This is a genomic window from Alkalihalobacterium chitinilyticum (assembly GCF_029028005.1).
Classification (GTDB): domain Bacteria; phylum Bacillota; class Bacilli; order Bacillales; family Bacillaceae_F; genus Alkalihalobacterium; species Alkalihalobacterium chitinilyticum.
Window position 1 is genome coordinate 1 of the sequence record NZ_JAOTPO010000008.1, and the last position, 57671, is coordinate 57671.

A 57671-nucleotide genomic window follows, 5' to 3' on the forward strand; every position below is an offset into this window, starting at 1 on the left:
AGATGAGATTTCCCATTACGTTAAGTAAGTAAGACCCCTTAGAGATGATGAGGTTGATAGGTCTCGGGTGGAAGCGTGGCGACACGTGGAGCTGAGAGATACTAATCGGTCGAGGACTTATCCAAATGAATAAAGCGTTGAATTCATCTAGCCATTATCCAGTTTTGAGAGAACCACTCTCAATGTGAACTAAGATAACCAAAGGGTCATCTGATGTTCAATATAGTCTAGTGGCGATAGCGAAGAGGTCACACCCGTTCCCATGCCGAACACGGAAGTTAAGCTCTTCAGCGCCGATGGTAGTTGGGGGCTTCCCCCTGTGAGAGTAGGACGTCGCTAGGCACAAAGCACAATCCAATTGGGTTGTGCTTTTTTAGTATGAAAAAAGGATGATTAAGCTTCAGGCGGTGAAGAGCTTTGGCTCGAAGAGGCAAACCCCTTCGAAGGACCAGCCGATGCAAGCATCGTGTGAAGGGGACGAAGCGAGTCAACGTGTACCCCTGTGAGAGGAAACTTTTCTTTTCGTAGAACAACATGAGGAGCATCGAAGGTGAGACTTCATGGATCACGTCCCCGTAGGAAAGAAAGGTTTAGAGGGACGTCGCTAGGCATAAAGCACAATCCAAATGGGTTGTGCTTTTTTTGCTTAGGCTGTCAGACAAGGCTTACTAGATGTAAGAGTAGAATTGATGAATTTTGTAGATTTATGTCGAGAATTCGATAAATTGAAAAAGTTGAATATAATTTCGGCAAAGTTAAAAATAAATTGGCTAAAGTTAAAAATATATTGAGCTAAGTTGATAATAAATGCATTAAACTGCTAACGGGAGTGAGGATCTTTACGTTGATCGATCAAGAAATGTTTATACCGTACCATAAGAGTTTAATAGAATTATTATTTAAAATGAGAAAATACATAGGTAGTCATAAAAGATGTGTAACATAATCAACCGCGGATTCTGTCACCCGGATTTTTAAAGCGTTAGTGAAATGGGGAACAGGCGTTGTTTCAAAGTAAAGTTAAAATAGAATAATCGTTGGTGTGGAACATATCGTGAAACAAGATTTTTCGGGGAGTCACAGTGAAAGAACCCAAAAACTTTATTAAAAAAATCTGTAAAACTATGAAAAATAAAATGTTTGATATTGAAACTTTAGTTGACTAATGATATTTTAAGTATATTATTCCGATTAATAAACTATGAATTTAAAAGGAGAAGAGAAGAAGATGAAAAAAATATTGTCGTTATTATTAATTACATTTTTAATGTTAGCTTTAGCTGCTTGTGGAGAATCTGAAGGTGATGGCTCTTCAGAAGAAAATGGCGCTGTTGCTGATCAAACAGAAGAAACAGATACAACTGAAACTGGTGAAGAAGATACTTCTTGGGCTAATGTTGAAGCATCTGGAAAAATCGTTGTTGGAACATCAGGTACGTACTCGCCTGTTACATACTATAACGATGATAACGAACTAACAGGCTTTGATGTGGAGCTAGTAAGGGAAATGGCAAATTACTTAGGTGTAGATGTAGAGTTTAAAACAATGGATTTTGATGGTATCCTACCAGCCCTCCGTAATGGACAAATTGACTTTGCTACAAATGACTTTGCTATCACTGAAGAGCGTTTAGAGACGTTCGACTTCACTGTGCCATATAAATATTCTTATGGTTCAATTATTGTAAGGGCAGAAGATGTGGACAAGTTTGAATCAGCCCACGATCTCGAAGGAGTGGACGTAGCTTTAGGTTCTTTAACAAGTAACTATGCAAGATTTGCAGATTACATTGGAGCTAACGGAACAGCTTATGACGGTGGAGTGGAAGCAATCCTTCGCGACGTGATAAACGGAAATACAGATGCATATTTAAATGACCGATTAGTATTAACACGTACCCTTGAAAGCTTTGGTGATGACCGCCTAGCAGTTGCTACTCAGGTGAAATATCATTCAACGTCTAGTGCAATGCCAGTACTAAAAGGGAACGAAGCCTTAGTGGAACGTTTGAGCGAAGCAATTGAAGCACTCATTGCTGATGGAACTGTCGCGCGTTTATCTGAAGAATTCCTTGGAGAAGATGCATCTCAACCTTTAGATTCATCTGAAGTAGTTGAATTCGACTTTTAATCAAATAATATAGAAAATAAGGGGATGGCTCAATAGGTATGTTCTTACCTTTTGGATCATTCCCTGTAGCATTTAAAGGAAAATCTGTGTAAGTTGTGTTGCTTTTGAAGCTATTGCTGTATAAGGATGGTGAAAAAATGATTGATTGGTTTAACCAAATTCAATGGGAACATTTATATGACCCAGAACTAGCGTGGAATTCATTGCCCTTTTTATTAGAAGGCTTAAAAATAACGATAATCATCGCTTTATTCAGTATGTTTTTTGCACTTATTCTTGGTATTTTAATTGGGATCGCTAGAATGTCTAAGTTTTGGTTTTTACGTGTGCCAGCAAGGATATATATTTCGTTTATGCGAGGAACTCCTCTCCTTGTATTTATTTTTATTCTCTATTATGGTTTACCTGTATTGGGGATACAGTTTAATAGTGCTATTGTAGCTGGTATTGTTGGGATTAGCTTAAATTTTGCTGCATACAATGCAGAAGTTGTTCGTTCAGCGATTATGTCTGTTCCTCGAGGGCAGTGGGAAGCTGCCGCATCTTTGCAAATGGGATATGTACAAACACTTCGTAAAATCATCATTCCACAAGCAACACGGATTGCTTTACCTCCTACCTTCAATATATTTATGGATGTAGTCAAGGGCACTTCTTTAGCATCCGTTATAACCGTACATGAGCTTTTGTATACATCGAGACTTGTAGCAGGTCGGACTTTCGATAGTATGACAATGTATATAACTGCAGCACTCATCTATTGGGTAGTGTGTATTGTGATTGGTCATTTCCAAGAACGGTTGGAGAAAAGATATAACCGCTATTTAAGTAAACGATAGGGGGAGAGGTCACATGATTGATGTAACTAATTTGAAGAAGAAATTTGATGAACTAACTGTTCTTGAATCGATAGATTTTTCTGTAAAAAAAGGGGAAGTAGTATGCCTTATCGGCCCTTCTGGATCAGGGAAAACAACACTACTTCGTTGTCTAAATTTATTGGAAGTACCAAACGGTGGTTCAATTACGATTGGGAATAAAACACTTACCTTTGACAATGCTCCGCCTTCGAAAAAGGATACAATTGCACTGAGGAGCTTTTCGGGAATGGTATTTCAGGGGTTTCATTTATTTCCCCATAAAACAGTGATGGAGAATATTATTGAAGCTCCGCTTGTTGTTAAAAAGCGAAAGAAAGTGGAATTAATGAAAGAAGGGGATGTACTACTGAAAAAGGTTGGGATGTTTGAGCATCGCGATAAGTATCCAGATTCCCTTTCCGGAGGCCAACAGCAACGTGCTGCTATAGCGAGGGCGTTAATGATGAACCCGGAAGTTATGTTATTTGATGAGCCGACATCCGCCCTTGATCCTCAATTAGTTAAGGAAGTTCTTCGTGTAATTGAAGAATTGGCAAAAGAAGGGCAAACAATGGTTATCGTAACTCATGAAATGAACTTTGCCAGAAGGGTAGCTGATAAGGTTTTATTCATGGATGAAGGCTTCATCGTGGAGGAAGGAACAGCCTCAGAAGTATTGGAAAATCCAAAAGAACAACGGACAAAAGAGTTTTTACAGCTGTTAGATGAATAAGATTAATTAACAAAACTGTACAGGCATAACGACTGTACAGTTTTTTAGTGCGCGCCAGGCATGTCTAACAGCTTGGTGGTGAAAGTCCACTACAGGCTTGCAGGATGCAGGATTCGGGTCTGACCCCCACTAAAGTATTACCGTAGCTGGGGACAGACCCCAATTTTTAGCGCTATAAAGCACTGGGGACAGGCACCTTTTTTCTATTTATATAAACTATAAAGTGAAAGGTACATTAAAATGCTACCCATTATTGAGTGACTGGATCATTTATTAGTAAGTGACATAAGCGGAACCGACAATTACAAGAAGAATGAACAACACAACGATTAACGTAAAGTTGTTATACATTCAATAACACCTCCTTGTGATGTTACAGTAATACCTTATGTCAGGAAGTATCATCCGATTGGGCGCTTATCTATTTCTAGGTTAATTAATGAAGGTGCCGTTCCAATAAATGATTTTGGTGGATTACACTTATAGTTACAGTAGTAGGACAAGTACTATTTCTTGTTTGTTATTAAGTAAAAGAAAAACTGCATCATGTGCCTTTTTAATTTTCAACTATAACAAATGGTTTACATGAAGTTTAATGCTGAAGTTTTAATTGAAAGTAGATCAATTGAATACCTCTATTTGTTCGTAAAAGACGTAAAGTTACATGATATGACTTTTTATTACAACCATTGAACGGTATAATTAGACTAAGACTGATTAGGTGGATTTTACTAAATATAGAAAAACAATGTAATTTTTAGGTCAAGTCCTATTAGATACAATAGAGATCGGAGACAAGGGGAGAATTTATGCCTACTCAAACAGAAGCAATCATTGAAGCATTGGAAGAACTTGGCGGGGTAAGGACCATTACTGAAATTAAAAGTTGGGTCACAAATAAATATGGTGAGAACTGGAAGGACTTTTCGACAGTAATAGCGGATATGGTCCCTAAACGACTTGGGGGTAACAATTCGGCGCAAATCCAGGAAAAATACCGTGTACTAGAAAGAGTAGAAAAAGGAAGATATCGCTTGTTAAATGAAGTTAAAGAAACTAATACATCGCAAACAATGAAACACATTTTTATAGAACTAGCCAAAAGGAATAACGAAATAAAAACGCTATCCTCTCATAAACCGAATTGGATAACAAAAGTCGATCAGAGCGGAATTTATGTAGAAACAGAAGCGTCCAGACAAAAACAAGAGAGAGGCGAAAGTAGTGAACGTGGTGCTCACATCCAGTTCGATTACATGTTAATTGCTTGGGAGGAATTCACGAACAAACGTGTAGCTATAGCCAATGACTTCGTCCAAACGCGCGGAAGAACGTCTTTTTTAATGGCTTTCTTTGCAAAATTGCCTTTTGTTGAAGTGGTTCAGAAGAATGGGGCTACAGCTATTGCTCTGAAGGAATTTAAGACGGATGAGTTACCAAGTATCAAATTTTATCGGGTAGTTGACTATCTGAATGAAATAATAGAGGGAATCCATGACCCTGAGAACATGAGAGGAGATATCGAGCAAGCTAGAATGATGGCGTCTGCTCGCCAAGACTTACGGCTGCTAAAAGTTTTGAAAGATCAAAATAAAAAGAATGTAGATTTAATTAAAAAATATAAAGAAGACGTAAATAGGAATGATATTTTTAAAGAACAAATCCTAAAAGTTGAGTTTTTTACGATTACATTAATCTTACTAGATTTACTAAGAGATCTGTCCACTAAAGAAAAGAAACATGCATTGTTAGAGATTAGCATGTTAATTGTAAGGAATTCACAAGGTGATAACTTAATGCTGGAGTCAGTTGCCGTCAAACGAACTAACAATGTGATTAATTGGCTCCAAGAAGTCCACCTCATCGACGAAAGTTATGTACCTATCTTTCCTAAAGGGGTGGGATATCAAGTGTTTCCAAGTAATGTAGAACAAATTCACGAAGAAGAGGAAGTTCATCTTCCTTCAAGAGAGCTCGTCAATCACATGTATCAGTACATAACAGGTAAAGGCTTTTATTATGAAAAAGACGAAGTGACCAACCTTTATTTATCGTTAAAAACAAAACCATTTGTGATTATATCGGGGATTTCCGGTACGGGTAAAACGAAAATTGTCCAATGGTTTGCAGAAAGTGTTGGAGCGACAGAGAGAAATGGGCAACTGACCATTATTCCGGTACGACCAGACTGGAGCGATGGATCTGATCTACTCGGATATGTGGATATAAAAGGAGATTTTAAAGAAGGTCCTTTAACAAAAATTTTAGTAAATGCAATTGAAAATCCTAATCGGCCGTATTTTGTGCTGTTAGATGAAATGAACCTTGCACGTGTAGAGCATTATTTTAGTGATCTTTTGAGTGTTATGGAAAGTCGTAAATGGGAAAATGGAAAGCTAATGACTTCACCTGTCTTAGATGAAAAAACACTAGAAAATGAGATTTATCTGCCCTCAAATGTGTATATCATCGGGACCGTGAACATGGATGAAACGACCTATCCTTTTAGTAAAAAGGTGTTAGATCGTGCTAATACGATTGAATTTAACCGGGTGAAATTAGATTATCTTCGCTTTTTAACAGATACAGAAGAGATTGACTCGGTGACGATTCATAATGAAGCTTTTGAAACGAAATACCTCCATCTAAAAGATGTTTATACCCAACAAGCGAAACTAGTAGAAGATGTCACAGAAGAAATTGTAAAAATTAACGAAGCGTTACAAATGATTGCGGCACATGTCGGATATCGCGTGCGTGATGAAATTTGTTTTTACATGGCTTACAACGAAAAAGGAAATCTCTTATCCTACAATGATGCACTGGATCGCTGTATTCTTCAAAAAATATTACCGAGAATTTCCGGAAGTGACACGAGAGTGGATCGGGTATTAAAGGGACTGTACAAAGTGTTTACGAACAAAGAGTTAACGGATGTAAAAAGTGTAACAGATGACGATATTGCGCTGGCTAAATATCCGAAAAGTACAGAAAAGGTCGTAGAAATGATGAGGAGGTTAGACGAAGATGGCTTTACATCCTTCTGGATCGGCTCGTGAGGATGTAGAGCTGGTCTCTATTGAAACTGAAACCTTTAGCCTTGCGATAAAAGGAAAACCGTTTCATCCCCGGTATGAAGGATTAAAACAATACCGAGCGTTAGATTTTCATGATGTGATGCAATTTCAAGTGGCAGGAGAAGAAATAATAAGAGTTCGTGTATTTGATGTAGAACACCAAAAGCTCGTTGAACCGTCTATACAACGTCCAATCTTTTTTGAAAATATGGTTTACCAAGTTATTGTTCAACCGAAAAAGGATATCGAATTGTCTTTTTACCATGAGCACCCGTTGTTAAGAAATGCTGTAGATCGTGTTGAGTTGTCGGGTACTTCTTATGTTCTAATGGGTGCACTACAATTTCAAAATGAAGTTGGATTAACAACGTTTGAAATCCGATCAAACGAGCAATCGTTTCTTCAAGTGACGCTAGAGATTTTTCCTACAAAGCTAGATTACAAGCGTGATTACCAAAAGCTTTTAGAAGAAGTAAATGATGAAATTTACAATCTAGCCTATCACTTCATAAAAAAGACGTACTTAGGAGCAAAGATTAAGCTAGACGGTGAACCATCAGCTTCGGAATTCTATCGGTTAATTTCAGCTCATTTTCAATCGTTTTTACAAGCGATCGATCGAATCGAAAGGCAGCCCCATCACAAACTAGAAAAAGTCCATGTTCGTGCCCGAGGTGATCAACTTCAACGATTAGATGCAAAAGGAAGGAGTGACCTTCGTAAAAAAGCCCATCTTTTCGTGGAAGTTTCGAATGGGATTCGGATCCAAGAGAAAACGATGATGCCTACACATGGCTTAAAAATGAAAAAAGAATTGACCTATGACACACTTGAAAATCGTTACGTTAAGTGGATGCTGAGCAGATTAATTCACAAACTGGATTCGTTGCTTGAAAAGCTTACAATGAAAACACGTTACGAAACCGAACCAGATGAAGATCTAATCGAAAAAATTATAAAGATGAAGCGGAATTTACAGCTCAAAACAAAAAATCATTTTTGGAAGTCAATCGGAAAGTTAGATCGTTCGGTTATGAGCTTAGTCTTACAAATGGCACCGGGGTATCGTAATGCTTTTCAGATTTACTTAACAGTTTCAAAGGGCCTGGCCTTACAAGGGACTATGTATCAAATGTCAGTCAAAGACATTGCGACTTTATATGAATATTGGACGTACATCAAGCTTGGACAACTGTTAAGCAAGAAATATGTTCAAGTAAGTCAGGATATTGTAAAAGTTAATAAAGATGGACTCTTTGTCAATTTAGACTCCAACCAGTCAGCGAAACGTGTGTTCAAACATCCGGTTACAAATGAACGAATTGAACTCATGTATCAAAAGACAGGTGGGAAGCTTCCAACGACAGCCCAAAAACCGGACACGATGCTGAGCATCCAAAAGAAAGGAAAAGACTATTTTTTCAACTATGTCTTTGATGCGAAATATCGGATTGATTTTGCGGTTGAAGGAAGTTATTATGGCAATCGCTATCAATCTCCAGGACCACTGGAAGAAGACATTAATACGATGCATCGCTATCGTGACTCATTAGTCGTTCAAAACAAAGGCCCATATGAACGAAATGCATACGGCGCCTATGTATTGTTTCCGTGGGAAAATGAAGCGATATATCAAGAACATCATTTTTATGAAAGTATTGATAAAGTCAACATAGGTGGTCTACCTTTCTTACCGAATGCCACCGAACTTGTTGAACGTTTTGTTGAAAACTTAATTGAAAAGAGTCCGGAAGAAATTCTGGAAGAAGGCATTCTACCACGAGGGACACTAGAAGAATGGCAGTCCGCGTTAGAAGAAAAAGTACTGATAATCACTGTCTCAACGGAAACCGATTACCGCCAAATGATTCAAGAAGGTGAAATTCCATTAACCTTTGAGATGAAAAAAGGCTGGCAAGATATAAAGTACATTGCGCTATATGGAACGAAAGAGGTCGGGTTCGTTCATGGGGTAAAACACTATGCAAGAATCGATGAGCTTCAAGTATGGGATAATCACCTTCTAGTTAAAGTAGAGGCTTGGGAGTCACTACCAACAACGATTACACCTGTGAATTACGGTGTGAGCACGTATGCGATGACCACTCTACAATCACTAAAAGAAGCACAGGAACTTCCTGAACTATTCATGAAATCAAGAGAAGAAATGATGCTATGGCGAGTGTTACGACGAGTATCCGACCGAATCAAACTCGATTTAAACACAAACCAACTGGATACGGCGACTAAAGTTCAATCCTATCAAGTGAAAGACATTCAACTGGAGATGAACACAGAACGAAATGAGATCCAAATTAGCAAAGACAGTTACGAAGAAATTATTAGCATGGATGATCTGCATAGAAAACCATCGTATGTGTTTAAGCAGATTATTAAAGCGATTGGATAGTATGTAGGGTTAAGAAAAAGGGTTTGTAACCGTGAACATTCACAAGCTGTTTAGGATTTTACGGTTATAAAAACAAATAATAAGGAAAAATATATTACTTATTAATAATAAACTGGATAAAATAGGAAGAGGTTAAAGTAGATATATTTAGAGTACGGATTATGGAAACAACTTTATTGTCTTGTTTTGTCGAAAATATAAAAAAATCAATGAATTTTAGTACAATATATATAGGAATAGAAAATAAACAAAGCGGTGATCCTTTTGGAAAATAATAAATTTGTAAACTTTTTAGACCAATTTAATGTACTATCCCCGAACCATTCTAAAATTTATGATGAATATACTTCAGATACTGAGTATTCAAATTATAACTTTACAATTAAAACAAAGGTTCAAGAGCACTTAGAAAATCTTTTCCGGGAAAACCCACAAAGTTTGATTTTAACCGGAAATGCAGGTGATGGTAAAACAAGGTTATGTCGTATTATACATGATCAACTATCATCAAATGAATTAGAGCATTGGCCTGAAGACGGAATTGTAGATTTGAGGCTAGACTTTGGTACTCTTCGTATTGTAAAAGATCTTTCTGAGTTAAGAGATGATGTAATTTTAGAACAACTACTTAGATTACAAGAGTCAATACAATCTAGACATACAAATAAATTATTTTATTTAATAGCTGCTAATGAAGGTAAGTTAACGAAGTTCTTATCCCAACATAATGAGCTGGCAGAATTAAGAAGGGAAGTATCAAATAGGTTTAATTCATTTAAGAATAACAATCAGGTGTTTAGCATTATTAATTTATTAGATGTTACATCCTCAGTTTATGTTGAGAAAGTACTTGAAGATTGGAATAAAGAAGAGAATTGGGAGGCATGTAACTCTTGTAAAAAAAATGGTAGTTGTATTATTTTTCTTAATCATCAACGAACATCAGGGGAATTAGTACAAAAAAGAATTGTAGAACAATACCGAATTCTAGATTATTTAGAAACCCATATTACTATGCGTGAAATGCTAATTCATTTAAGCTTTATGATAACAGGTGGACTAACTTGTGAGGATATAAATCGAGCAGGTTATAAAGAACTATCCAACCATTCAAATAAAATTTATTATGAGAATTTTTATGGTCATCATCTTAGTCCGCATGCTTTTGCTGAGATGAGAGCACTTCGAATTTTTAAAGCATTAGACCCTGGTAATTATTCCCATTCGGATATAGATGATTTTATCATGAACGGTGATATAAGTGGAAATAAAGCAATTGAAGAACTCCACCAAGAATTAGTAGACGATTCTATGGACATGCAATTTGGATATTTCTCTAGAAAATTAAGACTTTATAGGGATCATGATGGGATTTCAGACCATTCAATAATAGAAGATTGGGTTCAAAAATTAAGAAGAAAGTTTTATTTTGAGATAAATAATTCCGCTGGATTTGATCGACATGTTTTATTACCTTTTCAGTACTTATCAGATTACATTAGTCTGTTTAATAATCAGCAAACTCAGTCATCAATAAAGCGTAATTTAATTAGTGGCTTAAATCGTTCCTTTTCAGGGAGGCTTGTCGATTCAAAAGCAAGTTTATTTGCGACTAGCCAAAACCTAATGATTTATGATGAATTTAAAAGTAAAGAAATTAATATTATTGATGATTTAATAAGAGATGATATAGATTATCTGCCGTCTAAATTTACTCTAAGTGTTCAAAAAGAAATAAAATTGCCAATGAATTTGTTTATATTTGAATATCTAATGCGTGCGCAGGGTGGAGGTACTCATAATATTTTAAGAGAAGAGGCAGATATTCTAATCGACACCTTTAAGAATGAATTAATTAAGATTAGTGAACCAGAAGAATTTACATTAACAGTTCTCAAAAGAGATCGAGATTCTGGGTTATTTGTTAAGGTAGAAATTGATCTTTGATATTGGGAGGGAAGAAAAGTGTCTAATGAAAAAAGAGATAAAGTAAGTTTTTCATCACAGTTATCTGAAAATATTTGGGGGCATCGTTTTATGGATGGACAAAGAGGCCCTGAATATGTACTTGAGTTTTTAAATGTTATGGTAGGTACGGATTATCAACTTGATGCCGATAGTTATTATAGGAAAAAATCAACTGGGCTTAGAAAATTTATTTTTGAAGGTGACAAAGAAGGCAGATCTAATGAGATAGCTAGGCTAGACGATGAGGAACGTAAGAAACTAAATTATGCAATATCTGATAGGGAAAAAATAGATGTAGTTCGCGAGTTTTTCCGTAATTTAGAGGTTCCAATTTATGATGGGAGAGGGAAACCGGCTAATCGCTCATGGTATGCAAAATCTTTATATCCTTTACATGACTCATTATTATTTTTTGAATTAAGAAAAAAAGGAAATTCTATTTCCTATGAGAGAAATTTCTATGCTCGTGGTGGAGAGTTATATTATTTAATGCTGTCTTATGGTACTAGAAATAACCCTGAGTTAAAAGCGTCTATTGAAAAAAGATTAAATAATTTACTTTCAAAAAACAAGCCTATAGAATCAATTGTTGATTCTATCTCTAATGCTTTAACTTTACAAAAACCTGAAGAAAAACCAGCTCCATTAAAAGAGGGGAATGGAAAAGAAAAATATCCTTATTTACCCGATGATATTGACATTGAGCTATTTAGAAAATTCGCTATTGAATTTAATAATTTAATTAAGCTAAATATTGATATGTATGAAATGTTTAAACTGTTAGTTAGTTTAGCAACTTTCCAAATAAAAAGGTATCTGTTATCACGTGTGACTGAAGACAATAAAACTGTAATGTTTTTCGACTGTATGGATGGACAAGTAGAACAAGTCAGAAAACAATCCGCAATCTCTTTTAACCAAAATGAATTATTAATTAAGCAAAAATATGAGGATACATTCGAAAAAATATTTAACGAAAAAATACAAAATGAAGCATATGTTGCCGAGAATTTAGAAGTATGGAAAAAAGATGATGGTGAAAAGTTTTTTGAGTTATTAGATCTTGGTAATTTACATAAAAGAACTAAACAACGTGCAATTTCAACTTTAGCAAAATGTGAAGACTATAATGATGTTAAAACTAAATTATTTAATATTGTAAAGGACATAATTGATGACCAACTAAAAAAGCATCAAATTCCGATTATTAGAGGATTAGTACGTGATGGTGGAATGGGTGGTTTTAGAACTGGAACCAATTACCGATATTTTATGTCAGATAATTTCATTAAAATTTTGGTTTTTATTAATGTTAAGCCAAATCAACCGATTGAGTATAGTGATTTCTTAAAGAGTATTTATAATGACTATGGAATTATTATTGGTGAAGTCGAGGCTAAAAAATCAGGAATTTATGCAAGATCTCAACTTAATGTCAGTTATTTTCAAAAAAATGAATACTCACTACGTGAGAAATTAAGACAAAATGGGTTGCTTATTGAATACTCCGATGCAACAGCAATGATTAGGAATCCATTTGAGTACACCGAAGATGAGGTGAGCTTATGAATAAGTCAGAAAAACTTTTAGGACAATGGGTTTGTAATGTTCTATTAAAGCATTTTGAAGAGCATCAAAAAGAAAATACTCCCAAATTATTTATTAAAGTAAGTGGATTGCTAGAGCAAGATGTAGAGGCGTTACTAAATTACTTAGAAATAAAACAAGAAAATTTTAATAAATATTACGAGCCAATTATAAGGTTAATTAAAGCAAATGATAATTTTGTGCAATATAACTTGAAAGAACATGAAACAAGTACATGGTTGAGAAATAATACTAGGTTTAAGCAAGCCTTAGTAATTATTATCAATGATATTACACCTGAAGCACAGAGTTTAGAAAATTTATTTGCAATAGATGAAGCATTTTTGCTATCAAATAATGGTATTGAATTGTTATATGAAGTATTAGCTTCAGATTATAATTTTGTGTCTGAAGAAATAGAAGATCTGAAAGAATTTATATATATGTATAGTGAGTTGGCTGAACCACAACTTAGAAATTTAGTTGAGTTTATTTCAAATGTAGTTGAAAGTAACTTTGATTCAACAGTAAAAAGGATACAAAATAATTTACCTACATTGGGACTCTTTGTTGATAACCACCTTTCTATTTCAAGCTCAAGTATAAAAAGGTTACGTAGGAACTATGGATTAGCAAATTTACAAGATAGAAATGCAAATACGGAAAAACTTCAAGAGAGATTATATACATTTTTAGATAGTGAAGAAAAAAATGGTTACACAAATGAGATCTGGGAATTAACTACACCTGAGCAATTCCTAGAAGATACCCTAAACTTTGTTAATAAAAAAGACCTTGCTTTATTAAAATATAATTTTGAACTAATAGAGGAAGTTTTTAATTTTAAGGAAAAGACAACTTTAACCGATCGAATAAAAGAAGCTTTATCTTACGAAGAACGTCCAAAGGAAGATAAAACTTTAATAGACCAAGGTATAGAGGCAATTGAACAAAATGAAGACCCTGATGATATTCAAGACTTTTACGAGGAGTTTGAAACTCAACTACAACCTTCTCCAGACCTGAAAAAGATCATTAGTAGAAGGATTGAGAAGTTAAGACATCCATCCGACTATGAAGACTTATATGATGCATTACTTTATGAATGCTTCAGCTTAATTGATGAAAATATTAACGAGGAGAATATTAGTGAGTGTTCCTTTACACTTTCGGTTGTATCAAACCAGTTGCCTGAGAATATCCAACAGTTAATTACAATTTACTTATATAATATTGAAAGAGTAATTCCAAGGATTAGTTTTAAGCAAGAACCAATTACAGTAGACGCAACAGGTAAAAGTGATGAGGTTACTTTTAAGCTCGAATTTAATTTAAAAGGAGAAAAGATTTCTCAAAAGTCATTTAAAATAATTAATTTAACAAATAATTATCTAAATAATTTAATTGAAGGGGTAAATAATAATAAACTCCCTTATATTAGAGAGTATATTGAAGATGCTGTTGAAGAAATTGATGTTAAAGAGAAGGTATTAAAAGAAATTGAATTATATATAACAAGTCGTGAAAAAACAATTCAAGAGCACTTTGATAAATTTAATAAATTCTGCATAATTTATTTAGAAGTTTTAAAATCTGTTAGTAATAATGGGATATTTTCCATTGATCTTATAGAACTTGAAAACCAGTTAGAAACCTTACTAGGTGGTATTAATCATTCAGTTCAGGTTACTCAGCATATTTATAGTTCTTTGAACTATATGGGTTCAATTGATGAAGTTAATTCTAAAATTGATCATACTGGTGTTGTAACATCGAGAACACTTACAATTTTTAATCCTTTAAGATTAATAAGTTATTTAAAGAGATATAAAGGAATAGAAGAACAATTAAATGACTGGATTAATAGAGCAGCTGAACAGCGCTTACATGTTGAGCAACAAAATAATTATTTAGATTATGTTACTGATCAATTAGCCCAGTTATCTCCTAGGTATTTTTCAATAGAAAGTGATGACCGATTTCTAATTGAAATTGGTGAGACTATGGGACAGGGTAGATTTGTATTAAATAACGAAATAATGGATAATACAGATCATCTATCAAAAGAGTTGTCTGACGAATTAGTTAAAGTTACAAAAAATTACTTAGAAGTTTACCCATATGCAAAAGATGGGCTGGATATTTTATATTTATACTGTCAAAGTGCAGATGTTGTAATTAATTCTATAGATCAACTGTTTAAAAAGGTAAGAGGACTAACTAAATTACGACTAACAATTCATAGTTCTCAATCTGCAAATATTCATCAAAAGATTAATAAATGGATTGAAATTCGAGAAGAGTATACAAAACCTGAGATTTCAAGTAAATTTCCAAAAGTTGAAATTAAGGTTGTATCTGGTGTATCGGTGGATAAAGTCTTTGATCAGATTGATCAGCATATGATAGATGCGGATTTGGTAGTATTAGCTGATTATTTTGGGCAATCAGACCAGGTAAGATACACTTTCGATAAAATAAACCCGAAAAGGTCCACAGATTGGTTTGAACCTGTTTACAATGAGCCTTTACTTGTAACTGAGGCAGTCAAAAGAATTCCTTATGTAAGTGAACGTTTACCAGTTTCTCTACAATTATTTTATAAGATGCAATATATGATTCAAAAGCATGCAATGCTTGATGACAATGAGTTATATGTACTGAAAAATACAATTACAATCAATAACGTAAGTAGTGCATTAATAGATAGAATTCATGAGAGATTTAATTGGATAATGATTATGGATCGTTTCCTAGACAAGTCATTATTACAAAAAACATCTTCTAAAGCACAAATTATTCAGTATCGTTCAAAGGCTGGTAAGAATAAGAATTATAAGTTAATTCTTTCTTCTTCTAAATACATCAGAAAATTACACAATAAATTAGAAGACTACGGGTATTATGATCGTGTGTTGAGGAAAACAATTGAAATTCTTAAAAATAATAGCATTGACCGTAACAAAATTATTGAAACAGTAGATGTTGTAAAAGAAATTTCAGGTGCTCTTGTTTTAAAAGCAATCGGACCCGGAAAGTATGCTCATGAAATGCTTTCAACGTATTTAACTTTAAAAGCCTATAAAGAAGATAGTAAACAAAATACATTGCAAGTTTGGTCATTATGTGATGAGTTACCTTGGTTCCATTCAAAAGGGAGAAGACCTGACATAGTGATTACTAAAATTGAACAAACTGATGACAAAATTAACATTGTTTTTTCAATTAAAGAATTAAAATTCGTAAATCATAGGATCTTTGAAAGAGAACGAACGGATGCGGTTAAACAGATTGAATCAGCCGAAACTCTTTATAAGAGTATCTTTAACTTTAATGAAAACTATTCTGATTCTTTATATTGGAGAGATGAATTAGTTCACTATTTAGTTGAAAGGAATGCCTATACTCCAGGTGAAGCTTATATATTAAAGGATTTACAGCATACACCTATTGAGGATATAACTGTAGAAATTGATACATCTATTGAAGTATTCTGTTATACATCTAATTTATTAGAGTATGACTTTGCTAAGGGAGAAAATAACATTTATGAGGATAAAATCAACGGAAAATATATGAACAAGATCTATCCTAGAAGTTATATCTTAGAGCAACTTGGTACATCGGAAGTAGAGCAACCTGATTACGACGAATTAAACAGCGATCAGGAAGGAGATCAGCAAAAGTTCTTTGAAGAGAAAGTAAACTTAAGCGAAAATGAGAATGCGATTGACGAGGGTGCCAACTCTGATATTAAAGAAGAATATAATGATAGCTCTCAAGAGGAACAGGTAGCTAATATTTCTAGGGGTAATATAGATACAGAAGATTCAGAACCGAGGGTTATTAACGATCGAGAAAATAAACCTGGAGAACCAAATACAGATGTAAACTTAACTAGAGAAGAACAGGATGTAACTAGTGAAATTAATAATATTAACGAGGAAGAAAAAGTTAAAAAGGATACAGTCACATCTAATCATAATAGTGATATAATATATGCTGAAGTTGCTGCTTTAGCCGATTTAGACTTGCGATATAATCATAATGAAAATCAAGATTATACAAATCTTAAACGACAATATATCAATAAACTTACTAGTAACTTTAGTAGGAATAAAATTGATATTGAAGTTGAAGATGTGATAGTTGGACCAGGAGTCATTAGGTTAATTGTAAGAATTCCCAGTACAATCTCTGAAAAGAAAATTACAAGCCGAAGAAGAGATATTCAGCTTTGGTTAGCTGCACGACAGGAACCTAATATTGAGATTGATCGTGATAGGATAAATATTGACATAGTACGTGAGGATCCAGAAACTATCTATTTTGAACAGTTTATGGCACTAATTAGAGATCAATTGGTAGATAAAATAAATGATAAAAATTTAATCGCCCCGTTAGGGTTGGATCCACTAAGTCAATCGATCACCATTGACTTAGCAGACTCGATGACACCACATCTATTAGTAGGGGGTACAACCGGAAGCGGAAAAAGTGTAACTCTTAATTCAATAATTCTAGGTATAATGTGCTTATATAAACCTGAAAACGTGCAATTTGTCTTCATTGATCCTAAGAAAGTTGAATTTACCTATTACGAAGAGAAAATTCATACAAAAGAAGTGGTTACAGATTTAGAAGATGCTGCAGATACACTTGATAAAATGATTATTGAGATGGAATATCGTTATGATCTATTCAAAAAGGAATATGCAGCAAATATAAATGAATATATAGAAATTAAGAATGAAGTCTTACCTCGTATTGTAATTGTATTCGATGAGTTTGCAGACTTCATGAATCAAGATAAGGAATTAGCTAAGAGAGTTGAGACCTCTGTCTTAAGATTAGGCCAGAAGGCAAGAGCTGCAGGTATTCACTTAATAATATGTACCCAACATCCAAAAGCTGATGTTATAGATACTAATATTAGGAATAACTTAGGTGCACGATTAGCTTTACGAACTGCAGATGCGACGGCATCGAATGTTATTTTAGATCAAGACGGTGCTGATCGTCTAGCAGGAAAAGGTGATTTCTTAGCAAAAGTTGCTTTCGGACAGGTATCACGTGGGAAAAGTCCGTTCCTAACACCTACTGTTAAACGAGCGCTATTAAAGTATTTTGAGGAAGATACATCTAGATAACTATCTAGATGTCTTCTTTTCAAACTATTCACTACTGGAGACCTTTCTCCAGTAGTGAATAGTGATATAGATGTATCGGAAGGATGAAACAAATGGGTTATGGTCAACATCAAAGTTTCTATTTAAGAGATAGGTGGCTCAATAAAGCCGTTAAACATATAAGTAGTGATGAACGATTTTTTTACGACAAAGAAGCGTTTGAGAAGATTGGCCTAGGGAAAAATATGGTACAATCATTACGATTTTGGGTTGTTGCTACAGGTGTTGTAGAGGAAACATACAATGATGAACGAAAAAAGACTTATCATCTTACTAAATTTGGCGAAATTATTAACAAATATGATAAATTCATTCAATTTAATGATACTGCGTCAATCATTCATTATCACTTAGCTAAAGAAAAAGAACCGAGTACTATATTTTACTGGTTTTTTAATATATTAAGGGAAACCATTATTTCTAAGGATGAATTATTAGAACAATTTATAAGTTGGGTTAAAACAAATGAAGAGAAGCCTGTTTCTGAACGTTCACTTAAACGAGATATTGATTGTTTAGTTAAATTATACACTGCTGGTCAAAATACAGATGATCCTGAAGAAGTAATATTAAGTCCAATTAATAAAGTTAATTTACTCCGTGATAGAAAAGGAGTAATTTATAAGCAGTACGGAGATCACGAGAAAATAGGATTAGCTGCACTTATGTTTACTTTATTAGACTATAGAGAAAGAAAAGATGTAGAAGTTATTTCAGTTGAAGAAATAGCTACAAATGCTGGGCTTTGGGGTAACGTTTTTAACATGAATAGAAGTGCAATTGTAAATGCTTTAGAACATTTAACAAATCACCCTAAGTATTCACTAAAGTTTACACGTACTAACAACTTAGATACAGTCCGCTTGCCAAATATTTTAGCAATGGATTATTTGGAATTTGAATATAAAAGGAAGGTAGAGGCTTTAGTATGGTAAGGAATGAAAAAAACAGCTTTAAGACAAGTGTAAATATAAAATTTGACCTAGGAAAAAAAGAGTTCTTTAAAAGATATTTACCAACTCCATCGCATGCTGAATCTCTATCTGGTCTACTTAGAGGATTTAATCATGAAGAAAATAGACAAGCTCATATTATCATCGGTCCTTATGGAACCGGAAAATCACTCATAGGGACAATCGTTAGTAGTATTATCTCAAAGAGTATTGACGGTGAGTCGCTTGAGTTATTAAAACAAAAGTTTAATAATGTTGACGATGAAATATACACTGAACTAACAGAGATTAAAAACAGTAAACGTTATTTACCCGTAGTCTTGAATGGTAATGAAGGACGATTTAGGCATGCTATAATCTCGGCTATAATGAAAACTCTAAAAGAAAATAATATTCAAATCCAAGTGCCTGGACTAGTAAATAAAATTCTATCTACTATACAGTTATGGGAAGATGAATTTCCAAAAACGTATAAATTATTCTTGCAAAAATTAAAGGAAGATAAAAAGGATATACAAATCTTTCGAATTGAAATTATGGGGAAAAATGAGAAGGAAATTGAATGGTTTACGAAAACATTCCCAGCATTGACTTCAGGTGCAGAATTTATTGTTGATTTTAATGATGACTTTGTTGAACAAGTTAAATATGTTTTACATGAGCTTGAGAAGGAAAATTTAGGTCTGTTCATTGTTTATGATGAATTTGGTCGTCTATTACAGGGAATGGAAGTAAATGAAGTCCATGAAACGATGCAAGACCTACAAGATATTGCCGAACTAGCAGATCATTATTCTAATGCACTTCATATCCTCCTTATAACCCATAGAAGTTTAAGGCAGTATTTTTTGAGATTTACAGAAGAATATCAGAATGAATTTCAGCGAATTGAAAAAAGATATCAAATTTATCATATCGACAGCGATCGTTCAACATTTATTCGTCTTACAGAATCGGCCTTAAAACAACTTAAGAAAAAACATGGTATAAAAAACGATACTAATATAGAGGACATAAAAGTCTCACTAAGGAAATTCCCATTATTTGCGGAGCTAAATCAAGTCGAAAATGAGAAATTGGTAATAAAGGGTGCCTATCCTATTCATCCTGTGACATTATATTTATTACCGTATCTTTCTAATTTATTTGCTCAGAATGAAAGGACTTTGTTTACTTTCTTAGAAAGTCAAGATACAGGTGGACTTATTAATCATATTCAGAAAACTAACGATTATTATTTACCTCATCAATTATTTAATTTTTTCTTTCCTAGTTTGTCTGAATTAGAATTAACTAGTGACATGGAATTACCATTAAAAACTTATAGAAGTTTGTTAAGTAAAATTCCAGAACTTAATACAACAACTGATGACAACGAAACTTTACAGATAAAAATTGTGAAATTAATAACTTTATGGAGTGTAAGTAGACTTCAATCAAGATTTAAGTTAACAGTTGAATTTCTAGCCTTCGCTCTAATGTCAAATGAAACAGCTGTAAATCAAGCACTTCAACAGTTATCAGATAAGAAAGCTGTAAGGTTTAATAGGGTATTAGGATATTGGGAACTTTTTGAAGGAAGCTCATTAAACGTCGATGAAATGATAGATGAAAACAATCACGTTCAGAATGTGTCTCGTAATAAAAAGTTGTCGGTATTAGATCAGGCTATGACTAAACAATTCTACCTTGCAAATGAATATAACGATATAAAAAGCATGACACGATTTGCCACCATAAATTTGGTGTATAGCTCTGACATATTGAATGATGAGTTCAATAGCTTTGAATTTCGTAAAGAAAAGAATGTCGATGCAGTTGTAAACTTCATTGTTCTGGAAGCAACTAAGGACTATGATTATCTAGTTAAGAAATTAGAGAAAACAGATGATCCTTTGTCATTCTTTTGCTTACCAAAGGTTCCTTTTGATTTAATTGATAAAAAAGTTCGTGAATATGTAATTTTAGAAAATCTATTAAGTGACCAAGAGATATTGAAGTTGGATAAGAATTTAAAAGATGAACTCTTGTTAAGGAAAGAAGACATTTTCTTTGCTATCAAGGAGTTCGTAGCAATGTATGAAGACTTTAGTGCTGAGTTGCTTTGGTTAGTCAGTGGGGAAAAAATTGATGTTAAAAATGAAATTATCTTAGAAAAGAAATTATCAGAATTAATGTTTCAAGTATTCCCGCTTACACCAGAGATTAGGAATGACTCTTTTAATAGACGGAAAGTAAATAACGTGCAGTTAAAAGCTGGATATTCAGTTGTAAATCAAATTTTACAAAGCTATAGTGAACCTAATATTGGTATAGAGGGGCAAGGACCTGATTACCTCATTTATGCTACAGTATTTAAAAATAACAAATTAGATTTAAATAAATTAGATCAAATAAAAACTAAAGAGTTTAATGAGTTAAGGGACAAACTCGTTAAAAAAATCGAAAAAAGTTCTTCGGGTCCATTATCAGATGTTATTAACATCATGAAAGAAACACCATTTGGGATTAGGGAACCATTAGTTCCAATTCTTCTTGTTAGTTTGTTAAGAGATTATTGGGATAATATAATGTTCTACAGAAATAATATGTTTATTTCCACAATTGATGGAGAGGTTTTATATAGAATTGTAGAAGAAGCTGACAATTATCAGTATGAGTATTTTAAATTAGAAAAAAAATACGATGATTTTATAACTAATTCGTTGCAGTTAATTCCTAAAATTCAAGAGGATATAAATAAACCAAAGGCATTACTAATTACTAGCAGATTACTAACTTGGCTAAGGAGTCAACCAAAGTACACTCAAATTTCTTATCAAATGTCCAAGGAAGCCATTAACCTTAAGGAAATAGTTAAGCAAGGTGAAATAAACCCTAAATTAGCAGTTGAGCAGCTCTTTAATTTATATGGGCAAAATACTGATTTATTTTTAAGCCATATTGAAGAATTGAATAGTTTTATTAATCTTCGTAAAATAGAATTAGAAAACTATGTATTTGAGGTAACTAATTCTTCATCATACTCTCATTTAAGAGACTGGGCACTTGGTCAGGATGTATTTAACCAAAAGAATAATAAATTAGTTCATACAATAATTCAATCTTCTCACGATACATGGGTTGATGAATTGAGTTATAATTTAGTTGGAGTAGAAATTGGAAACTGGTCGGATACAACGAATGAAATGTTTATAAAGATATTGATTAATGAATATCAATCTTTAGGTAGTGATCTTAGTAGCAATGAAGATTACATCGAAGTATCTGTTAATGGACAAGCAAAAACAATAAACAAAGTTGAGATGTCTACGAAGACACAAACCATTTACAACAATGTCCAAAGGATGATAAAGAATGGTGGAAGAACTGTTCCAAAAGAAGAGATAGAATATATGGTCCTCAAACTCATTGAAGAATTTGTGGATTAGGGAGGTAATCATGGAACGTAAACCAGTTCATGTTGCAATGTTTAGTGGTGGAGCAGCTAGTGCTTATGTTGCCTACCAAATGGTTCAAACATATGGTAAGGAAAATTGTATCCTATTTTTTACAAACACATTATGGGAAGATGAAGACAATTATCGTTTTATGGACGAAGTTGCAGAATATATTGGTCTTGAAATAACTGAACGAGTAGATGGAAGAACTCCTGAGGAAGTATTTTATGACTATAGATTTTTGGGGAATTCAAGGTTAGCAAAATGTTCGGAAGAATTAAAGGTTTATCAAACGATTGTTTTCCTAGAGGAATTAAGGGATGTTCACAACCTAGAGCCAATACTTTATTTTGGTATTGGTCCTCATGAAACTCATCGTTCGGACAATCTAAGGGAATTTTATAAACACAATCCAATCGAGCCAATTGAGACAAGGTTCCCAATGATAGAAACATTTAGAGAAGACATTGATGCTAAATCAATTATACAAAAAGAATGGGGAATTAAGCTCCCTAGAATGTATGAAATGGGATTCTCGCATGCGAATTGCGGCGGAAGATGTGTCCGTGGCGGCTACCAACATTATGCTCAACTTTATAAAATCTGGCCAGAACGCTACGCACTCCAAGAAGAAATGGAAGAAAATTTTAGAAAGCACTTTGAGAAAAATGTATCAATCTTAAAAAAAGACGGCGGGCCGTATACTCTTAAACAATATAGAGAACAAATGGATAGAGAAGGAATTGATAATTTCTTAAAAACGCAGGACGAAACTGTGCCTTGTGTGTGTACTTTTTCATAAAAATAAGCTGCCATTAATGGCAGCTTATTTTTATTGAAATTGAGGCATGTGGTGTATAATTCTTTAGATAATAATCGTTAAGTCGTGTGGATTAACATTTACTAGATCAAGATAATAGGCAGATATAACCGCTGTTTAGCGGATTCGGGGCTGTGATATGTACCCCACTAGAGTAAAGTATTACCGTAGTGGGGTACAGGCCCCCTTTCTTCCAGTGTCTCTAAAGTCTCTAACATTGTAAATCACCAATCCTTTTTATAATTTAAATAATTCATAATTTAGTTGTTTTATCACGATTCAAAATACCTTCCAATTTTTTAAATGGTAACTTTGCATAAAAGTTAGTAACTTTTTTCTTTTTTGTAATTAGTTCTTCAGTCATGTAATTTATTAATTCAAAAAGGTACTCAACGGTTTCTTGATCGTCATTTAAGAAAATCTCTCCAGGATGAATACCTTCGTTTCCGTATATGCGAATGGCATCTAAACCTTGTTGAATGTGTTGAGGGATATCTTTTTTTACTAGCTCTCCAATCATTTTGTTTAAGCTAACTTTTTTTATATCGTATTCTTCTAATTGGGGAATCATAGTTTCGATCGCAAGTCTTAGAAGTGCAGCAGCAGCTTTTGGTTAATGTTTGTAAACAAGTGTAGCTTCTTGATATATTCCTTTTACATCATCATACATATCTTCATGTGGTTCCGGCAACTCTGTTTGAAAAGGGTAGATAATTTGTTCATTTTCCCAAATTGTATAATTATTACAATGTTGACAAATTGAGATTGTTAAGTCCCAAGCTTTTCTAAAACTATTTTCTTCCGAAGATGTTTTTATATAAGGACTAGCTCTTCTTCTTCCGGCTATTATAAAAAGATCAACATCTTTTATTTCAATCTTATCCCCAGATTTAACTATGTCAAACCAATGTTGAGGCGATAAAACTCCGCATCTAGGACAGTTAAAGGCATCATTAAAATGCTTTGGTTGAACAAATTTTGGCAAAAAAACACCTCCTTATTTCCACTATTATACAATAGTAGACAAAATGGAGGTAGTCTTATTAAGAAAAAACTATTTTTTTATGCTGTCGTACTCCTTGAGAAACCTTTTCTCTACAGGGCTTGTGACAGTTTCAAATTTAAAGAGATTTATTCTATAGATTCGTTAATTGCAACTGATAAAAAAGATATGTAATTCAAGCACCAATGTCTTAAAACAAATGTAGTAAGGGGAGAGAGTACAACCTGACCTCCACTGTAAAACTGTTTTACTGATCCTAACTGCTTTTCATTCATCTTTTCTTCTAAACTATTCATTTTTCTTAAATGTCGTTGCCTTAATTGACCTTTTGTATGAACAGTTGCATGCCTAATTTGTCTTAAATGTTCGTAAGTGTATAGAAAGTCTTCTAGTTTATACCCTTTTGGATTAGTATGCTCTTTTAATAATGGAATTCTATTCATTATATCAGAAGGTATGCTATTTTCACCCCATCGAACCATTTTTTTTATTTGATCTTCTGTTTTATCAACTTCTTGTTCAATAAGGACTTCTTCATAAATATCTTCCATCAAACCATCAAGTGTTGCAACTGTCGTGATTAAATAGTCCTTAGCTAATTTTACAGATAATTTTCTTTCATACTGTTCAATGAGCTGTTTTTTTGTAAAAATAGTACTTACATCAGTAGTTAATCTAAAATCCCCTGGAATATTAGCTGTTGTATCAAGGGCTAGTTTTGAGCTTTTCGCATGATAGTATGTTGCAGATTTGTCACAGGCATTTAATAATAATGCAGTTTGATTATAATTGTCCATTAAGACTTCAAAGTATTCATGTAGTATATTACTAACCCTCTCTTTTAAACTCATACTACTCATCCTTTCATAAATTATTGCTTCGGCCTTACTATAACAAATCCTTTTCTTCTTCAACCAGAACCCCTTTAAAGTCTCTTTTTTTGATCAATTGTAGGAACACTCTTCCTAGATTTATCCTAACATTTAGAGGTATATCTATTCAATCTGATCCTGTACCCTGCAAAGCTCAAGTCTTACCTTTAGAATCAGGATAATAAACAAATCCTCCGTTTTTAACATCAAGTACTTTCCTAAACTTTTGAGGATAGAGAACATTTTCTTTTAGCCACTCATGTTTCTTATATGTACGTTCCTCAAGATCCTTCATATTCCAATACACTTCAGACAATTCTTTATGTTTCATTTCTTCATATTCGACTTTTGAAATAAGCACCATATCTTCTGGAATTGTAATTACTAAAGCATCAATGGAGGTAGTTCTTTCCACGTTTTACTTCACCGATAAACTAGTTTTGTTGTAATTTTGCATATATTTACTAACTGTTCTCCTTACTTTTAATGGCCATCGGGAGTAAGTTTGCACTCATTTTAATAAACCTAAGCAATCGGAAAGAAATAACCGCATGATCCCAAAGGCATAAATTTCTTTTTAGAAGAGTAAGAGCAGTTCTACACTTTAAGAATTGCTTGAAATATAATGTGCTCATCTCTAATACACAACTCTAAAAACACACACATCACCCCTCTAACCACAATCCCCACTGAGTGTCCTCAGCAACCATCTTCCGTTTCTCCACCGTCAGTAAATTCGCCACCGTCCCATAGAAATAAGGCACAAAACCCGTTTGAATCCGATTTTGCTTATACCGATAAACGGTTTGTTTGAAGGCATGGACAATGGTTGGCAGCATTGAATCGATCGACGTGGTGGATGGGAATTTAGCGGATCGATAGGCGATTTGGGCTCGATCCCATAGACCGCAAATGTCCTTAGCTCGGTTAAAAAATGGTTTGATGGCTTTGACGAATGGTGCAGGTATATGATCTGGAACGAACGAATGGTCCAGATCGCTCATGTTGATTTGATCGATCGTTTTGACCTGTTCCTGACGAAGATCTTTATCTTTTAATGTTTTTGTTTCAACTAAATGAGTTTCCGGCTGCTTTTTGTGCTCATTAGCCGTTGGTATTTGAGGGTTTTTGTCGTTTTTACGCGACGTCAATTGTTCTTGGTTGGGCGTGTCAAAGCGGTTAAAAATATAGACATTGTGTGAATAACCGCCCGTTTCTCGTACGGTATGTAGGATCGAGATGATGCCCAAAGATTTGGCTTTTCTCAGCATTCGTTCAAACGTAGAGCGAGAAATGCCGCCCTTAATATCTTGACACGCTTGTACTAATTTACAAATACGTGCATTACAAACCCCCAGTACTTTTACACTAAAACGAGTGAGAACATCAAAGGCAATTCGTTCACCTTTCGTCAAATGGTGTCCGTGGATGTCCAGTGCCATTTTGTTAGATTCGTTAAATTGCTCTAGTGTTGAAAACTGACTATATGACTTGTACTGTTCAATTCGACCTGATTTCATTTTAAAGTCCCCCTCGTGTTTTCGTTCCGTCAATACGTATATACAGAGAAGGAGGGGAAAACGGTGAGTGTGTTTGTAAATTTTTTGTAAAGTTTGGTTTTGAGCTTTGGGTGATTTTCATTTCCCGAAAGTGTTTTGTTCTAACCATTGTATTTTTCATTGATTGAATAGAATAAATAGTATGGCTGAAAGTAGATGTGTCGTTGTGTCTCGATTTCACGGGGATTGCCTCCTTGTTGATTAGGGGTTAGTAGTTAGTGGTTAGTTAGTAGTTAGTGGTTAGTTAGTTGGTTAGGTGTTTTGGGTGGTTGGTCTAGTTGTGGGTTAAGTAGGGTGTGAAGCGGGTGATGCAGTAGGATGTGCGTTGCAGCTGTCGTTCTATCGTATGGTAGGACACTTGCAGGAGCAGTTCTTTCTCGTCTTTGAAGATGATGTATGTATGAGTTGTGATTTCGGGATGACGTCGGATGGCTTTAATGTGATGATAGAAGAGCCAGTGGCATTCATGAAGTTTCGGTGAGTGTGTCGGGAAGGCGTACACTTGCTCCTGTGGGATGACTGGAATGGGGGCTTTTGAAGTAATACCTGTTTTATGCGTAACCGCAGCTCGCCTGCCATCAAAATCGGCACCGCCTTCTAAACAAGCGGCTTTCATCAGCTGAAGCGGTGTCTTTTTGACATGAAACCGTTGTCCGTTGTTTTCCCAGACGGTGGTTTGATAGTCAGTGTGATAGGCAGGGAGGAGGGCAGAGGTGGCTTTGTTGATTACGTATTGATTGAGGATAATGTCAGTCATTTTAGATGGCTCCTTTTTCGGGGTTTTGTTTAGGGGGAAATAACTAGTAACAATCAGTTTGCGATAATCGGCATGTTGAATTATAGAAAAATCTTCTTTTATAGAAAAATAAATTATACAAAAGAGAGGGAGTAGGAGATCCTCGCTACTCCACATGGTTCATTTTTTTAAATCTTCTTTTATTCTTATATCTACTTCACTGAGAATAGCACTAGGTGAAGTATTGAGTGCACTTGCTAGATTATAGAGTACATCTATAGTTACATTTCTTTTACCGCCTTCAATATCAATAATGTATCGTATTGAAAGGCCGGCCTCTTCAGCTAATTTCTGTTGTGTCATCCTGTTCGTTTCTCTTATTAATTTAATTACTTTTCCAAATGTGTTAAACAGAAGATTGTTTTTACCCAAGTGAATGCTCCTTTTTAAACAAATTATTCAATTTGTCTAAAAGAAGCGGAATGAACGATAGTGCACCTAGAGGGATATAATGTAAAAATTATTAAAATAGTTCAAAAGTATTAGTGCTACTACCTTTATTATTATGCAACGATGTTGTTTGGAATGGAATGAACGATCGTTCATGTTTGATTAAGAAATTGTAAATTTTTTATTACAAGAGATTTGAGGTAGAAAATTTGTAATTCGGGCTCTGTCCCCCACTAGTAAATTATTACCGCAGTGGGGGACAGGTCCAGCCTCCCAATACTCGATAAACAGATTTACTACTATATAACCCATTCAAAAAGCATAAAGTTCCCAACAATAGGATAAAGTTGTAAAATAGAGAGATAGATGTAACTGTGAGGTGCTTGAAAGTGAAACAAAATGGAACGGAACAGAAAGCAAAGAACTTCTTTGAATACCTACTCGCGTTAAATAGTTTAGTAGGAAAAGTAACAAGAGACTATAGAGAGTTTGAAAAAAATTGGCCAACCGCGGAATTTATAAGTCTGCCTGGTTGTTATTTATTTGATCAATGCGAGGATGAGGATACGTTTCTTGAAATTCATCGCCCTGAAATTACGCGAGATGACGAAACGCCACCTCCGCCCGATCCGATATTAAGCGGCTGGATCGACTTTGATTACCGTAATGAACGTAGAAGTGTAACACGGTTAAATGAGAAAACGGTACTCGATGACGATGAGAATGAAATCACGATAGATTTTTCCGAAGATCCAAAAAGGGTCACGGCTTTTGAAAGTTGGGAAAATGAATGGAATAGTTGGGCCGAGCGTTTACGTGAAAAGAAAAAAGTGAATGATCTTTATGTTCAGTACTTTGATCTCATTCAACAATTAGAAAAAGAAGGCGAAACGTTAGAATTTATCTTCGCCAGGGGGCTCTTTTGTTGGCAGCATCCAGATGAAAAGGTGGGAACGATCCGATACCCCTTACTAACAACAAAATTGGAGTTAGAACTGGATGCAGAAAAAGGAATTATTTCTATTAAACAAGTACAAGTGGCTACGAATGTTGAACGTGAAATGTTCTCTGGGGTCCGGATCAATAACATAGAAAAAATAAATGAGTTAAATGAAAGTATTCAAACCACCTCGATTTTGGATAATCTTGATACTTTTTTTACTCAGTACATACACTTGTTTGACCCGAACGGAAAATTCATTGAGGACCACTCTAAAATAGAAATAAATGAACATCCCGCCATTTATGATGAAAGCTTCTTCTCATTAAGAAGAAAAAGTGTTCGAGTTTTACGGGATGATTTAGAAAAAATAATTAATGGAATTGTAGAGGGTGACCTTGATGTGACTCCAGCGCTCCAAGCCATTGTCGGTGAGCAGTCAGAAGCAGAGGATGGGGAACTTTCTGAAGCAAAGAATGATAAGCTAGATTTCTCAGCAAATGATCTGTATTTCCCACTGGAGTCTAATGAGCAGCAAAAGGAAATCGTCAATCGAATTGAGCACAATTACGGGGTATCGGTCCAGGGGCCACCGGGAACGGGGAAAACCCATACGATCGCTAATTTAGTGTCTCATTTCCTTGCTCAAGGTAAAAAGATCTTAATTACGAGCCAGAAAGAGAGTCCATTAAAAGTATTAAAAGCAAAAATTCCAAAAGATATTAGGGACTTATGTGTGCCTGTTTTAGGTGGGGGTCGCGAATCACTTCAAGAAATTGAGCAATCGATACGCTCTTTAAGTGAAAAGTTAGGAGAACTAGATGTTCAGAAGCTAAAGAGTGAAATTACTAGAAATAAAGACCTGCTTGACCAAAGTAAGCGAAATGAAGCTCGTTTGAAAAATGACTTGCGGACCTACGCCGAGAAAGAAGGAACACCTCTAGAATATAAAGGTGAGAAACTTTTCAAATATGATGTAGCAAAGCGCTTGGCTGAATCGCCGATTAGTTATACGTGGTTACACGATGAGATAGAAATGAATTTGACTTTCCCTATTTCATCTCCTGAATTTAGAGAGTTATGGGACTTAAAAGGAAAACTTCAAAAAGAGGACTTAGCTTTAGTTAAAGAAACTCTACCAAAAGTGGAAAAGGATATTCGCAGCGCTACTTCTTTCACAGACTTAATTAGAAAAGGGAAAGAGCTAGAGAAATCGGTTGAACCAACAAAACAAATTCAACAGAAATACAACGTTCCTCTTGAAGAAAAAGTCATTAAAAGCTTACTAACCCATGTTCAAGGAGTCTATCAAAATGCTGGTATTCTCTCCAATAGCGAGTACAAATTAATTTTAGATGATTGCATGGCAGGTGGTAAAAGAGAGGAACGCTGGAGAACATTACTTTCTGAGTTAAAGGCGAAAAATGAAGAGTTGTTTGAGCTCTATCATTTACTTGTTACCCATACAATTAATCTTCCTAATAAAGGCCGACAAGAACTGGCAGAAGATTTTACAATTGCAAAAGAGCGATTACAGTCAGGGAAGAAACCAAATGCACTCTTTTTTCTGTTCAAAGGAAAGCGTACCAAGTATTTATTTGAAACGAGTATTCTAAATGGTGAATCGATCCGGACGGTTGAGGACATCGAACTACTTGAACAGTCTTTAAGTTATCAACAAAAACGAGATGAGGCAGCAAGAGTTTTTAATGGAAATATGACGGACGTTCAAATGGAGACGATTAACCTTGAAGATGAAAGGTTCCCGCACGCCTTAGATCAAAAAATGCAACAGTTAGATGTCCTACTAAAAGTAGTAGATGCTATAGAAGCCTTTAAAGAGGAAATCAAACCATATACAATGTCTCAGCTTGATGTATTCTCAGTTGAAACGTATAAGCAGTTAGTTGGGGAGTTAGAAGTCGTTTTACAATTTGTAGAATATGAGAAATGGCTCAAGCAGTTAGATGAAGAAGGAGCACAGCTTACAAAGGCAGGAAATCAAGAAGATGCTCATCCGATATGGAAGGACTTTATTACGGCGTATAAGACAAAGGATGATGGCTTATGGAAAGAACGATTAGAAAAACTTGGTCATTTAGAAACACTGCAACTAGATGTCAAACGGTTCTATGAGCTATTACATGTCTTAGCAAGTCCATTACCTTTAACAGGACAATCGATTGAAATGTCAGTCGGGCAAACCATTCATTTTCCTGAAGATTACGAAGAAGCTTTTGAATTGAAGAAACTTCATACTTGGTTGGATGAAACGAAAGACATGAATGTCGGCCTAATTAAAAATCAAATCGAAGAAGAACATAAAGAACAGAAGAGACTGATTCAAGACATAGTGAGTCAATCTACTTGGAAAAATCAAATCGAACGCATTACAGAAAGTGAGAAACGTTCACTCTCAGCTTGGAAAACATATATTAAACGATTTGGAAAAGGAACAGGGAAATACGCCCATCAACATCTAAAAGATGCACGGAATGAGATGAAAACTGCCCAATCGGCTATTCCTGTTTGGATCATGCCTGTTAACCAAGTGTTAGAAAACTTCCCTGTCACCAATGACAAATTTGATATCATCATCTTTGATGAAAGCAGTCAATGTGATCTGTTTTCAATTAACGTCTTGATGCGCGGTAAAAAAGTAATCGTTGTGGGAGATGACGAACAAATTAGTCCTACTGATATCGGGACAAAGTTAGATGACGTCCATGAATTGGTGAGAAGGTATCTTAATGGGATTCCAAACGGAAATCTATTTGACGGCAATATTTCACTTTATGAAATTGCTGAACAAACTTTCCCTAAAGAAGGAAAGCTCATGTTAAGAGAACATTTCCGGTGTGTCCCTGAGATCATTCAATTCTCAAATGATTTAAGTTATGGTGGTGAAATGATCCCGCTTCGCCTTCCGTTAGAAGAAGAAAAGATTGATCCACCTGTTACAGCCATTAAAGTGAATGATGGATACAATGATGAAAAAGATAAGGACATTAACGTTCCAGAAATAGACGCTATAGTAGCAGACATGAAAGAGATGGTTAAAGATCCTAAGTATAAAGGGCAAACATTTGGGGTTATTGCCCTTCAAGGCCAAAAACAAGCGAAACTGCTGGAGTCTAGAATCCGAGAAGCACTTGGTGAAAAAGAGTATGTCGATCGTAAAATTATTTGTGGTAATTCATATACTCTTCAAGGAGATGAACGCGACATTATCTTTTTATCGATGATCGTTGCTCCTGGACGACGTTTCATGGCACTGACAAAAACAAGTGATAAACAACGATTTAATGTCGCAGCTAGCCGCGCAAAAAATCAAATGAGATTGTATCACTCGCTAGATTTGGAAGATTTAAATCCAGATGATTTGAGATACAGACTTTTAAGTTACTGTAAAGATCCAAATCGTACGAGTGAACAATTTGAAGACCTTGAAGATAAATGCGATTCGCCATTTGAAAAAGACGTATTGCGAATGATCCTTGCCCGAGGCTACAAAGTAACTCCTCAAGTAGTAGTAGGAAGATATCGAATCGATTTTGTCATCGAAGGAATCCGTGATCGTCTCGCTGTAGAGTGTGACGGTGAGAGGTGGCATGGCCCTGAAAAGTTTGAGGAAGATATGCAACGACAAGAATCGCTTGAACGCTCAGGTTGGAAGTTTTGGCGAGTACGAGGTAGAGAATTCTATTTTAACCGCGAAAAAGCGATGGAAAGTCTGTGGGAGAAGTTAGCTGAAATGGGGATCACCTCTAATCAGGCACCAGTACCGGAAGTAAAACAACGAGCCACAAACCTTCATGGTATCTAGCATCGAAAAGTCAAACTTTGTTTTAGTAAAAAACGATTCCATCAGTATAAGGTGGGGTCGTTTTTGGTTTGGATGTTTTTTTAGGAAAGATAGTACATTGGGTTTGGTAAGGTTCGAGGTCTGACCCGCACTAGAGTAAAGTATTACCGCAGCGGGGGACACGCAGCGGGGAACAGGCCAGGCAGAGAAGAAAGAGACTTTCTTCCAGAAACGTTTTGATAAGCTAGTCGAATTTGGTAAAGATCTTGCTATGCATGTACACGAACAAATTGCAATTGACTTAGATGGCGGTGTGAAAGATAATTATTCTAAATTGATAAGGTGTAAGCAAGGATATAATTTATGCTAAAATAAATAGGAATAGGTTACAAAAAGGAGGGGAACGGTCATGGCCATACGGAAAGAGGATTTATACCGTCTCATTGATAAATTACCATCAAAAGACTTACCTATGGTTCATCATTTACTAAAGCGCTTAGCTGATGAAGATGTGGAAATTCATGTTGATGATTCTGATATCTCAGACAAGGAGTTGGCAGAGTTAGAACAAATCAATCGTAAAGTAGATGATGGAGAAGTTGTAGATTGGGAGGATATCAAGCGTGACTTCCACCTATAACGTTCAATTCTCAAAAGAAGCGTTAAAATATTTCTCGAAATTAGACCGTAAGAAAAAAGAGAAGCTTGCATCTGTTATTGATGCCTTAAAAGAGAATCCGTTTCTTCTGCCAAATGTAAAACCCCTTCAAGGTCTACCCTATGATATGTATCGAGTACGTGTAGGTGATTTACGAATAATTTATCGCTTGGAAAATGAGAAATTACTAATACTCATTTTAAAAATTGGTTCACGTGGAGATATTTATAAATAATTACTAAAAGGCAAAGTTCATTTAACGGACTTTGTCTTTTCTTACGAAGTTTTGTTGTTTAATAATGATACAATAAGGAAGTAACCTTTAAATTTAACAATTTAAAGCTAACTATACGACGAAAGTAGAGTTTGAAATCAAACAGCCTAAACAATCCTTCTTAATATATGCCCAGTACGTACCCGAAGTAGAACAGTCTTACTTGATAATTTATTATATAATGCAGAGTTTAAAGCAGATGAAGTCGCAGTGTTAGCAGAACGATTAGGAGATTCGGTCTCTGACACCCACTAGAGTGAAGTATTACCGCAGCGGGTAAGAAAAGGTATTGATAATCTTACGAAGTATCAGATTGATAGCCTGTTGCTAGCATGTCCTAGCATCTTTACGCTGATGAATTCAAAGTGTGAACAGTTTATTTCTTGTGTATTTTTTTAGTTGAAAATCAAATCTCTCAATAGTTTCGAAAGCTGGTGTTCACTTGAAAAAGCAATACCTTGATTTAATGCAATTCTTCGAAGGGTATGTATGGAATTACCGGAGAATGAACTTATCAGTTGCACATAATCGTTCAATGTTTACGAAAAGAGAAATTGATTATTTTGCTAACTTAGGAGAAATGCTTGGTTTTGATGCTTTTATTGAAGATTCTAAGTATGATAAAGCTTTAGGCAGGTCAAGACCGATGGACCTTTCATGGTGGAAGTGGGACGAGCGAATAGATAAAGAAAATTATATCTATCTGGCGCTGCATTTAGAAAGGGAAAATCAATGGGATAAAGATGAGGAGACGATAGACAAGCTGTTTGCTGAAACAGAGCCAGATTACATTCCGCATAATGTAATTGGAATACAGAATATAAATGCAGAAGAGAGGATCCAAGCTCTAAATTCCTTAGTTGTTTCCAAGAACAAAGTTCAACAATCCAACGTTCTAATGATTTATCGTTTCTATGATAGAAGTTATGATGTTGAGAGGGTTAAGGCGTACCATTTCAGTCCAGATGGTAAAGAGCAAGTAAAGGAAGCAACTTGTAAACAAGATGAAGTCGGTTATTGGTTTATGTACTTTGGATAGAGGCGACGCTTCTTATGCTTTACTATATTTATTTCAAGATCATTCATGGTTAGGGGACGTTTATTATGGCAATTGTACACTTTAAGAAAAGTCTCGAAACACTAAGGGAAATATATTCAGACAATCTATCTGTGCCATTAATTGCAGAAGAATTATTTGCTTGTCCTTTGGACGGTGATGCACTAGAAGTTAAACAGAACATGGAGGAAGCAGACTTTGACTATTATGGAGTTGAAAATAACGGGAAGATTATTGGCTATATTGTCAGGTCTGAACTGAAAGATGGTTTGATTTCAAATTATGTTCATCCTTTCGAGATGGAAGATCTTATTTCAGAATCAACATCACTTATCGAACTGTTGCAAATATTTAAAGATAAAAATCCAGTGTTTGTACTTGAAAAAAATCAAGTAAAGAAACTACTAACATTAGCTGATTTACAAAAACAACCGATTCGTATGTTAGTATTTGGCTTAATTTCTCTATTAGAAATGAATTTATTAGACTTAATTAAAAAAAGTTACCCAGACAATGGTTGGACACAGTGTTTAAGTGAGGGAAGAATCGAAAAAGCATTTGAAGTTTACGAAAAAAGAAAGCAAAAAAATGAGGGGCTAGGCCTAATTGAATGTATCCAGCTATCTGATAAAGGAACAATCATCCGAAAAACACCACAACTGTTAAATCAACTGGAATTTCAATCAAAAAAAGAGGTGGATCGTTTCTTTAGCTCAATTGAGGAGTTAAGAAATAATACAGCTCATTCTCAAGAATATGTATATGATGATTTTAATGATTTCTTAGATTCGATTAATAGAATAGAAAAATTGTTAAGGTTAATTTAATGATCATAATCAGCAGGATTTTAATAAAGCCATTTTGGAATGATAGCGTGTAACTGAATGCCCTACGCAGCGCGGGGGACAGATCCGCTTTCCTAAATATATGGGATTGTCGTCATTAAATGATAAACTAATAGAAAGTATTATATTAAAAGGAAGTGGAACGGGAATGAAGTCTAGTATATTTAATTTTATTGGGGATTTTTCGAGTACTTTAGAAGAGTTAGCATTGCGTGTCGAAGCACTCTTATGGGATCAACCACAAGCAGCTATTACCCAATCACGCTTGTTTGGAGAAATGTTAGTGTCTATGATCTTTGAGCAAGAAAACATGAATGAAGTGTATCCATTGAAACAGGTGGAAAAAATAAATAGATTGTATAAACACGATATAATTCAAGACAATATTTATAAAAAATTGGAGTACATAAGAAAAAACGGAAATATTGCGTCTCATCAAGTTCTAGAGATGTGTCAAGAAGTAGCAAAGCAAGTGCATCAGGCACTGTTCGATATTAGTGTATGGTATGCAGAAGTTTATGGTCATTATACGTTTAGTGCCCCAACATACGAGTTACCTCCTAAGCCTAATCATGACCATCATGATTTGAAACAATGGATGGATGACTATATTCAAGAAACGACAAAGCGGTTTAAGGAAATAGAAGCACATCTAGAACAACTAAGACAAGAAAAAGAACAGCAAGAAGATTTGGTTAATGAACAGGAGAAATCTAAAGTTCCTATTGCCCTTAAACCGGTTAAATCAAATGAACGCAGTGTCCCTTTAGAGCAATTCGAATCAACATTTAGAAAAGTGAATTTTAAGAGAACCAACCTTACAAAAAAAGCTGCTGAATTTGAACATGAAGAGTATAAAGATTTTTTCGTCTATCTTCTAGATAATGCATCCCCATCTATTGCTATTCATCCTTCAATAGTGGAACAAGAGAAAATATTGATGGAAGTGCCAACTAAGCCAAGAAAAAGTACAGCGTTAAGACGCTTCCCTAAGATGGAAGAAGACGGCAAACTCAAGTCTAATTATGGATATATGTATACGTTCCAAACCAAAACAGAACTAGAAGAGTTGCTGCGACGAATAGTAGAGGTCCTAGACTCTAGAAATCTTTAAGCGTGTAAGATCTAGTGGAATAATATGGGTGTAACGGGTTCGTAAACTATCGTAAAACTCGAATTTGCCCAGTAAAATAAGCTCTTAAAAGCACGGCAAAATGCGGTCCTTTTTGCATACAAGCAATGGTCCAGTTTCAAGAACTGGACCATTGCTTGAATTTACTTTCAATTGATTGTTAAACTATGGTGTTCGTTAGTTTAAGTGAAGACAGTCACAATACATATATTTTGCTCCATTTTTTTTACCCAAAAAGGACTGCTTACCGCAGTCCAACTAACAAAGAGTAATCCATTATTTTATTAAGTGTTCTATTTTAGTTCGAACACTATTCAATACTTCTGTGTTCACTTTGCCAAATCTTTTTCTGATAATTCCTTTTGAAAGTGTATAAACTTTGTCTGATCTAACTGCTGATGTAACTTTAAGAGTACCTTGTTCTAAGTCTTTTTGTTCAATCACGACTGAATAATCAAGGTCTTTTAATTGTGATGTAATAGCAACAACAAGAATATCATCAGTCATCTGATTATAATCATCGTTTGAAATAATGAGAACAGGACGTTGTTTTCTATTTGATAAGTCACTGAATGGTACTGGAATTAAAACAATGTCACCTTGTTTATGCATCATTCCAAACCTCATCATCTATATCATTATCCCAAAAATCAATGCTACTTTCGCTCGCTTTTGTTAAATCTTCTGATAAACTTCTTTCTTTTTTTGCCTTTAAATATTCAGCAAAGTCTAAAATTTTATCTACTTCTTGTTCTGGAATTTCATCAATAATCTTGAGTAATCGTTCTTTAGCCGTATTCATGTTGTTCATCACCTCTTCCATGAATATTTTATCTAATTATATCATTTTGGATTACTTCAAACCATTGGGGTTTTAGTAAAGCTCTTCGTTACTTCAAGAAGGTACAATTTTAATGTAATATCTTAATTCGATGTATTCTTTCTGTATCTATCCAGTTCTTGCCTTACCTCTCTCAATTCATCCTCTAGTTTATGTACCTTTCTAACGACATAATAAAGAGGTATAAGTAAAATTAACCAAAGCATATTTAAACCCTCACTTCCGATTATTCCTAAATTATGGACTTCAATTGTTTAATTAATTATTTCAATTAAAAGTAAATTTTTCAATTGTTTTGTTAAAGCAACCTGCTCCGCTAGTTTAAGTGTACTATTTTACTAACTCAGTATTAACCTCAATATATTTTAGCATAAAATACCAATAGTCTTGTGAGTTTTATTAAGGGTTTAAGTTTGATATTCAAATTGAGAACTAGAAAGATATATTTTAGTTAAACTGTACATAGTTTTGTACCTTCATTTGCATATGTAAAGCAAGGGGACGGCACTTGTGCCTGCTTCCTACTAACCTTTCAACCGTCATAATAGTAAAAATTACAACTGTCATAAAAGACCAATGACATCTATGTCTTTTTGAAAATGGGTGGTCGGTATATGATATGAAGCATAGTGTCAGTGTTTAGTATATTATGGGAAATCTGAAGTTCTGTTACATAGTTTTATTACATTTTAGAAATGGGGTAATTCTGTTGAGAGCATTCACATTACAAATTGGCGAAATGAAACCAAAGGTACCGATCTTGCAGGGAGGAATGGGTGTAGGCATTTCGTTGAGTAAGCTGGCAGCAGCTGTTGCAAATGCGGGTGGTATCGGGACGATCTCTGGGACCGGGATTTCTGTGGAAGAATTAAGATACCACATCCGAAAAGCAAGGGAATTAACCAATCACACGGGCTATATTGGGGTCAATGTGTTATTTGCGATGAATGATTTTGCTGAGAAGATGAAGGCTGCGATGGAGGAGAAAGTGGATTTTATTGTTTCAGGTGCGGGTATCTCTCGTGATATGTATGCCTGGGGAAGAGAGTATGGGGTCCCTGTCATCTCGATCGTTTCATCAGCAAAATTGGCGAGATTGTCTGAACGATTAGGTGCGGCAGCCGTTGTTGTGGAAGGAAATGAAGCAGGGGGACACCTTGGAACAGACCGCCCATTATTCGAGATCCTTCCTGAAGTGACAGCGGCCGTAAAGATCCCTGTCATCGCAGCAGGAGGAATTTTAACAGGGAAGGATCTTGCGAAGGCAAAAAGTCTAGGGGCATCAGGTGTTCAACTAGGTACCCGGTTTGTCGCCAGTGAAGAATGCGATGCACCAATCGCTTTTAAACAAAAATATGTCGATGCCAAAGAAGGTGATACGCATTTGGTGAAAACGACGGTTGGGTTACAAGGAAGAGCGATCAAAAACCGATTTTCAAGTCGAATCAGTCAGGGAAATCGACTAAAAATAGATAAATGTCACGATTGTTTGAAGAATTGCTCCTATCAATTTTGTACGCTAGATTCCTTATATCGATCGATGAACGGTGATGTTGAGGACGGATTAGTCTTTTCTGGAGCAAGGGTTCATGAGATAAAAAGCATACTGCCAGTGAAAGAGATTATCGGGCAGCTTATGAAAGAGTATCATGAGAGTATAACTCCAGCGCCTGTAGGGTGATTTACGGTTACAGTGTGACGCTTCAAATTTTGTAGAGTGTATTTGTTGCTTTAAAGGCGTAATTGATAGTGAACATCGTAGAATAGACAACCAAAAGGTAGGTTCCATCCTAAATATTGAGTAATCATTCCCTTATTACAGGATCTAACCTAAATTCCAATTAAGCTGATAAAGCGGTATATGCCGTTTTCTATTACTTACAATTTATAATCGAGATACACTTCATAAGTAAGAGGAGACTGTTCTATTAGAACTAGCAGTCTTCTCTTTTTGTTATTTTTTCATCAAATCATTTTAACCAGAAGCTAGAAACCAGTAATGATTATTAGTTGTTTTTATTCTTATTACCAGGAGATCACAGGTACTTAAATCTAATAATAATATCAAAGCCGTCATGCTAAAGGTGGTCGATACAGATGAATAAAAATAACTTTGATGAGGTGTGTCTCAATGCAACAGGTAATGCTCAGAGTTACTACGGTATGAAGTGTTGGACATGATAAATGAAATTGCTGTCAAAGCCGCTTATATATGAATGAACGCGATTTTTACGTCACTCAGAAGCCCTTATTTGGTTGGAAAAATCAATTTTAAAGCTGTTAGGTAACTGAGAGGCTCTTATTATCTATGAATCTCGTGAAAACCATCGTGATTTTGCTAAATAAGGGCCTCTCGAGTCCCTATGAGTGGAAAATTATTGATTTTTAGAGGAATAGAGGCTTCTCAGTGCCCTATTAAGAATGATGGAAGATGGTTGATAAAGGGATGTTGTATGACTTTTGACCATTTTGAAAATGAATATATCAACCTATGTTATCCAATATATGCCATTATCTATAATGGAAATGAATTACATTGAAGGGTACATAGGGGAAAAGGGTAAGATTTCATACGGTGTCCTTCTGTCATGTATACAAGGTACAATCTACTAAAAATAGCCACCAGATCTTGGAGTGCAAGATGATGAGAGGCTTGCGAGTTGAAGTCGATGACTCATGAGGCTCCTTGCGTTACACGTTTTACTAAAGAAGAACGGACTTTCAATAATTTAGAGCCGTGGTAACGACTCGTCCGTCAGATTTAAGAAACGTGTTTGGGCGGTTTTGTTAGTATACAGTATCTTTTCTGGTTGGAGGTGGACAGTGACGAATTTAAAAGTCAATCTTTCGGAAGTGCATCGCTTTGCGGAAGAACAGAAAAGAGAAATGAATGCTCTGCGTGTAGGATTAAGGGAGGTCGAAGCGAACATCGATGAGATCTTAGCGATGGAGACGTTTAAAGGAGAAACGGCCAAGGCAGCTAAGACGTATTTTCGTGAATATCATCGAACACTCATTCGAGCATTTATCGGTCTCTTCATTCAGTTAGAAAGAAATATGGACAAACATTTAAAAGATTTTCACACCAGTGTCGACTCCGATGACCGAGCGGTGCTGGAGCAAGCCTATATAGAAGACCAAGAAGACGAAATTCAGCGGATGTATAAGCAATTAGACGAAACTTCAAAGGATATAAATGGTATAATTAAAAGTGTCTCTGACCTAACTTTGGCAACATCTCCGTCCTTTTCACAAGTAATTCATCGAAAAGAGGAGACCTTAGAAGTTACGTCAACCGTTACGGAGCAATTCGTAGCTTTTACGAAACGAGGGAAATCTGACCATCACCGCGTACAAGAGGCGATGACTGAAATTGAAGCGTTAATGAAGGCAGGACAAAAGCAATCTGTTCAATCTAAAACACTAGACTGGTTTCACGTTCAGCTACCCACTGTTCAGTCACTCGTACAAGAGGCGAAAAAAAATCAGGCATTTTCGGCTGTTCTTTCCAACGAGTTGTTTAGTCAGCAAGTCGCGAAGCAAATGTATCGCGCCAATGCACAAGTCGGCGGCGTAGCATTAGGACTTTCGCAATACATAAAGAAGGTATCATTTGATGATCAACTCAGATCGGGACAAGGATGGTTTGCGCACACACCATTAGGTCGCACTTTACTACATTTCCGCCTAGACGCAAGGTATCAATTTCTGTATTCGTTTACGACGAAGGTTCCGATGGCTGCAGTTGGCTCGTCTAGCTCTATCGTCAAAGAGAATCAAACGGCTTCGATCGCTAGTCGCTCTGTCGCTGGGGCCACCAAATCATGGTGGAACCAAACGATCACCCATCAAATCGACCTTAGTTTATTGAGAGTAGTTGCACTTGCTTTTGTAGGTATACCGTCCTTAAGAAAGAATTCTACCGTTGAATCAGCAGCAACCGCTGAAACGAAAACCACTCAAAACCCAGTTGTGAAATCGTTGAATAGCTTCAAGGAAATTGGCGACTCATGGTGGAGTGGAATGAAGGAAAGAAGTGATAAGAGCCTAAGTTCATGGTATGATTTTTCTAATTACATATCATTGGGTTTAGTGGATGGGGCTGCAGGAACTTGGGAAGGGATGCAGACCCGTTACGGCCAATTCCGAGACGATAAAAGCATGTCTACCTTCCTACACTATGTTACTATGGGCGGAGATGAGATGGTCGTCGGAGCGTTTAACCCCGATGATCCTTTTTCAGCGGATCATTGGCTAAATAGTCTCGGAGTATTTGGGGTTGTGGCCGGTGGTGGTGTAGCCGGAACGACAACACGAGGTGCGGTAAAAGGGCCAGGAGCGAATTCCGGCGGTCACGATGTGCTAGGAAGTAATCTAAGCAAAAGTCCGAGTGCTTCCGTTGTTACGAAAAGTGTAGATCAACTATTTAATAAGATCCCTCATGTCCAAATACAGACGAATATTCCAAAGGTTCAACCTGCATTTCAGCCAGCGCTTTCAGGAATGCCTGGGAACATAAACGGATTCCCTCTAGATACCCATGCGTTTATGGGAGAACTGCGACGCAGCGTGATTATGAAGGTTGATGGGAATGGTGGTAATAAGGGTAGGGGTGAACTTAATAAGGATTTAGCAAAAGCTTATCTGAGGGATATAGAGGCTAAAACTGGACGAATGGTTAATAAAGAGCAGATTCATCTTATAAAAGAAGCCTTGAGAAACAAAAACTATGAAAAATTGACACCAAAAGAGACAGCTAAGCATAGAAGCAAATTTACATCGAGCTTGAAAGATAAATTGATTGCAGAATGGGAAGAAAAAACCAACCAAAAGTGGCCAAGATATACAGAAGAAGTGTTGGATAAGAATGGAGAGGTTGCTCGGAGTATCGGTCAACCGTATGATGCTCATCATATCATAGAGAACAACTTTGGTGGCCCTCATGAGTGGTGGAATATTCATCCAGCAAAATATCCTAACGAACACCAAGCAGGGATACATGGAAAGGGATCTCCATCAGGTAAACTTTTTCCAAGGAGGTAAAATAGCATATGGCTGATTTTGAATTTATTAATGAGCTAGAAAATAAAACTTATAAGGTACCTGAAGATGATATTTTAAAAGCTGAACAAAGAATGGATATCAGTTTTCCAAGTGATTTAAAACAGTTATATTTAGAAGTTGGTTATGGTTTTATTAAAGGTCAAACTGATAATGCAATAAATAGAATAATGGGACCAGGGGCTGTAGCAGATATTAGATTAAGAGAAGGTATTTTTGAATTTGACCCAGATTTAGATGAACTTTTTGATGATGAAGATAAACTTATTTTTTTTGAAGTAAACGAGGGTGTTTATATTTCAATAGATTTACAATTAATTAATAATCCAATATTCTATTTCGATATTCAAATAGCTGAATCGTTAGAGGATTTCTTTAAAAAGTTTCTCAATAATAATGAATATTATATAGATTTAATTGAGGATTAGGCTTAATTGTAGAAGAAGTAAAAATTAATTGACCTTGATTGGCTATGATCTGCCTTTCAAGGTTTCTTTCTTGTGGAATACCTAGAATTTGTGAACTGCAATTTTTACGTAACTCAGAAGCCCTTATTTGGCAGGACAAAAGCAATCTGTTCAATAAAACACTAGACTGGTTTCACGTTCAGCTACCCACTGTTCAGTCACTCGTACAAGAGGCAAAAAAAAATCAGGCATTTTCGGCTGTTCTTTCCAACGAGTTGTTTAGTCAGCAAGTCGCGAAGCAAATGTATCGCGCCAATGCACAAGTCGGCGGCGTAGCATTAGGACTTTCGCAATACATAAAGAAGGTATCATTTGATGATCAACTCAGATCGGGACAAAGATGGTTTGCGCACACACCATTAAGTCGTACTTTACTACATTTCCGCGTAGATGCAAGGTATCAATTTCTGTATTCGTTTACGACGAAGGTTCCGATGGCTGCAGTTGGCTCGTCTAGCTCTATCGTAAAAAAGAATCAAACGGCTTCGATCGCTAGTCGCTCTGTCGCTGCGGCCACCAATCATGGTGGAACCAAACGATCATCCATCAAATCGACCTTAGTTTATTGAGAGTAGTTGCGCTTGCTTTTGTAGGTATACCGTCCTCAACGAAGAATACAAAATCTTTCTTTATAGAGCTTACGCATCCACAACGTCTTTTTCTTCGAGTGGCCTTATCGCATGTCACATCAGCAGCAGGCCCTAAATCGGAGCAAAGGCTAGAGACAGAAAAAGAAGCTATCCTAGAACAAAACAGCGTACAGATGAGTGAAGAAGAAATACGGATGATTGAAAACTATTTAAGAGACACTTCACAGTTTGTATCAGCTGACTCGAGCGTCACACCAGTGGATTATGGCAAGCCTCACTTTGATGACTACCGAAAAGTACTCGGAAACCCTAACTCAGATGTCGGTATGTTGGCAGGTGGACATCTAACAACAGGGGTAACAAACTTTTTATTGGATGATATACTTACTCTGACCAACCCAGAAGCAGGTCTAGGAGAAAAAGCATTAGCCGCGGGCTTCATACTCGTAAAACCTGCCAAGATCGTCGACAAAGGCCTGGACTTGAGTAGAGTAAAGCGTGTAGATGGTGGGGGTAAGGGTATAGATAATGGTTATAATTATTGGAATAAAACTACTCATTTTAAAAACATGAAAGTTTATCAAAGAGATGATATTATAAATCCAAATATGAAAGATTCACGAGGTAGAACTAACCATGAAAGAATGAAGAAGGGATTAGTCCACTTGGTCCAGATGGAAAGTCTATAAACCTTCATCACACGGCACAAAGAAATGAAAGTTCGATAGCAGAGGTTACACAGACATTTCCATAAAAATAACAGTTCTGTAATTCACATCAATCCTAATACCATACCTTCAGGTATAAATAGGTCTGAGTTTAATAAATGGCGAACTGATTACTGGAAAAATAGAGCCAATGATTTTTAATGTTAAAGGGGGATGAAGATGAGTGTAGAAAATTATCAAAAAGCAAAGGAAATTATTTTGAATGAAGAAGAGATTGCTGACTTTGTAGGAGTTCGTAAAGAAGAATTAATTAGTTTGGCTGAAGAAAGATTAGGGTTAAAGTTTACTGGTTTATTTTTTGATTATTTAAAGACATTTGGAGCAGGTAATTTCGGAGCACAAGAAATTTATGGAATTATTAATGCTGATTTTAAAAATTCATCAGTTCCAGACGCTATATGGTACACTTTAACAGAACGAAGGGAAATTAATCTACCTGATAATCTGCTAGTTATATATGATACTGGGAGTGACGAAATATTTTGTTTAGACTATAATCAGCTTGATGATAATGGAGAACCAAAAGTAGTATCTTTTGTTGCTGGAGTTGACTTAGAGAGTCAAACATATGAAATTATTGCTAACGACTTTGGTGATTTTTTATTAGACTTAGTTAAGCAAGAAGTATAGAGATGAATAACCTTGATTGGCTATATGCCTTTCAAGGTTTCTTTTTGGTTGGTGGGTAAAAGCCCGAGTGCTTCCGTTGTGACGAAAAGTGTAGATCAACTATTTGATAAGATTCCAAATGTCCAAATACAGATGAATATTCCGAAGATTCAACCTGCATTTCAGCCAGCGCTTTAAGGAATGCCTGGGAACATGAACGGATTTTCTCTAGTCACATATGCGTTTATGGGAGAACTGCGGCGCAGCTGGTTGTGAAGGTTGATGGGAATACACCAACAGTTGCACTAACAAAAGAACAACATAATGCTACAAAAGCAGTTTATAGACAGTGGCTATATGAAAAAACTGGTAATAAGGTTTAAGGTAAAATTGATTGGCAATCAGTGTTGTCAAGGGAAATACAACAACTGACAGAAAGAATGTTTGATGCTGCAAAAGTCCACAAATCAGCCAGACAAGAATATTATAACTACTTTAATAAATATAATTATCGGGAGTGAAGCAGATGTAACAGATTAAGCAGTTGGTCACACAAATAAAAACGTTACCAAATTGTCGTATCTTTGAACATACTGGGTTACCCATTATTGACGAAACAAAGCATATTTTACCTAATGATTTAAAAGAATTTTATAGTCTCTGTGGTGGCTTAGTTCTATTGAAAATGAGGAATATCCAATCTATTTCGTGTCTCCTGAAAAGTTTATATTAGCAAATCCAATAATTGTGGGGGAATTATGCGAAGTAAATATTTCATCTAATTGGTATATTATCTGTAATTATGGAACGGATGAATACTTAACTATTGACCTCAATAAAGACAGGTTAGGTAAATGCTATGATGGCTTTTTTTGACCGTCATGGACTTGTAGGTGAGTCTCAAATAATAGCCACATCTTTTACTGATTTACTAGAGCGACTATTAAATAATAAAGGTCAGTATTGGTATTGGTTAAAAGATGATTTTATCTGTCTAGGTGATGCATATGATGAAATTGATAGCTAAGTTATTTTATTAGAAAAAATTGTCCTTGGTTGGCTGGCTACATGCCACTCAAGGGCAAGTGAAAGATGGATATAGCTTGAAATATCAAGAAGATGAAACTAGAGCATATTATAAAGAAAAAGGCTTGAACTTGATACATATTTTTAGAGGACAGGGTGGGCTTACAGGAGATGTTAGCTCACCTTTCTTCTACCAGTCCAAGCAACCAAATCATGGTAGAATCAAACGATCACCCATAAATGTTGTCACTGTAACATTTTTTATAGAAATCTCTAAGGGGGCTTAGAGTATCACTTACATAATGTCATTTCATTGACAAAAAAATCAGAAAAGAAGTATGATTATTCTAAATTTAATAACAAATTATAGTGCAATCAAAAGTGAGGAGAGAATTGATATGAGTCAAGGGGACAAAGAAAAAAATAAAACTGTGGCTTGGATAAGACTACCTACAGCCACTAGCAATTGGGCAAACTTGGATAATCCTTCAGATGCAAAGCTGTTAGAGCCCGTAAAGATAGGGGCTTGGAATCTTCAAAGCCGTACAGCGATGGCTCCGATGACTCGGTGTTTTGCCGATAACGAAACGGGTGTTGTCGGGAGCGATGTAGTAGAGTACTATCGAAAACGAGCTGCCGATGGGATCGGATTAATTATTACTGAAGGAATAGTCGTCAGCCCTCGTGGCAAAGGAAACCCAGGAGTTCCTGGATTATATTCTCAAGAACAAATCGAAAGCTGGAAACCTGTAACAGATGCTGTACATAAGGAAGGTGGCACGATAATTGCTCAGATCTGGCATGTCGGTCGTTTAAGCCACCATGAACTTGCTGGAAATCTACCTCCTCAAGCACCGTCAGCGATCCGGGCTGAAGGAAATGTGTCACGGTTTCGTAAGCCCTATGATACACCGGAAGAGATGACAATCGATGATATTCAAGAGGTAGTTGGTCAATATGCCCAAGCTGCAAAAAATGCAATAGAAGCAGGATTTGATGGCGTTGAAATTCATGGGGCGCACGGTTATTTAATCGATCAATTCTGTTCAGATGTAACGAACAAACGCACGGATCGATATGGAGGAGATCTCCCAGAAAGACTAACTTTTATGAAAGAAGTTACAAAAGCTGTGATCGATGCCATCGGAACGGACAGAACGTTAATTCGCTTCTCCGCACATAAAGTGGATAATACGGCTTATGAATGGGAAGATCCAGAGTTAGCCATTCACACGTTTATTGAAGCATTCCGTGAAGTGGGTGCGACGATGATTCATCCTTCCACCATGGAGTTTACGAAGGTGCTTGCTGATGGAAAAACAATGCATCAATTAGCTCGAAAATATTGGGATGGTGTGATTGTAGGAGTGGGTAACCTTGAACCTGAAGCCGCTGAAAAAGCATTAATGGAAGGAACGATCGATGTAGCCGCTTTCGGACGTCCACTAATTCCTAACGCGGACTTTCTTACACGTTTAAAAAATGGCGACGAATTGGAAGAGTACGAAGCAAGAACGCACTTGCCCGTTTTGGTATAAATCATAGATAGATTTTGAAGCAAGGGGGCGGTCCTCTTGCTTTTTTTTGTTTTGATTTGGGGTCAGGCCTCCACTGTGTTAATGCCTTAACGCATCGGAGGTCTGACCTCTTTTTTCACGTTTATTATCAGATATGTTTGAAAAATTTAATAGTAATACATATAATAAAAAGTAATACTAATAAACAAGTAAGAGGTGAAATTGAAATGGAATTAGTTAGTGGGAAGATGACGAGTAAAGGACAAATTACAATACCAAAGGAGCTTAGAGACAAGTTAGGTTTAAGAGAAGGTGACCAATTTAAATTTTTAATAGAAAACGATGAAGTGAGAATAGAACCGGTTAAGAAAAAATTATTAAGTCAAGCCATTGGAAGAATTACTACTAAAGAGGAAATAAACCTTGAAAAAATAAGAGAAGTTGCTCACGAGGAAGCGTCTAAATATATCCTATCTGAGGGATTGGAACATGAATAAGTTTCTAGTTGATACCAATGTTCTTATTCGGTTGCTAGTTAAAGACGATCCTATTAAATTTAAAATTATAGTGAAACTTGTAGAAAAGGTTGAAAAAGGTGATTTAACTTTAGTAATCCCTACTGTCGTAATTGCGGAGTGTTGTTGGTTGCTAAGGTCTTTCTATAAGTTGGAAAAACCAACAATATCTGAATATCTATTAGATATAGTTGAATCTGAAAATGTTGAAGTAGAGGAAGATCATGTAATCACTGCACTGAAGATATACGCTGATAAAAATGTTCATTTTGCTGATGCCTTACTATCGAGCAAATCTGACAATAAACTTGGTGTATTAACTTGGGATAAAAAGGATTTTAGGAAGTTGGAATGTGAATACTATATTCCAGAAGATTTATTGTAGTTGCACATTACGAGAAGGATTTGGGATTCGAGGTCTGCCCCCCACTAGAGTAAAGTATACCGCTGCTGGGGACAGGGTCCGTTTACCAATAATTCGTGAGCGAATATCTAAAAACAATTGAACCTCGCCATTTCCTATGTAAAAGATCTCTCCTACCTGAGTGGCAATAAACAACCGCTCCGTGATGCTGAAACTTAGATATTATAAGCTGCCAGTCAATAATTACAGGTGACTGGCTCAGAAGCCATTACGTGCTCCCTTTATGATTGAAGCGTGTATGTAGAAATGCAATAAAAGGTAAAATATTTGTAAGAGTTTGGGCGAATATATATATAAAGAGAAGAGGGGGTTAATGATTTGAGTAATTATGAAGAAAGAACAGATTTACCTGCCAATTTTGATGAATTAAAAAAATCCATCAACAGAACAGCCAATTGGCGGGAACGATTGGACGCGGTAGAAGAGTTAGGGATGTGGAAAGCAAGAGAGACGATTGAATTATTAAAGCACAGTATGTCAGGTGATTCTGTATTTAAAGTCCGGGAAGCTGCTTACCGTCAACTTCTAGCCTTAGGGGAACAGGTAACAATGCCGGAAAGGAAGGAAGGCGATGCCATTAAAGATACGAAAAAAATCCTTGTTCGTATAAAAAAGAGCCTGCCTAAGGATCACTCCTATGATGATTTCAAAGAAAAACTGAAAAAGATGAGAATCGATGTGTATGATACATATGAAGGAGAAAAGGGTGCGGATTTTGATAAGTGGCTTGAGCAGTTGTGGTCTGAATTACGAACGAGATAAAATAAAAGTCAGCTCAAAAAGCTCCTTTTTAGAGCTTTTTCTGAAAACAGGGTCTATAATTAAAGTCTGTGTTTAAGGGCAATGTTGATTTTTATCATGTTGTATACATTAACTATTAACAAAACCTTAAAAGAATTTATAAAAAATGGGGTTAGTGTATGAGTGAACGAAGCTTTGATGAATATCAGTTAAGCGATGAAATAAATCGCGCACTTTCTATAATGAAATATGAAACGCCAACAGAGGTACAAGGGGAAGTAATTCCACTAGCCATGAAAAAAGAAGATCTAGTAGTCAAATCTCAAACGGGTAGCGGAAAGACGGCAGCCTTTGGAATCCCTATTTGTGAAATGATGAATTGGGAGGAAAGAAAGCCCCAAGCGTTAATTCTCACACCAACAAGGGAACTTGCCGTTCAAGTTCGGGAGGATATTACGAATATTGGTAGATTTAAGCGGATTAAAGCCATGGCTGTATATGGAAAAGAGCCCTTCTCGACACAAAAAGAGGAATTGAAACAAAGAAATCATGTTGTTGTTGGGACACCTGGGCGGGTAATTGACCATATCGAAAGAGAAACCTTAGCATTGGATGAAATTCAGTATCTTGTTATTGATGAAGCAGATGAGATGTTAAATATGGGTTTTATCAACGATGTCGAAGCGATTATTAAAGCACTTCCTGCCAGCAGAGTGACGATGGTGTTTTCTGCAACGTTGCCTAAAGATGTGGAAAATCTTTGTCATAAATATATGGAAAACCCCCGGCATATTGAGATAGCGTCTTCAGGGATTACTACTGCTTCGATTGAACATCATTTAATTGAGGTTAACCCAAAAGAGAAGTTAACGCTCCTTAAAGATATAACCGTAGTGGAAAATCCAGACAGTTGTATTATATTCTGCAATACGAAAGAGCATGTGGATACGGTGTTTTCCGAACTAGAACGCGCTAATTATTCTTGTGAAAAACTTCATGGTGGATTAGAGCAAGAAGACCGATTTTCCGTCATGGATGGTTTTAAAAGGGGGAATTTCCGTTATCTTGTGGCAACGGATGTTGCTGCTAGGGGTATTGATGTTGACAATGTAACATTAGTCATTAACTATGACGTACCTATGGAAAAAGAAGGCTATGTTCACCGTACAGGAAGAACAGGGCGCTCTGGTAATGAAGGAAAAGCCATTATGTTTGCCACACCAAACGATGGGAAATACCTGAAAGGGATCGAGAAGTACATTGGTTTTCCAATACCGGTCATGGAGCCACCTAGTGAGGAGGAAATTACTAGAGGAAAAGCTGCTTTTGAGGAAAAAATGAGTGGCCGTCGAGTCGTTAGAAATAATAAAACAGCACGGATAAATAAAAATATTATGAAGCTCCATTTTACTGGTGGGAAAAAGAAAAAGCTTCGACCAGTAGATTTTGTTGGAACAATTGCTAATATTCCTGGGGTGAGTGCTGAGGATATTGGGATTATCACGATCCAAGATACGTTAACCTATGTTGATATTCATAATGGAAAAGGTTCGTTAGTGTTAGAAGCAATGGAAAATACAACGATCAAAGGAAAGAAACTGAAGGTTAGTTTAGCCATTAAATAGTTAAACTTGTCCTAATTATCCTGATTATTTTACATACTAACACTTTCAAAATTTGACTTTTTTAAATGTAAACTGTATTATTAAGAAGAATTATTTTGTTCGTGTCTTTAAGGAAAGAATTAGTATATAACTATTTCACTTGGATAAATGAGCAATAATAGTATTAAATAGTGGAACAGATCCACACAGGAGGAAACAAACATGCAACAAGGAACAGTAAAATGGTTTAACGCAGAAAAAGGATTTGGATTTATCGAGGTAGAAGGTGGAGAAGATGTATTCGTACATTTCTCAGCTATCCAAGGTGATGGGTTTAAATCTTTAGATGAAGGCCAAAAAGTAACTTTTGACGTTGAGCAAGGTCAACGTGGACCTCAAGCTACTAACGTAAACAAAGCATAATTATTAAAGGACTCTTTTATAGAGTCCTTTTTTCTATGTCTGTGTGACTCTTCGCTGCAAGCTGAATTTTTAATTAAGGAAATTGGTATCAAAAAAGATGCCTAATAAGGCTACTGGGTCTGACCTCCACTAGAGTAAGTATTACTGCAGCGGGGGACAGGCCCGCTTTCGTAAAACGATACTTATTAATAAACAAATCAAAGGCCTGAGCTGAGCCCAGCTCCCTTTTTTTGTAAACCCTCCCTATTTTCTGCATAAATTAAAAGGAAGAAGTGATTGGAGGGGGAGTATAAAATGAAATACCGTTTCTTTTTTGAATTAAGAGGATTTGGATTAACTTAACATGATGATGAAAAAACACTTAAACCATCATTTGCAATTAATCCATGCAGCTATTTTAAGTGCAATAGCTGCCATTCTCCAGTCAGCAGGTGGGTTTGTTCCGATTGTAGGACTATTGATAAGTCCATTTGCCACGCTCCCGATCCTACTCATAACCATCAACTCTTTCCTATACGGCATGATGAGCTACTTCACCACGATAGTATTATTAATGTTTATGCAGCCATCCGAGTTATTTATTTTCCCGTTTACGACTGGTTTACTAGGTTTGGCTTTAGGAGTAGGGATTAAGCTTATGAAAAGGAAAATCTCGATTATAACCTTGGGCGGACTTGTTTTATTTTTAGGGATTTTACTGTTAATTTATGTTATCAAATTTCCTATATTAGGACCATCTGTTTCAGCCGGTATGGATTGGAGAATGGTACTGATACTTATCTCATTTTGCTGGCTTTATGCCTACATTTGGGTTTTATTCACGCAATTTTTAATGAAAAGATTTAAATTTATTATGAGATAGAAGGATAACGGGGAAAAGGAACGGCTCTCTGCATCGGAAGCAAAGAAGCGTTCCTTTGTTTTAAATCAAGGGACAATTTCAAATACAGTCCCTTGGTTCAAGTCTGTTACTTTCATAGAGTTATATACCCCTAAATAAAGATTAGTTTGGGCAAAATTCGTTCCTAAACCCATATAGTAAGCTGGTTGAGATCCAAAATCATAGGTAGGTTCAATTACGCCCCAATCACTAAGTTTCCCATCAAACCTTATTTTCGTATAAGCTAACCCGCCCCTAACTGGAGACTCTGTTTGTTTATTCCGAGCCAAATCGGTAAACACAAGGCTTCCTGTTAAATCTGGTATTGTGTTACTCATATATGGTTGGACACCAGTAAGTGCAGTGCCTTCAAATTTATCAGGCCTAGGGTCTTGATGATAATAACTCGTTAAAGGAGGAAGACGATTTTCTGAATATTTTAGGGCTTCTTTGTAAAAAGCCATCGTTTTTTTATCGAGAGAAGAATTTCCTGGGCATTCCTCTAAAATTGCAGTTGGAAAAGCTCCTTCCCATCCTCTCCAACCGAAGTTGATCAAGCCCATAGGGTCCGATTTCGTTGAATAAGACTCAACCAGTTGTTTAACAGGGATTGGCTGATAGGAAACATATGAAAAGATGGACTCTACTAAATCTTGGCCGACATTTCCCACATACTTAATATACTGATTATCATACCTTTGAAAAGAAATACCTGGGGCATTACGAACTCCTTTGGCTACTACCGTTAACGCTTCCTGAATAGGACCTGGAAGTTCATCAAAACGAGTGACAGCAGGTAGATCATTGGTGAATGTTTTAGTCACATCCATTTCAATAATTTTACCGGCTATTTCCATGTTATCCTGGCTTAGATTAAAAGGATCAAAGCCTGAGCCCCCATCTCCAGTAGTTAGTACAAGCTTCCCTGATTCAGGTGAAAAGTTTAAGCTATTGAAACCATTATGATTAAAAAATGGCCTTCTCAAATGAAGTAAAGTTCTACGTTTTTTAGGATGACCATTGGTCTGTATCATCCACTCTTCCACTGTATCAATGTGATCGTATTGATTATTTCTATCTTCCCATCTTAAGTTTAGGGTACTTGGTTCACACGGGTCAGGTGTAAAAGAATTAGGAAGGGCACCTGGACCTTGAGTACCAGCGACTGAATAATGAAGATAAAATACACCGTTATAATAAAATTGAGGATGAAATGCTAGACCTAATAATCCTCGCTCGTCATATCCGCCAGAAGCACCCAAGTTAATAATTCGTGAGCGAATATCTAAAAACAATTGAACCTCATCATTTCCTATGTAAAAGATTTCTCCTACCTGAGTGGCAATAAACAACCGCTCAACCGTGTCTCCCGGTAAAATCGCTGTTTTCAAAACAGTGGGTAAATTAATGTTCTCCACAAGTGGCCGTAAACCGACATTCACATTCTTCAACATCCCTCACTCCTTAAATTGGTTTTCTCTTATTAAGATATGATAAGTCTTATTTTAATTAGTACTGTGGAGGGGGAAGCATCAGAGTTTTGGATCTGACCTAAACTAGAGTAAAGTATTACCGCAGCGAGGGACAGGCCTTGTTTTACGAAGCAGTTTAGTTGAGAAATTATTATAAATTGATAATGTAGTAATTTTTATTTCTACTTGACCTTTTCTATTCCATATAATAGTATTATTTCAAATATAAAATAAGCAATGATGAAGAAAAGTAGGCTTTAGTATCGTTATCAGAGAGCTGATGGTTGGTGTAAATCAGTACGTGATAAAGTTGAATGGGCTTCTGAGCTTCTAGGCTGAAATGATAGTAGGCTTAGCGGATTGTCTTACCGTTAAAAGAGACTACGTATCGAAACATTATTACAGTTTCCGTACGGACGACAAGTGCGTTTATTTATTGTGAACGAATTAAGGTGGCACCACGGGGTTACTCGTCCTTTTATTAGGATGGGTAGCCTTTTTGTGTTACAAAAAAATGGAGGTTATTATGAATAAAACAATTTTAACTGGTATTAAACCAACGGGTCAGATTCATTTAGGAAATTATATAGGTGCGATTAAACCTGCCCTTGAATTAGCAAAAATTCCAGAATATCAAGCGGCATACTTTGTAGCTGACTATCATGGATTAACGAAAATCCATAATGCCAAAGAGTTTAAAGAACTTTCATATGGAATAGCTGCTACTTGGTTAGCGTTAGGTTTGGACCCAGAAAAAGTGATTTTTTATAAACAGTCTGATGTACCTGAGATATTTGAATTAAACTGGATTTTAGCATGTTTTACCCCAAAAGGATTAATGAATAGAGCGCATGCATATAAAGGTATGGTTGAAAGTAATAAACAAATGGATAAAGATTTAGATTACGGTGTAAACATGGGAATTTATACGTACCCCATTTTAATGGCAGCAGATATTTTAATGTTTAAAACCAATGTTGTTCCTGTTGGAAAAGACCAAATACAACATGTTGAAATAGCTAGAGATATCGCAGAAACCTTTAATCATAATTATGGAGATACTTTTGTTTTACCTAGTTATCAAGTACAAGAGGAAACAGAATTACTTCCAGGATTAGATGGGAGAAAAATGAGTAAGAGTTATAACAACACGATTCCTCTATTTGAAGAACCTAAGAAGTTGCAAAAACTAATTAATAAAATAAAAACAGATTCACTTCCTCCCGAAGCTCCAAAAGACCCAAATACATCTATTGTTTTCACACTTTACAAAGAGTTTGCTGAAGCTAGCGAAATAGAAAAAATGAGAGAACAATATGTAAATGGTATTAGCTGGGGAGAAGCAAAGGAGGAGCTGTATAATGTCATGAATAAATTCTTAGAAGAACCAAGGGAGAAATACAAAATGCTAATGGAAAACCCTAAAGTTATAGATGATATATTATTGAGTGGTGCAGAAAGAGCCAGAGCCGTAAGTAAACCGTTTCTGAAAGAAGTTAAGGGTAAAATAGGATTTAATTAAGGTGTTGATTTTCAACTAACGGATGCTTTAGTAGAAATAATATCTAATATGCTGGTTTGGTGTTTGATAAAAGTTTTCTATGATTAATTAGAGGTATTTGAAATGGAGGTGGATAGGTTAATGAGGAAGCTTAATGGATTTGAGACAGAGTTAATAAAAAGTATAATTCATGATGGGCAGTCATTGGTCGAAATGAATGGAAAAAAATATTATTTAACTTTAATAGAAGAAGTACAAACCACAGTCCAAGAAGATGTTGATGCTGATTCCGAGTTGAAACAAAAGTTACTTCAAGCAAAAAAGGATATATTAGATGGAAAAGTTTATTCAACTGATGAAGTATTAGAGATGATTGATCAAGGTGAATTATAAATGATTATAAAATGCACCAATCAAGCATTAGAAGGATTTAGCAACATTCAAAGTCAACACTTCACTTTAGAGGAGACAAAAGAATATTTTTTAAGCATTCTAGACAAAAGCGTTAGCTAGGGATGACATCTAAGTACTAGTGTCATTCATAGCTTATTTTTTTGCGTTGCATTATTGTACTAACGGGTTCAATAGCTATTATTTTATTCAAAGCTTAAACGTTAATACTGTAATAGAGGTTCGGGTTGTCACAGTGAAGGATTATTTATAGGAAAATATAACCAAAACTAGTTTTGTTATGGTATATTAGTAGATGGAAAAATATACAAGGGGGCAATACTATGAGAAAACTTTCTTTAATCGTATTATCATTAGGGTTAGCGGTATCACTTGCGGCATGTGGTTCGGAGGCAGAAGAAACAACTGCTGACGGAAGTATGCCAGATACTGAAAACGTAGAGGAAAGCGCAAGTGATGAAGATGAAGAAGCTGGTGCTACGGAAGAGGAGTCACAAGAAACCGAAGCTGATAATGGATGGGAAACGCAAGTAGGAGAAACCGTTGAAAACGAAGGTGGAGCGTTTACCCTTATCGCGCGTAACGATCAAGTAGAAACGCAAGAAACGGGTCCAATGATCTTAAATATTCCGCAAGTAAATGCAGCATCTGCTAAGTTAAAAGGGGATGTAGCGGAATTTCTAGAAACGGAAGATATCGAATATATTCAGATCGATATGGAAGTTGAAAATACCTCGGAAGATACAATCACTTTCTATCCGGCGCAAGCAACGATCACAACGAATACTGGAGAACAGCTTGAGTCTGATATATGGTTGAGCGATCATATCGATGGTGATTTTTTCGGGCAAGTAAAACAAGAAGGCTCACAGTATTTCATTTTAGAAAAGTCGAAAGCTGAAGAAATTGAGTGGGTTCGTATATTAATTAGCGCACCATTAGATGAAAACTGGAATAGCCTCGGGGAAGATTTAGACTTCCGCGTTGAATTAAAATAATAAGCCGTAAGCATAGAGAAGAGAGAATGTATTTTTTTACATTCTCTTTTTATTACTATGTTACTTGCATTTTAAATTTGTCATTTCAAAGACTATTAGCATCCAAATCTAAGCTAGGAGTCTTTAGTGGGTCTGCGCCCGGCTTTAAAAAGCATTACTGCAGTGGGGTAGTTTACAGACCTCGTTCATCTCGACAAATCTCGGGTTGTCACAGTGAAGGATTATTTAAATAGGAATAAGTTGGTTTGAAACACTACACAAAATTTTCAATATACTAAATGAATGTCTTTGGATATAATATTATCATTATCAATAATTATAATATTATATTGCTATTTAGAAGGTGCTTTATGATGAATAGAAGAGAAGAACGAATTAAGATCAAAGGAAAAGCCTTGTTAGGTGCGACAGTCTCGTTTCCTGAAACGAGTGAACAAAAGGTTCCAGCCGTTTTAATAATTGCTGGTTCAGGCGCAGGTGATCGGGATGGGAACATGCCTAATTTACAACTTAATCTTTATAAAATGATTGCAGATGGATTAGCTGACGCAGGATTTATTTCCCTCCGCTATGATAAAAGAGGTGTTGGGGAAAGTGAAGGAGATTTAAACAAAGCTGGCTTATGGGATTTAGTGGATGATGCTGATAGTGCATTACAGTTTTTAAGAAATCATACTAATGTTGATCAAGATCAAGTATATGTACTAGGTCATAGTGAGGGAACTATGCTAGCGACAGCTCTTAATGAAAGAGCATCACTAGCGGGGTTAATTCTTATCGCAGGCGCTGCTGATACAGTAGAAGAAGCGACTAAATATCAGCGAGAATTAGCTTACGAAGAATTGAATAACGAATCAGGAATTAAAGGTTGGTTAATTAAAAAATTAAAAATAACAGATAAAGCAGAAAAGAAAACTCAAAAGGTTTTCGCTAAAATGTCTAAGAGTAATAAAGATGAAATTCGGGTTCAACTTTTTGCTAAGCTACCAGCTAAATGGTTTAGAGAGCACTTCGAATTTGACCTTTATGGTTCAATGGGAAAAATCACTTGTCCTGTCCTTGCAATTAATGGCACTAAAGATTTACAAACAAAAGTTGAAAATGTCTATAAAGTACCTGAACTTGTTAATGGGCCATCGGAAATACATGAGGTTGAAGGGATGAATCATATTTTAAGGTATCAAAAAGGTGATGTTTCGATCCAAAAAGTAAAAAGTGCATATCAAGCGCAAGCGAGTGAACCATTACATCCAGACTTAATGCAGATCATTACGAATTGGCTCGAGAGTAATTGGGTAGGGAGGTAAAAAGTGGAAATGGGTATCTGGGGGTCAGACCCCTGCTCTTTCTAGAGATATTTGAAA

At 35.8% G+C, this 57671-nt stretch carries 44 protein-coding genes, 2 rRNA genes, 5 pseudogenes and 1 other annotated feature; of the genes and pseudogenes, 40 read left to right on the forward strand and 11 right to left on the reverse strand.

All coding sequences use genetic code 11. The features are described from left to right. The 5 genes from N7Z68_RS12365 to N7Z68_RS12385 form a co-directional block, all read left to right on the forward strand. Nucleotides 1-125 (forward strand): 23S ribosomal RNA (locus N7Z68_RS12365); the annotation flags it as partial. A 101-nt stretch (nucleotides 126-226) separates the two neighbouring features. Next, nucleotides 227-342: ribosomal RNA gene (rrf, locus tag N7Z68_RS12370) — 5S ribosomal RNA — on the forward strand. Nucleotides 343-1228: 886 nt separating this feature from the next. After that, nucleotides 1229-2131 carry a transporter substrate-binding domain-containing protein gene (locus tag N7Z68_RS12375; RefSeq protein ID WP_275118790.1) on the forward strand — a complete coding sequence of 301 codons (903 nt, stop codon included), beginning with the start codon at nucleotides 1229-1231 and terminating at the stop codon, nucleotides 2129-2131. Nucleotides 2132-2268: 137 nt separating this feature from the next. Continuing rightward, nucleotides 2269-2970, forward strand: a complete 702-nt coding sequence (locus N7Z68_RS12380) for an amino acid ABC transporter permease (RefSeq protein ID WP_275118791.1) — start codon at nucleotides 2269-2271, stop codon at nucleotides 2968-2970. Between the two features lie 13 nt (nucleotides 2971-2983). Next, complete coding sequence (locus tag N7Z68_RS12385; protein ID WP_275118792.1) at nucleotides 2984-3724, forward strand: amino acid ABC transporter ATP-binding protein; 741 nt, start codon at nucleotides 2984-2986, stop codon at nucleotides 3722-3724. Between the two features lie 273 nt (nucleotides 3725-3997). Here N7Z68_RS12385 and N7Z68_RS12390 read toward each other — a convergent pair whose 3' ends face one another. Then, the gene (locus N7Z68_RS12390; RefSeq protein ID WP_275118986.1) at nucleotides 3998-4075 is read right to left on the reverse strand and encodes a YjcZ family sporulation protein; all 78 of its coding nucleotides are present in this window, start codon (nucleotides 4073-4075) and stop codon (nucleotides 3998-4000) included. A 458-nt stretch (nucleotides 4076-4533) separates the two neighbouring features. Between N7Z68_RS12390 and N7Z68_RS12395 the strand changes: the two genes are divergently transcribed. The 8 genes from N7Z68_RS12395 to N7Z68_RS12430 all read left to right on the forward strand — a co-directional run bounded on the left by N7Z68_RS12395 (nucleotide 4534) and on the right by N7Z68_RS12430 (nucleotide 23150). Beyond that, the gene (locus tag N7Z68_RS12395; protein WP_441296788.1) at nucleotides 4534-6783 is read left to right on the forward strand and encodes an McrB family protein; all 2250 of its coding nucleotides are present in this window, start codon (nucleotides 4534-4536) and stop codon (nucleotides 6781-6783) included. Then, nucleotides 6752-9211 (forward strand): restriction endonuclease-like protein, encoded by a 2460-nt coding sequence (locus tag N7Z68_RS12400; protein ID WP_275118793.1) that lies wholly within the window; start codon nucleotides 6752-6754, stop codon nucleotides 9209-9211. The genes N7Z68_RS12395 and N7Z68_RS12400 overlap by 32 nt, the downstream gene beginning before the upstream one ends. A gap of 264 nt (nucleotides 9212-9475) precedes the next feature. Then, nucleotides 9476-11158 (forward strand): P-loop NTPase family protein, encoded by a 1683-nt coding sequence (locus tag N7Z68_RS12405; RefSeq protein WP_373323138.1) that lies wholly within the window; start codon nucleotides 9476-9478, stop codon nucleotides 11156-11158. 18 nt (nucleotides 11159-11176) lie between these two features. Beyond that, nucleotides 11177-12748, forward strand: coding sequence for a hypothetical protein (locus N7Z68_RS12410; protein ID WP_275118795.1), 1572 nt, complete (start codon nucleotides 11177-11179; stop codon nucleotides 12746-12748). After that, a complete protein-coding gene (locus tag N7Z68_RS12415) occupies nucleotides 12745-17916 on the forward strand; it encodes an FtsK/SpoIIIE domain-containing protein (protein ID WP_275118796.1) in 5172 nt (1723 codons plus the stop codon). Before N7Z68_RS12410 ends, N7Z68_RS12415 begins: the two co-directional genes overlap by 4 nt. Before the next feature lie 92 nt (nucleotides 17917-18008). Beyond that, entirely contained in the window at nucleotides 18009-18890 is an 882-nt protein-coding gene (locus N7Z68_RS12420) for a DUF4007 family protein (protein ID WP_275118797.1), read from the forward strand. Then, nucleotides 18884-22339, forward strand: a complete 3456-nt coding sequence (locus tag N7Z68_RS12425; protein WP_275118798.1) for a hypothetical protein — start codon at nucleotides 18884-18886, stop codon at nucleotides 22337-22339. The genes N7Z68_RS12420 and N7Z68_RS12425 overlap by 7 nt, the downstream gene beginning before the upstream one ends. A gap of 10 nt (nucleotides 22340-22349) precedes the next feature. Beyond that, nucleotides 22350-23150: a hypothetical protein gene (locus N7Z68_RS12430; protein ID WP_275118799.1), complete on the forward strand. Its 801-nt coding sequence runs from the start codon at nucleotides 22350-22352 to the stop codon at nucleotides 23148-23150. A 271-nt stretch (nucleotides 23151-23421) separates the two neighbouring features. Here the strand turns inward: N7Z68_RS12430 and N7Z68_RS12435 are convergent. From N7Z68_RS12435 to N7Z68_RS12465, 7 genes and pseudogenes are all read right to left on the reverse strand, one after another. After that, a pseudogene (locus N7Z68_RS12435) lies at nucleotides 23422-23766 on the reverse strand (DUF4145 domain-containing protein); the annotation flags it as partial. Nucleotides 23767-23781: 15 nt separating this feature from the next. Beyond that, nucleotides 23782-24153, reverse strand: coding sequence for a hypothetical protein (locus tag N7Z68_RS12440; RefSeq protein WP_275118800.1), 372 nt, complete (start codon nucleotides 24151-24153; stop codon nucleotides 23782-23784). 146 nt (nucleotides 24154-24299) lie between these two features. Beyond that, a complete protein-coding gene (locus N7Z68_RS12445) occupies nucleotides 24300-25022 on the reverse strand; it encodes a hypothetical protein (protein WP_275118801.1) in 723 nt (240 codons plus the stop codon). A 181-nt stretch (nucleotides 25023-25203) separates the two neighbouring features. Further along, nucleotides 25204-25407: pseudogene (locus tag N7Z68_RS12450) on the reverse strand (DUF771 domain-containing protein); the annotation flags it as partial. A gap of 301 nt (nucleotides 25408-25708) precedes the next feature. Next, complete coding sequence (locus N7Z68_RS12455) at nucleotides 25709-26563, reverse strand: hypothetical protein (protein ID WP_275118803.1); 855 nt, start codon at nucleotides 26561-26563, stop codon at nucleotides 25709-25711. 313 nt (nucleotides 26564-26876) lie between these two features. Beyond that, complete coding sequence (locus N7Z68_RS12460) at nucleotides 26877-27359, reverse strand: competence protein ComK (RefSeq protein ID WP_275118804.1); 483 nt, start codon at nucleotides 27357-27359, stop codon at nucleotides 26877-26879. Nucleotides 27360-27518: 159 nt separating this feature from the next. Further along, nucleotides 27519-27770 (reverse strand): helix-turn-helix domain-containing protein, encoded by a 252-nt coding sequence (locus N7Z68_RS12465; protein WP_275118805.1) that lies wholly within the window; start codon nucleotides 27768-27770, stop codon nucleotides 27519-27521. 407 nt (nucleotides 27771-28177) lie between these two features. On the opposite strand from N7Z68_RS12465, the gene N7Z68_RS12470 reads away from it, so the two are divergent. The 6 genes from N7Z68_RS12470 (at nucleotide 28178) to N7Z68_RS12495 (ending at nucleotide 36481) form a co-directional block, all read left to right on the forward strand. Further along, entirely contained in the window at nucleotides 28178-32554 is a 4377-nt protein-coding gene (locus tag N7Z68_RS12470) for a PDDEXK-like endonuclease domain-containing protein (protein WP_275118806.1), read from the forward strand. A 388-nt stretch (nucleotides 32555-32942) separates the two neighbouring features. Beyond that, nucleotides 32943-33173, forward strand: a complete 231-nt coding sequence (locus tag N7Z68_RS12475) for a hypothetical protein (protein WP_275118807.1) — start codon at nucleotides 32943-32945, stop codon at nucleotides 33171-33173. Continuing rightward, the gene (locus tag N7Z68_RS12480) at nucleotides 33157-33426 is read left to right on the forward strand and encodes a type II toxin-antitoxin system RelE family toxin (RefSeq protein WP_275118808.1); all 270 of its coding nucleotides are present in this window, start codon (nucleotides 33157-33159) and stop codon (nucleotides 33424-33426) included. Before N7Z68_RS12475 ends, N7Z68_RS12480 begins: the two co-directional genes overlap by 17 nt. Nucleotides 33427-33907: 481 nt before the next feature. Beyond that, on the forward strand, nucleotides 33908-34504 hold the full coding sequence (locus N7Z68_RS12485; protein WP_275118809.1) for a hypothetical protein: 597 nt from the start codon (nucleotides 33908-33910) through the stop codon (nucleotides 34502-34504). Between the two features lie 65 nt (nucleotides 34505-34569). Continuing rightward, a complete protein-coding gene (locus N7Z68_RS12490) occupies nucleotides 34570-35349 on the forward strand; it encodes a hypothetical protein (RefSeq protein WP_275118810.1) in 780 nt (259 codons plus the stop codon). Between the two features lie 166 nt (nucleotides 35350-35515). Further along, nucleotides 35516-36481 (forward strand): DUF4145 domain-containing protein, encoded by a 966-nt coding sequence (locus tag N7Z68_RS12495; protein ID WP_275118811.1) that lies wholly within the window; start codon nucleotides 35516-35518, stop codon nucleotides 36479-36481. Between the two features lie 294 nt (nucleotides 36482-36775). Here N7Z68_RS12495 and N7Z68_RS12500 read toward each other — a convergent pair whose 3' ends face one another. Together N7Z68_RS12500 and N7Z68_RS12505 are read right to left on the reverse strand one after the other, a co-directional pair. Further along, nucleotides 36776-37129, reverse strand: a complete 354-nt coding sequence (locus tag N7Z68_RS12500) for a type II toxin-antitoxin system PemK/MazF family toxin (protein ID WP_275118812.1) — start codon at nucleotides 37127-37129, stop codon at nucleotides 36776-36778. Then, on the reverse strand, nucleotides 37104-37301 hold the full coding sequence (locus N7Z68_RS12505) for a DUF2281 domain-containing protein (RefSeq protein ID WP_096199966.1): 198 nt from the start codon (nucleotides 37299-37301) through the stop codon (nucleotides 37104-37106). The genes N7Z68_RS12500 and N7Z68_RS12505 overlap by 26 nt, the downstream gene beginning before the upstream one ends. A gap of 778 nt (nucleotides 37302-38079) precedes the next feature. Between N7Z68_RS12505 and N7Z68_RS12510 the strand changes: the two genes are divergently transcribed. From N7Z68_RS12510 to N7Z68_RS12580, 17 genes and pseudogenes are all read left to right on the forward strand, one after another. After that, nucleotides 38080-39021 carry an NAD(P)H-dependent flavin oxidoreductase gene (locus N7Z68_RS12510; protein ID WP_275118988.1) on the forward strand — a complete coding sequence of 314 codons (942 nt, stop codon included), beginning with the start codon at nucleotides 38080-38082 and terminating at the stop codon, nucleotides 39019-39021. A 1142-nt stretch (nucleotides 39022-40163) separates the two neighbouring features. Beyond that, complete coding sequence (locus N7Z68_RS12515; RefSeq protein WP_275118813.1) at nucleotides 40164-42383, forward strand: T7SS effector LXG polymorphic toxin; 2220 nt, start codon at nucleotides 40164-40166, stop codon at nucleotides 42381-42383. An 8-nt stretch (nucleotides 42384-42391) separates the two neighbouring features. Continuing rightward, nucleotides 42392-42829, forward strand: coding sequence for an SMI1/KNR4 family protein (locus N7Z68_RS12520; protein WP_275118814.1), 438 nt, complete (start codon nucleotides 42392-42394; stop codon nucleotides 42827-42829). Nucleotides 42830-42867: 38 nt separating this feature from the next. Beyond that, nucleotides 42868-43437: a hypothetical protein gene (locus tag N7Z68_RS12525; RefSeq protein ID WP_275118815.1), complete on the forward strand. Its 570-nt coding sequence runs from the start codon at nucleotides 42868-42870 to the stop codon at nucleotides 43435-43437. Then, the gene (locus N7Z68_RS12530; protein WP_275118816.1) at nucleotides 43434-44147 is read left to right on the forward strand and encodes a hypothetical protein; all 714 of its coding nucleotides are present in this window, start codon (nucleotides 43434-43436) and stop codon (nucleotides 44145-44147) included. Before N7Z68_RS12525 ends, N7Z68_RS12530 begins: the two co-directional genes overlap by 4 nt. Further along, entirely contained in the window at nucleotides 44144-44212 is a 69-nt protein-coding gene (locus N7Z68_RS24370; RefSeq protein WP_373323143.1) for a hypothetical protein, read from the forward strand. The genes N7Z68_RS12530 and N7Z68_RS24370 overlap by 4 nt, the downstream gene beginning before the upstream one ends. Next, nucleotides 44205-44327 (forward strand): annotated as a pseudogene (locus tag N7Z68_RS24375) (HNH/ENDO VII family nuclease); the annotation flags it as partial. The gene N7Z68_RS24370 and the pseudogene N7Z68_RS24375, both read left to right, overlap by 8 nt. Nucleotides 44328-44345: 18 nt before the next feature. Beyond that, on the forward strand, nucleotides 44346-44816 hold the full coding sequence (locus tag N7Z68_RS12535) for an SMI1/KNR4 family protein (RefSeq protein WP_275118817.1): 471 nt from the start codon (nucleotides 44346-44348) through the stop codon (nucleotides 44814-44816). Between the two features lie 266 nt (nucleotides 44817-45082). Beyond that, nucleotides 45083-45316: pseudogene (locus N7Z68_RS12540) on the forward strand (sugar-binding protein); the annotation flags it as partial. 14 nt (nucleotides 45317-45330) lie between these two features. Next, nucleotides 45331-45822 (forward strand): annotated as a pseudogene (locus N7Z68_RS12545) (SMI1/KNR4 family protein). Nucleotides 45823-46219: 397 nt separating this feature from the next. After that, nucleotides 46220-47359 carry an alkene reductase gene (locus tag N7Z68_RS12550; protein WP_373323139.1) on the forward strand — a complete coding sequence of 380 codons (1140 nt, stop codon included), beginning with the start codon at nucleotides 46220-46222 and terminating at the stop codon, nucleotides 47357-47359. 206 nt (nucleotides 47360-47565) lie between these two features. Further along, the gene (locus N7Z68_RS12555) at nucleotides 47566-47835 is read left to right on the forward strand and encodes an AbrB/MazE/SpoVT family DNA-binding domain-containing protein (RefSeq protein ID WP_275118819.1); all 270 of its coding nucleotides are present in this window, start codon (nucleotides 47566-47568) and stop codon (nucleotides 47833-47835) included. After that, nucleotides 47828-48238, forward strand: a complete 411-nt coding sequence (locus tag N7Z68_RS12560) for a type II toxin-antitoxin system VapC family toxin (RefSeq protein ID WP_275118820.1) — start codon at nucleotides 47828-47830, stop codon at nucleotides 48236-48238. Before N7Z68_RS12555 ends, N7Z68_RS12560 begins: the two co-directional genes overlap by 8 nt. Nucleotides 48239-48595: 357 nt before the next feature. Next, nucleotides 48596-49039 (forward strand): HEAT repeat domain-containing protein, encoded by a 444-nt coding sequence (locus N7Z68_RS12565; protein ID WP_275118821.1) that lies wholly within the window; start codon nucleotides 48596-48598, stop codon nucleotides 49037-49039. A 158-nt stretch (nucleotides 49040-49197) separates the two neighbouring features. Next, nucleotides 49198-50643, forward strand: a complete 1446-nt coding sequence (locus tag N7Z68_RS12570; RefSeq protein WP_275118822.1) for a DEAD/DEAH box helicase — start codon at nucleotides 49198-49200, stop codon at nucleotides 50641-50643. 201 nt (nucleotides 50644-50844) lie between these two features. Further along, nucleotides 50845-51045, forward strand: coding sequence for a cold-shock protein (locus tag N7Z68_RS12575; protein ID WP_275118823.1), 201 nt, complete (start codon nucleotides 50845-50847; stop codon nucleotides 51043-51045). A 343-nt stretch (nucleotides 51046-51388) separates the two neighbouring features. Continuing rightward, nucleotides 51389-51907 carry a DUF2232 domain-containing protein gene (locus tag N7Z68_RS12580; RefSeq protein ID WP_275118824.1) on the forward strand — a complete coding sequence of 173 codons (519 nt, stop codon included), beginning with the start codon at nucleotides 51389-51391 and terminating at the stop codon, nucleotides 51905-51907. A gap of 65 nt (nucleotides 51908-51972) precedes the next feature. Here the strand turns inward: N7Z68_RS12580 and N7Z68_RS12585 are convergent, their stop codons facing one another. After that, on the reverse strand, nucleotides 51973-53379 hold the full coding sequence (locus N7Z68_RS12585; RefSeq protein ID WP_275118825.1) for a PQQ-dependent sugar dehydrogenase: 1407 nt from the start codon (nucleotides 53377-53379) through the stop codon (nucleotides 51973-51975). Nucleotides 53380-53625: 246 nt separating this feature from the next. Further along, nucleotides 53626-53878: a binding site (T-box leader), on the forward strand. Between the two features lie 45 nt (nucleotides 53879-53923). Here N7Z68_RS12585 and N7Z68_RS12590 point away from each other — a divergent pair. From N7Z68_RS12590 to N7Z68_RS12605, 4 genes are all read left to right on the forward strand, one after another. After that, entirely contained in the window at nucleotides 53924-54919 is a 996-nt protein-coding gene (locus N7Z68_RS12590) for a tryptophan--tRNA ligase (RefSeq protein WP_275118826.1), read from the forward strand. A 120-nt stretch (nucleotides 54920-55039) separates the two neighbouring features. Continuing rightward, the gene (locus tag N7Z68_RS12595) at nucleotides 55040-55291 is read left to right on the forward strand and encodes a hypothetical protein (protein WP_275118827.1); all 252 of its coding nucleotides are present in this window, start codon (nucleotides 55040-55042) and stop codon (nucleotides 55289-55291) included. Between the two features lie 341 nt (nucleotides 55292-55632). Continuing rightward, nucleotides 55633-56307 carry a hypothetical protein gene (locus N7Z68_RS12600; protein ID WP_275118828.1) on the forward strand — a complete coding sequence of 225 codons (675 nt, stop codon included), beginning with the start codon at nucleotides 55633-55635 and terminating at the stop codon, nucleotides 56305-56307. Between the two features lie 350 nt (nucleotides 56308-56657). After that, on the forward strand, nucleotides 56658-57614 hold the full coding sequence (locus N7Z68_RS12605; protein WP_275118829.1) for an alpha/beta hydrolase: 957 nt from the start codon (nucleotides 56658-56660) through the stop codon (nucleotides 57612-57614). Nucleotides 57615-57671: the final 57 nt, after the last annotated feature.

What these genes read in the sequence shown, in the direction of transcription:
- N7Z68_RS12375 (WP_275118790.1), top strand. Translation starts at nt 1,229, where the DNA reads ATGAAAAAAATATTGTCGTTATTATTAATTACATTTTTAATGTTAGCT.
- N7Z68_RS12380 (WP_275118791.1), top strand. Translation starts at nt 2,269, where the DNA reads ATGATTGATTGGTTTAACCAAATTCAATGGGAACATTTATATGACCCA.
- N7Z68_RS12385 (WP_275118792.1), top strand. Translation starts at nt 2,984, where the DNA reads ATGATTGATGTAACTAATTTGAAGAAGAAATTTGATGAACTAACTGTT.
- N7Z68_RS12390 (WP_275118986.1), bottom strand. Translation starts at nt 4,075, where the DNA reads ATGTATAACAACTTTACGTTAATCGTTGTGTTGTTCATTCTTCTTGTA.
- N7Z68_RS12395 (WP_441296788.1), top strand. Translation starts at nt 4,534, where the DNA reads ATGCCTACTCAAACAGAAGCAATCATTGAAGCATTGGAAGAACTTGGC.
- N7Z68_RS12400 (WP_275118793.1), top strand. Translation starts at nt 6,752, where the DNA reads ATGGCTTTACATCCTTCTGGATCGGCTCGTGAGGATGTAGAGCTGGTC.
- N7Z68_RS12415 (WP_275118796.1), top strand. Translation starts at nt 12,745, where the DNA reads ATGAATAAGTCAGAAAAACTTTTAGGACAATGGGTTTGTAATGTTCTA.
- N7Z68_RS12420 (WP_275118797.1), top strand. Translation starts at nt 18,009, where the DNA reads ATGGGTTATGGTCAACATCAAAGTTTCTATTTAAGAGATAGGTGGCTC.
- N7Z68_RS12425 (WP_275118798.1), top strand. Translation starts at nt 18,884, where the DNA reads ATGGTAAGGAATGAAAAAAACAGCTTTAAGACAAGTGTAAATATAAAA.
- N7Z68_RS12430 (WP_275118799.1), top strand. Translation starts at nt 22,350, where the DNA reads ATGGAACGTAAACCAGTTCATGTTGCAATGTTTAGTGGTGGAGCAGCT.
- N7Z68_RS12445 (WP_275118801.1), bottom strand. Translation starts at nt 25,022, where the DNA reads ATGAGTTTAAAAGAGAGGGTTAGTAATATACTACATGAATACTTTGAA.
- N7Z68_RS12455 (WP_275118803.1), bottom strand. Translation starts at nt 26,563, where the DNA reads ATGAAATCAGGTCGAATTGAACAGTACAAGTCATATAGTCAGTTTTCA.
- N7Z68_RS12460 (WP_275118804.1), bottom strand. Translation starts at nt 27,359, where the DNA reads ATGACTGACATTATCCTCAATCAATACGTAATCAACAAAGCCACCTCT.
- N7Z68_RS12475 (WP_275118807.1), top strand. Translation starts at nt 32,943, where the DNA reads ATGGCCATACGGAAAGAGGATTTATACCGTCTCATTGATAAATTACCA.
- N7Z68_RS12490 (WP_275118810.1), top strand. Translation starts at nt 34,570, where the DNA reads ATGGCAATTGTACACTTTAAGAAAAGTCTCGAAACACTAAGGGAAATA.
- N7Z68_RS12495 (WP_275118811.1), top strand. Translation starts at nt 35,516, where the DNA reads ATGAAGTCTAGTATATTTAATTTTATTGGGGATTTTTCGAGTACTTTA.
- N7Z68_RS12500 (WP_275118812.1), bottom strand. Translation starts at nt 37,129, where the DNA reads ATGATGAGGTTTGGAATGATGCATAAACAAGGTGACATTGTTTTAATT.
- N7Z68_RS12505 (WP_096199966.1), bottom strand. Translation starts at nt 37,301, where the DNA reads ATGAATACGGCTAAAGAACGATTACTCAAGATTATTGATGAAATTCCA.
- N7Z68_RS12510 (WP_275118988.1), top strand. Translation starts at nt 38,080, where the DNA reads ATGAAACCAAAGGTACCGATCTTGCAGGGAGGAATGGGTGTAGGCATT.
- N7Z68_RS12520 (WP_275118814.1), top strand. Translation starts at nt 42,392, where the DNA reads ATGGCTGATTTTGAATTTATTAATGAGCTAGAAAATAAAACTTATAAG.
- N7Z68_RS12535 (WP_275118817.1), top strand. Translation starts at nt 44,346, where the DNA reads ATGAGTGTAGAAAATTATCAAAAAGCAAAGGAAATTATTTTGAATGAA.
- N7Z68_RS12550 (WP_373323139.1), top strand. Translation starts at nt 46,220, where the DNA reads ATGAGTCAAGGGGACAAAGAAAAAAATAAAACTGTGGCTTGGATAAGA.
- N7Z68_RS12555 (WP_275118819.1), top strand. Translation starts at nt 47,566, where the DNA reads ATGGAATTAGTTAGTGGGAAGATGACGAGTAAAGGACAAATTACAATA.
- N7Z68_RS12560 (WP_275118820.1), top strand. Translation starts at nt 47,828, where the DNA reads ATGAATAAGTTTCTAGTTGATACCAATGTTCTTATTCGGTTGCTAGTT.
- N7Z68_RS12570 (WP_275118822.1), top strand. Translation starts at nt 49,198, where the DNA reads ATGAGTGAACGAAGCTTTGATGAATATCAGTTAAGCGATGAAATAAAT.
- N7Z68_RS12575 (WP_275118823.1), top strand. Translation starts at nt 50,845, where the DNA reads ATGCAACAAGGAACAGTAAAATGGTTTAACGCAGAAAAAGGATTTGGA.
- N7Z68_RS12580 (WP_275118824.1), top strand. Translation starts at nt 51,389, where the DNA reads ATGATGATGAAAAAACACTTAAACCATCATTTGCAATTAATCCATGCA.
- N7Z68_RS12585 (WP_275118825.1), bottom strand. Translation starts at nt 53,379, where the DNA reads ATGTTGAAGAATGTGAATGTCGGTTTACGGCCACTTGTGGAGAACATT.
- N7Z68_RS12590 (WP_275118826.1), top strand. Translation starts at nt 53,924, where the DNA reads ATGAATAAAACAATTTTAACTGGTATTAAACCAACGGGTCAGATTCAT.
- N7Z68_RS12595 (WP_275118827.1), top strand. Translation starts at nt 55,040, where the DNA reads ATGAGGAAGCTTAATGGATTTGAGACAGAGTTAATAAAAAGTATAATT.
- N7Z68_RS12600 (WP_275118828.1), top strand. Translation starts at nt 55,633, where the DNA reads ATGAGAAAACTTTCTTTAATCGTATTATCATTAGGGTTAGCGGTATCA.
- N7Z68_RS12605 (WP_275118829.1), top strand. Translation starts at nt 56,658, where the DNA reads ATGATGAATAGAAGAGAAGAACGAATTAAGATCAAAGGAAAAGCCTTG.